Origin of the sequence: Paenibacillus sp. UNC496MF, from assembly GCF_900113915.1 — a bacterium.
GTDB lineage: Bacteria > Bacillota > Bacilli > Paenibacillales > Paenibacillaceae > Paenibacillus_Z > Paenibacillus_Z artemisiicola.
Window position 1 is genome coordinate 229,949 of the sequence record NZ_FORE01000011.1, and the last position, 57,054, is coordinate 287,002.

At 58.4% G+C, this 57,054-nt stretch carries 53 protein-coding genes and 2 pseudogenes (2 of these 55 only partly in view); 14 read left to right on the top strand and 41 right to left on the bottom strand.

Translation table 11 applies throughout. From position 1 onward, the window contains the following. From BMZ79_RS20605 to BMZ79_RS20660, 12 genes are all read right to left on the bottom strand, one after another. Positions 1-990, bottom strand: the 5' portion of a protein-coding gene (locus BMZ79_RS20605) for a hypothetical protein (protein ID WP_090643174.1). It extends 552 nt beyond the left edge of the window; only the first 990 of its 1,542 coding nucleotides appear in the window; it begins with the start codon at positions 988-990; the stop codon falls past the left edge of the window. A gap of 38 nt (positions 991-1,028) precedes the next feature. Further along, entirely contained in the window at positions 1,029-2,027 is a 999-nt protein-coding gene (locus BMZ79_RS20610) for a hypothetical protein (protein WP_090643177.1), read from the bottom strand. Positions 2,028-2,034: 7 nt separating this feature from the next. Further along, positions 2,035-2,667, bottom strand: coding sequence for a DUF1906 domain-containing protein (locus BMZ79_RS20615; RefSeq protein ID WP_090643181.1), 633 nt, complete (start codon positions 2,665-2,667; stop codon positions 2,035-2,037). Positions 2,668-2,979: 312 nt separating this feature from the next. Beyond that, complete coding sequence (locus tag BMZ79_RS20620; RefSeq protein ID WP_090643184.1) at positions 2,980-3,654, bottom strand: response regulator; 675 nt, start codon at positions 3,652-3,654, stop codon at positions 2,980-2,982. After that, on the bottom strand, positions 3,651-4,886 hold the full coding sequence (locus BMZ79_RS20625; RefSeq protein WP_090643186.1) for an ATP-binding response regulator: 1,236 nt from the start codon (positions 4,884-4,886) through the stop codon (positions 3,651-3,653). Before BMZ79_RS20625 ends, BMZ79_RS20620 begins: the two co-directional genes overlap by 4 nt. Then, positions 4,883-8,218, bottom strand: a complete 3,336-nt coding sequence (locus BMZ79_RS20630) for an ATP-binding protein (protein WP_090643189.1) — start codon at positions 8,216-8,218, stop codon at positions 4,883-4,885. The genes BMZ79_RS20625 and BMZ79_RS20630 overlap by 4 nt, the downstream gene beginning before the upstream one ends. After that, a complete protein-coding gene (locus BMZ79_RS20635; RefSeq protein ID WP_090643191.1) occupies positions 8,211-8,837 on the bottom strand; it encodes a hypothetical protein in 627 nt (208 codons plus the stop codon). Before BMZ79_RS20635 ends, BMZ79_RS20630 begins: the two co-directional genes overlap by 8 nt. 199 nt (positions 8,838-9,036) lie before the next feature. After that, complete coding sequence (locus BMZ79_RS20640; RefSeq protein WP_090643193.1) at positions 9,037-9,216, bottom strand: hypothetical protein; 180 nt, start codon at positions 9,214-9,216, stop codon at positions 9,037-9,039. 134 nt (positions 9,217-9,350) lie between these two features. Further along, entirely contained in the window at positions 9,351-11,282 is a 1,932-nt protein-coding gene (locus BMZ79_RS20645; RefSeq protein ID WP_090643195.1) for a fructose-1,6-bisphosphatase, read from the bottom strand. Positions 11,283-11,723: 441 nt separating this feature from the next. Further along, on the bottom strand, positions 11,724-12,524 hold the full coding sequence (locus BMZ79_RS20650; RefSeq protein WP_143089011.1) for a GNAT family N-acetyltransferase: 801 nt from the start codon (positions 12,522-12,524) through the stop codon (positions 11,724-11,726). A gap of 18 nt (positions 12,525-12,542) precedes the next feature. Then, positions 12,543-13,541: an aldo/keto reductase gene (locus BMZ79_RS20655; RefSeq protein ID WP_090643200.1), complete on the bottom strand. Its 999-nt coding sequence runs from the start codon at positions 13,539-13,541 to the stop codon at positions 12,543-12,545. An 83-nt stretch (positions 13,542-13,624) separates the two neighbouring features. Next, positions 13,625-14,629: an SDR family NAD(P)-dependent oxidoreductase gene (locus tag BMZ79_RS20660; protein ID WP_218154741.1), complete on the bottom strand. Its 1,005-nt coding sequence runs from the start codon at positions 14,627-14,629 to the stop codon at positions 13,625-13,627. 105 nt (positions 14,630-14,734) lie between these two features. Here BMZ79_RS20660 and BMZ79_RS20665 point away from each other — a divergent pair, with 105 nt between their 5' ends. Continuing rightward, a complete protein-coding gene (locus tag BMZ79_RS20665) occupies positions 14,735-15,286 on the top strand; it encodes a TetR/AcrR family transcriptional regulator (protein WP_090643206.1) in 552 nt (183 codons plus the stop codon). A 187-nt stretch (positions 15,287-15,473) separates the two neighbouring features. Here BMZ79_RS20665 and BMZ79_RS20670 read toward each other — a convergent pair whose 3' ends face one another. Beyond that, entirely contained in the window at positions 15,474-16,253 is a 780-nt protein-coding gene (locus tag BMZ79_RS20670; protein WP_090643209.1) for an SDR family NAD(P)-dependent oxidoreductase, read from the bottom strand. A gap of 211 nt (positions 16,254-16,464) precedes the next feature. Continuing rightward, positions 16,465-16,671: a hypothetical protein gene (locus BMZ79_RS34750; RefSeq protein ID WP_090643211.1), complete on the bottom strand. Its 207-nt coding sequence runs from the start codon at positions 16,669-16,671 to the stop codon at positions 16,465-16,467. On the opposite strand from BMZ79_RS34750, the gene BMZ79_RS20680 reads away from it, so the two are divergent. After that, on the top strand, positions 16,670-17,578 hold the full coding sequence (locus BMZ79_RS20680; RefSeq protein WP_090643215.1) for an aminoglycoside phosphotransferase family protein: 909 nt from the start codon (positions 16,670-16,672) through the stop codon (positions 17,576-17,578). The two genes, BMZ79_RS34750 and BMZ79_RS20680, sit on opposite strands and share 2 nt — an antisense overlap. 94 nt (positions 17,579-17,672) lie before the next feature. Here BMZ79_RS20680 and BMZ79_RS20685 read toward each other — a convergent pair whose 3' ends face one another. Beyond that, positions 17,673-18,506: an SDR family oxidoreductase gene (locus tag BMZ79_RS20685; RefSeq protein WP_090643603.1), complete on the bottom strand. Its 834-nt coding sequence runs from the start codon at positions 18,504-18,506 to the stop codon at positions 17,673-17,675. Between the two features lie 96 nt (positions 18,507-18,602). Here BMZ79_RS20685 and BMZ79_RS20690 point away from each other — a divergent pair, with 96 nt between their 5' ends. Further along, positions 18,603-19,016, top strand: coding sequence for a MerR family transcriptional regulator (locus BMZ79_RS20690; RefSeq protein WP_090643218.1), 414 nt, complete (start codon positions 18,603-18,605; stop codon positions 19,014-19,016). A 53-nt stretch (positions 19,017-19,069) separates the two neighbouring features. Here the strand turns inward: BMZ79_RS20690 and BMZ79_RS20695 are convergent, their stop codons facing one another. Further along, entirely contained in the window at positions 19,070-20,038 is a 969-nt protein-coding gene (locus BMZ79_RS20695; RefSeq protein ID WP_256252919.1) for a helix-turn-helix transcriptional regulator, read from the bottom strand. Between the two features lie 204 nt (positions 20,039-20,242). Between BMZ79_RS20695 and BMZ79_RS20700 the strand changes: the two genes are divergently transcribed. Beyond that, positions 20,243-20,722 carry a hypothetical protein gene (locus BMZ79_RS20700; protein ID WP_090643223.1) on the top strand — a complete coding sequence of 160 codons (480 nt, stop codon included), beginning with the start codon at positions 20,243-20,245 and terminating at the stop codon, positions 20,720-20,722. A 35-nt stretch (positions 20,723-20,757) separates the two neighbouring features. After that, positions 20,758-21,234 carry a GyrI-like domain-containing protein gene (locus BMZ79_RS20705; protein WP_090643227.1) on the top strand — a complete coding sequence of 159 codons (477 nt, stop codon included), beginning with the start codon at positions 20,758-20,760 and terminating at the stop codon, positions 21,232-21,234. Positions 21,235-21,391: 157 nt separating this feature from the next. Here the strand turns inward: BMZ79_RS20705 and BMZ79_RS35515 are convergent, their stop codons facing one another. From BMZ79_RS35515 to BMZ79_RS34360, 3 genes and pseudogenes are all read right to left on the bottom strand, one after another. After that, on the bottom strand, positions 21,392-21,727 hold the full coding sequence (locus tag BMZ79_RS35515) for a YciI family protein (protein ID WP_371263767.1): 336 nt from the start codon (positions 21,725-21,727) through the stop codon (positions 21,392-21,394). Beyond that, a pseudogene (locus tag BMZ79_RS20710) lies at positions 21,713-22,555 on the bottom strand (NAD(P)-dependent oxidoreductase); the annotation flags it as partial. The pseudogene BMZ79_RS20710 and the gene BMZ79_RS35515, both read right to left, overlap by 15 nt. Positions 22,556-22,729: 174 nt before the next feature. Then, a pseudogene (locus BMZ79_RS34360) lies at positions 22,730-23,062 on the bottom strand (malate synthase G); the annotation flags it as partial. Between the two features lie 234 nt (positions 23,063-23,296). Between BMZ79_RS34360 and BMZ79_RS35195 the strand changes: the two are divergent. After that, entirely contained in the window at positions 23,297-23,503 is a 207-nt protein-coding gene (locus BMZ79_RS35195) for a hypothetical protein (protein ID WP_090643232.1), read from the top strand. Positions 23,504-23,521: 18 nt separating this feature from the next. On the opposite strand, the gene BMZ79_RS20725 is transcribed toward BMZ79_RS35195, so the two are convergent. Further along, complete coding sequence (locus BMZ79_RS20725; RefSeq protein ID WP_177222241.1) at positions 23,522-24,619, bottom strand: CapA family protein; 1,098 nt, start codon at positions 24,617-24,619, stop codon at positions 23,522-23,524. Positions 24,620-24,852: 233 nt separating this feature from the next. Here BMZ79_RS20725 and BMZ79_RS20730 point away from each other — a divergent pair, with 233 nt between their 5' ends. Continuing rightward, a complete protein-coding gene (locus BMZ79_RS20730) occupies positions 24,853-25,107 on the top strand; it encodes a transporter (RefSeq protein ID WP_090643236.1) in 255 nt (84 codons plus the stop codon). 131 nt (positions 25,108-25,238) lie between these two features. Here the strand turns inward: BMZ79_RS20730 and BMZ79_RS20735 are convergent, their stop codons facing one another. The 7 genes from BMZ79_RS20735 to BMZ79_RS34365 all read right to left on the bottom strand — a co-directional run bounded on the left by BMZ79_RS20735 (position 25,239) and on the right by BMZ79_RS34365 (position 30,162). Beyond that, entirely contained in the window at positions 25,239-26,213 is a 975-nt protein-coding gene (locus BMZ79_RS20735; protein WP_090643238.1) for an aldo/keto reductase, read from the bottom strand. A gap of 42 nt (positions 26,214-26,255) precedes the next feature. Next, entirely contained in the window at positions 26,256-27,206 is a 951-nt protein-coding gene (locus tag BMZ79_RS20740) for an aldo/keto reductase (RefSeq protein ID WP_090643241.1), read from the bottom strand. Positions 27,207-27,237: 31 nt separating this feature from the next. Then, positions 27,238-27,561, bottom strand: coding sequence for an NIPSNAP family protein (locus BMZ79_RS20745; RefSeq protein WP_090643243.1), 324 nt, complete (start codon positions 27,559-27,561; stop codon positions 27,238-27,240). Between the two features lie 313 nt (positions 27,562-27,874). Next, positions 27,875-28,624, bottom strand: coding sequence for an SDR family NAD(P)-dependent oxidoreductase (locus BMZ79_RS20750; RefSeq protein WP_090643246.1), 750 nt, complete (start codon positions 28,622-28,624; stop codon positions 27,875-27,877). Positions 28,625-28,677: 53 nt separating this feature from the next. Further along, a complete protein-coding gene (locus BMZ79_RS34755; protein WP_218154742.1) occupies positions 28,678-28,974 on the bottom strand; it encodes a hypothetical protein in 297 nt (98 codons plus the stop codon). Positions 28,975-29,018: 44 nt separating this feature from the next. Then, a complete protein-coding gene (locus BMZ79_RS20760) occupies positions 29,019-29,756 on the bottom strand; it encodes a phytanoyl-CoA dioxygenase family protein (protein ID WP_090643251.1) in 738 nt (245 codons plus the stop codon). A 253-nt stretch (positions 29,757-30,009) separates the two neighbouring features. Next, positions 30,010-30,162 carry a hypothetical protein gene (locus BMZ79_RS34365; RefSeq protein ID WP_177222242.1) on the bottom strand — a complete coding sequence of 51 codons (153 nt, stop codon included), beginning with the start codon at positions 30,160-30,162 and terminating at the stop codon, positions 30,010-30,012. 154 nt (positions 30,163-30,316) lie between these two features. Between BMZ79_RS34365 and BMZ79_RS35605 the strand changes: the two genes are divergently transcribed. The 3 genes from BMZ79_RS35605 to BMZ79_RS20775 all read left to right on the top strand — a co-directional run bounded on the left by BMZ79_RS35605 (position 30,317) and on the right by BMZ79_RS20775 (position 34,003). Next, the gene (locus BMZ79_RS35605) at positions 30,317-31,042 is read left to right on the top strand and encodes a DUF4309 domain-containing protein (RefSeq protein ID WP_090643255.1); all 726 of its coding nucleotides are present in this window, start codon (positions 30,317-30,319) and stop codon (positions 31,040-31,042) included. Then, positions 30,973-31,776 (top strand): extracellular solute-binding protein, encoded by an 804-nt coding sequence (locus tag BMZ79_RS35610; RefSeq protein WP_090643258.1) that lies wholly within the window; start codon positions 30,973-30,975, stop codon positions 31,774-31,776. Before BMZ79_RS35605 ends, BMZ79_RS35610 begins: the two co-directional genes overlap by 70 nt. A 277-nt stretch (positions 31,777-32,053) precedes the next feature. Beyond that, positions 32,054-34,003, top strand: coding sequence for a glycosyl hydrolase family 18 protein (locus BMZ79_RS20775; protein ID WP_090643260.1), 1,950 nt, complete (start codon positions 32,054-32,056; stop codon positions 34,001-34,003). Positions 34,004-34,089: 86 nt separating this feature from the next. Here BMZ79_RS20775 and BMZ79_RS20780 read toward each other — a convergent pair whose 3' ends face one another. The 9 genes from BMZ79_RS20780 to BMZ79_RS20820 form a co-directional block, all read right to left on the bottom strand. Beyond that, the gene (locus tag BMZ79_RS20780) at positions 34,090-35,469 is read right to left on the bottom strand and encodes an LLM class flavin-dependent oxidoreductase (protein WP_090643263.1); all 1,380 of its coding nucleotides are present in this window, start codon (positions 35,467-35,469) and stop codon (positions 34,090-34,092) included. Positions 35,470-35,491: 22 nt separating this feature from the next. Further along, positions 35,492-37,717 (bottom strand): SfnB family sulfur acquisition oxidoreductase, encoded by a 2,226-nt coding sequence (locus BMZ79_RS20785; RefSeq protein ID WP_090643265.1) that lies wholly within the window; start codon positions 37,715-37,717, stop codon positions 35,492-35,494. 13 nt (positions 37,718-37,730) lie between these two features. After that, positions 37,731-39,110 carry an LLM class flavin-dependent oxidoreductase gene (locus BMZ79_RS20790; RefSeq protein ID WP_090643268.1) on the bottom strand — a complete coding sequence of 460 codons (1,380 nt, stop codon included), beginning with the start codon at positions 39,108-39,110 and terminating at the stop codon, positions 37,731-37,733. A gap of 16 nt (positions 39,111-39,126) precedes the next feature. Further along, positions 39,127-39,792, bottom strand: coding sequence for a methionine ABC transporter permease (locus BMZ79_RS20795; RefSeq protein ID WP_090643270.1), 666 nt, complete (start codon positions 39,790-39,792; stop codon positions 39,127-39,129). Then, on the bottom strand, positions 39,785-40,555 hold the full coding sequence (locus BMZ79_RS20800; protein ID WP_090643273.1) for a methionine ABC transporter ATP-binding protein: 771 nt from the start codon (positions 40,553-40,555) through the stop codon (positions 39,785-39,787). The genes BMZ79_RS20795 and BMZ79_RS20800 overlap by 8 nt, the downstream gene beginning before the upstream one ends. Positions 40,556-40,573: 18 nt before the next feature. Continuing rightward, positions 40,574-41,467 carry a MetQ/NlpA family ABC transporter substrate-binding protein gene (locus BMZ79_RS20805; RefSeq protein WP_090643274.1) on the bottom strand — a complete coding sequence of 298 codons (894 nt, stop codon included), beginning with the start codon at positions 41,465-41,467 and terminating at the stop codon, positions 40,574-40,576. Positions 41,468-41,471: 4 nt separating this feature from the next. Then, a complete protein-coding gene (locus BMZ79_RS20810) occupies positions 41,472-42,797 on the bottom strand; it encodes an acyl-CoA dehydrogenase family protein (protein WP_090643277.1) in 1,326 nt (441 codons plus the stop codon). A 113-nt stretch (positions 42,798-42,910) separates the two neighbouring features. Further along, positions 42,911-44,368, bottom strand: coding sequence for a 4-hydroxyphenylacetate 3-hydroxylase family protein (locus BMZ79_RS20815; protein ID WP_090643279.1), 1,458 nt, complete (start codon positions 44,366-44,368; stop codon positions 42,911-42,913). Between the two features lie 172 nt (positions 44,369-44,540). After that, complete coding sequence (locus tag BMZ79_RS20820; protein ID WP_218154743.1) at positions 44,541-45,101, bottom strand: TetR/AcrR family transcriptional regulator; 561 nt, start codon at positions 45,099-45,101, stop codon at positions 44,541-44,543. 485 nt (positions 45,102-45,586) lie between these two features. On the opposite strand from BMZ79_RS20820, the gene mprF reads away from it, so the two are divergent. Beyond that, complete coding sequence (gene mprF / locus BMZ79_RS20825; protein WP_090643285.1) at positions 45,587-48,289, top strand: bifunctional lysylphosphatidylglycerol flippase/synthetase MprF; 2,703 nt, start codon at positions 45,587-45,589, stop codon at positions 48,287-48,289. A gap of 382 nt (positions 48,290-48,671) precedes the next feature. Here mprF and BMZ79_RS20830 read toward each other — a convergent pair whose 3' ends face one another. Together BMZ79_RS20830 and BMZ79_RS20835 are read right to left on the bottom strand one after the other, a co-directional pair. Further along, positions 48,672-49,889 carry an MFS transporter gene (locus BMZ79_RS20830; protein WP_090643288.1) on the bottom strand — a complete coding sequence of 406 codons (1,218 nt, stop codon included), beginning with the start codon at positions 49,887-49,889 and terminating at the stop codon, positions 48,672-48,674. Positions 49,890-49,938: 49 nt separating this feature from the next. Then, positions 49,939-50,958, bottom strand: a complete 1,020-nt coding sequence (locus BMZ79_RS20835) for an ROK family transcriptional regulator (RefSeq protein WP_090643291.1) — start codon at positions 50,956-50,958, stop codon at positions 49,939-49,941. A gap of 681 nt (positions 50,959-51,639) precedes the next feature. On the opposite strand from BMZ79_RS20835, the gene BMZ79_RS20840 reads away from it, so the two are divergent. The 3 genes from BMZ79_RS20840 to BMZ79_RS20850 are packed head-to-tail and all read left to right on the top strand — an operon-like array spanning position 51,640 to position 55,251. Further along, positions 51,640-52,722, top strand: a complete 1,083-nt coding sequence (locus tag BMZ79_RS20840) for a GerAB/ArcD/ProY family transporter (protein WP_090643293.1) — start codon at positions 51,640-51,642, stop codon at positions 52,720-52,722. Next, positions 52,715-54,100, top strand: a complete 1,386-nt coding sequence (locus tag BMZ79_RS20845) for a spore germination protein (RefSeq protein WP_090643295.1) — start codon at positions 52,715-52,717, stop codon at positions 54,098-54,100. The genes BMZ79_RS20840 and BMZ79_RS20845 overlap by 8 nt, the downstream gene beginning before the upstream one ends. Beyond that, positions 54,097-55,251 carry a Ger(x)C family spore germination protein gene (locus BMZ79_RS20850; RefSeq protein ID WP_090643297.1) on the top strand — a complete coding sequence of 385 codons (1,155 nt, stop codon included), beginning with the start codon at positions 54,097-54,099 and terminating at the stop codon, positions 55,249-55,251. The genes BMZ79_RS20845 and BMZ79_RS20850 overlap by 4 nt, the downstream gene beginning before the upstream one ends. Before the next feature lie 176 nt (positions 55,252-55,427). Here the strand turns inward: BMZ79_RS20850 and BMZ79_RS20855 are convergent, their stop codons facing one another. The 3 genes from BMZ79_RS20855 to BMZ79_RS20865 form a co-directional block, all read right to left on the bottom strand. Beyond that, positions 55,428-55,775, bottom strand: a complete 348-nt coding sequence (locus BMZ79_RS20855; RefSeq protein WP_090643299.1) for a DUF4260 domain-containing protein — start codon at positions 55,773-55,775, stop codon at positions 55,428-55,430. Continuing rightward, positions 55,768-56,397 carry a TetR/AcrR family transcriptional regulator gene (locus tag BMZ79_RS20860; RefSeq protein WP_090643302.1) on the bottom strand — a complete coding sequence of 210 codons (630 nt, stop codon included), beginning with the start codon at positions 56,395-56,397 and terminating at the stop codon, positions 55,768-55,770. The genes BMZ79_RS20855 and BMZ79_RS20860 overlap by 8 nt, the downstream gene beginning before the upstream one ends. Positions 56,398-56,649: 252 nt before the next feature. Further along, positions 56,650-57,054: the end of a Gfo/Idh/MocA family protein gene (locus tag BMZ79_RS20865; protein ID WP_256252920.1), read on the bottom strand. Its footprint extends 609 nt past the window's final position; only the last 405 of its 1,014 coding nucleotides appear in the window; its start codon lies beyond the right edge, outside the window; it ends in the stop codon at positions 56,650-56,652.

Genomic DNA, 57,054 nt, shown 5'->3' on the forward strand with positions numbered 1-57,054 from the left:
GAGGTCGCGGGACGTATGGCTCGAGGTGTTCGTTACCGCGAACCGCCGTTTCAAGCCGTCGGCGATGGGGTTCACGCCAAGTACCTGCGTGAATTGCGGCATCAGGTATTGATCCAGGAAGACCTCCTTGCGAATCGCCATCACGCCGGATACGAGCGCTTCGCTCCCGTCGATCATGGCGGGGCTGACCCAATCGCCGGACAGCTTGATTCGGGCCGCGTTGCTATCGTTTGGAAGGCTCCGGCCCGCGAACACGCCGAGGTAGCTCAGGGTCGCGGCATCGGCATCCGTCCAGTTGGCATGCACGTCGAAGATGAAGTCCGTCATGGCGAAGGTCGGCGCCGCATGCAGCGTATTCCGGCGAACGACGGTCCCGAGCATGAACTCGCCCATGTCGCCTTGAAGCAAATGGTTCAGGCTGCCGAGCGCTTTGGTCCGCGCGGACGCGTTCACGCCGTCGGGAATATGCACGTTCTTGTTGTCCGAGAGCAGCAGGTCGACCTCGGTCAGCTTCATGAACAAATACTCGATCGCGAATACGCTGTCGGGCAGGCCGCTGCCGGCGATCAGCCGCGCGGCGACGTCATGCGCGCCGGGGTCGATGGCGGCAAGCGCCGCGAGGTCGACGGGCTTCTTATCCAGATCGGTAATGAAGGATACGCGCCAATTCGAGATCGCTTGATCGGCCGCCTCTTCTTGGTCCTCGTCGAAATAATGGACATTGCCGGACACGAGTGTCAACGTGACCTTCACTTGGCCGAGCTTGCCGTTCTCCACGTTCAAGCTCACGTCGAGCGGGGCCACGACGGCGGTCAGGCCGAATTTGGACGGCGTGCCGTCGTCTTTCTTCGGATACAGGCTCAAGGTGTCGCTGAATTGCTTCCGGCGCTTCCACGCCTTCCATGCATAAGTCATTTGGGAGTTTATCGCCTTCTGGGCCAGCGCGAGGCATAAATCGAAGTCCGTCAACACGTTCGTGCTGTCTTTCACCGTTCATCTCTCCTTTATTGAAATCGGATTGGCGATGCTTATACGCTCTTCGTCCGGTCGATCGACTTGCTGGTCAGATACCCGGCATGACTGATCCCGAGCAGCGCCAGCAGCCCTTCGCTGACGGCCGGGAATTCCGTGATCGCGCCTGGAGCCCGGCTGCCGAACATGTGCAGCAGCAGCGCGCCGTAACTAAGCGCGGCGACGAGCGTGAAGAAGAACATTTGCAGCTTGGCGATATCGACGTACGCGGCGTCCTTCAGCTCGTCGCCCTTGAACAGATCCGTCCAAGAGGCGCCCTCGAAGTTCGGCCGGACGTTCAAGATGCCGTCGCTGCCTGCGACCGCGGCGGGCTGCAGCTTCGCCGCTTCGTCGTCCGCGATCGTCTTGGCTTGCTTGTTCATGTGGATGAGCGGCGTGGCGACGAGCGACGTGAAGCTGATGCCCATCAGCGCCCAGAGATGCCAATCCAGCGCGACGTTCAGCGCCTCCTCGCTATCTGGCAGGCCGTAGATGCGCAGCGAAGCGGCCGTGTAATAGGCGGAAAGCAGCACAATCGTCCAAAGCACCGTCTGAAACCGCGAGAGATCCATCAGATTGCGTTCGTTGACGAGCAGCCCGAAGGGCTTGCCGGTAATGCGAAGGCTGACGATCAGGAAGAAGCAGGCCATCAGCAGCAGCGTCGCGACCCACAGCGCGCCTTGACCGGCATCCATTCGTTCGTTCAAGGCCTCGGCCAGCGTCTGCTGGGCATCTGTCAATGTCGGCGCAGAGTCGCCTTGCCCGCTTGCGGCGGCCAAGATCCGGTTCGCTTCCGCCTTCATCGCGCGTTCGTCGGCCGCCTCCTGCTCCGTCAGCGCTTTGCCGAACAGCTCCCGGTCCAGCTCGATGACCAGCTTCCGGGTCTCGGGCTTCGTCATATTCGCGTGAACGAGGAGGCTGGGAAGCACGAGCATCAGCGCGATAATGCCGAGAAGCCCGGCGAATCCGGTCAGGCCGACCTTCCGCGGCAGCGGGGAGAGCCGCAGCTCCGCCATGGGCCGCTCACGCTCCTTCCACTTTGAAGCCGCCGCCGTCGCCGTTCGCGATATTCGTGTCGACCGGAATGCCGGCGACCGTCGCGCCGGCCAGCTGCTTGATGTTCCACCGTTCGAACTTGCCGTAGCCGCTCCACCCGCGCGATTCCGCGAGCCACGCATACCGGATGCCGGGGCTTCCTCCGAAGGCGTCAAGCATGCTGCCGCACGTCAGGCCCGATCCGTAGATGCCGACGTCATACCGGACGCCGGCCGCTTCTTCCTCCCGGAAGGCATCGAGCACGCCGCGCATGTAACGGTTGACGGCGCCGGACAGATCCGCGCGCGACGCGTCGTAATCGACCGTGAAATAAATCGGCGTGCCGGCCGGCTGGCCGACCGAACGGGCGCAGCGGTGCGCGTCGCGTCCGTCCTTCTTGCCGGCTTCGTACGAGAAGTAGTCCGGCGACGTCGGATAGCCGTTCTCCCATACCGCGACGACGTGCAGCCCCGCGGCCGACAGCGCCTCCGCTTCTTCGCGGGTCAGGTTCTTCCCCGGATTGTTCCGGTTGTAGTACCGGCATACGAAATCGTAACCGGCTTCCTTGATGCTTCTAGCGAGCGAATGGCAATTGACCGTCGTATCGAGTCCTCTTCCCACTTGCGCTCCTCCTTTCGCGTTCCATGCGTTATTGTTTTGCTACATCCGTTATACCGCGAATGACTGTCATGGCGGCAGTTACGCCCGTCACCGATTTTGTCATGTGACGCAAAAAAGCATCCGACCGTTTCCGGTTCGGATGCGAAATGCGAACGAAGCTTAGGAGTCGTAGCTTAAGAGACTGTAGCTTAAGAGACTGTAGCCTATGAATCGTAACCTATGAGACTGTAGCCTATGAATCGCAGATGAATCGTAGCCTATGAAGTAGCCTATGAATCGCAGCCTATGAGACTGTAGCCTATGAATCGCAGCCTATGGCCGCGTCAGCCAGTCCTGAAGGGCAAGCAGCGCCTTGGCGCGGTCGCTTACGCCGATTTTGGAATAGATCACGCTCACGTAATTGCGGACGGTTCCTTCGTGCATGAACAGCTCCTTGGCGATCTGCTTGTTGGTCATGCCTTCGGTCATCAGCTTGGCGACTTCCGCTTCGCGGTCGGTGAGGCGGAGCTCCCGGCGAAGACCGCCGCGGGCTTCCGCGTCCAGTTCGGCCGCCGTCGTCCGGCGCGTTAAGCTGGCCGCCAGCTTCGCGGCAATGACGGCCGGCATCATCAGCTTGCCGCTCGCGGCGTCGCGCACCGCTTCGATGAGCCGATGGCCTTCCATATCCTTCAGCAGGTAGCCGCTGGCGCCGTTCGAGAGCCCGTCGAGAATGTACTTGTCTTCGGCGAAGGTGGACAGCAGGAGAACGACCGTATCCGGCGCCTCCTCCTTCAGCCGGCGCGTGCATTCGATCCCGTTCATGACGGGCATCTCGATGTCGAGCAGCACGAGGTCCGGCTTCAACGCGCGGGCCATCTCCAGCGCCTGCAGCCCGTTCTCCGCCGTCCCCGCCACCTCCAGGTCCGGCTGCAGCTCCAAGATCGTCTGAAGCCCATCCCGCATCAGGGCTTGATCGTCGGCGATGATTAAGCGCAGCGGCGGCTTCATGGCAGCGCCTCCGATCCGGGGGCCGTACCCGCTAAGGGAAGCAGGATGCGCAGTTCCATCCCCGCTTGCGGAGCCGCCTCCAAGCATAAGCTGCCGTGCGCGAGCTCGACCTGGTCCCGCAGGGCGCCAAGACCGAAGCCGAAGGCAAAGGCGCGCGGAACGAGACCGTCGTTGCGCAGCGAGAACGCGATGCGGCGGTCGGCGGAAGCGTAAGCGAGCTTGAAATGGAAGCGCGTGCTCCCGCCGTGGCGAATGCCGTTCGTGAGCCCCTCCTGCAAGGCATGGCAGAGCAGCTTGACGTGGAAGAAGCTCAGCTTCGGCATCGGTTCGATCTCGCAATGGATGCGGACGCCGGCATGCGCCTCCGTGTCCCGGATCAATCTGGCGAGGTCCCGCTGCAAATCGACGGTTTCCCGTTCATCGGCCAGCTGATGGACCGAGCTGCGGATTTCGTCCAGCCCTTTGCGAACGAGCTGACTGGCCAGGTTCATCTTCTCGGATACCCGGTCGGCATCGATGCCGACCAAGTGCTTCCCGGCTTCAAGCTGCACGACCGCGGCGGTGAGCGTGTGGCCGACGACGTTATGGATATCCCGCGCGATCCGGTTGCGTTCTTCCAGTACCGACACCTCCATCATCGCTTCGTACGTATGCCGGATGGAAGCCTGCAGTTCGCGCGCGCGCGCCTCCAGCTCCCGCGTCCGTTCGCGGACGCGCTGTTCGAGCGTATCGTGGGCGGCGGCGATGCCGGTTAAATACCGATATGTCCGGATCGACGTATACACCGTGCTGAACAGCTTCGTGCTGGTCAGCTCCGTCTTTTCTTTGTAATCGCTGATATCGTAGGACCGGATGACCGCATGCTCGGGCGCTTGCCCGGGCTGCCCGGTTCGCAGGATGATCCGCACCAGCCGGTTGCCCATTTGCTCGCGCACGCGCTTGACGAGCTTCAGGCCGGCATCGTCCTCTTCCATGACGACGTCCAGGAGCACGACCGCGATGTCGGGATGCCGTTCCAGAACCGCGGCCGCCTCGATGGCCGAATACGCGCTGAAGAACTGCAGTTTGCCGTCTTCGAACGTATGCCCTTCCAGCACCAGCTTCGTGACTTTATGAATATCCGGGTCGTCGTCGGCGATGAGAAATTTCCAATACAGCGCCGTTTCCTCTTCGGCGTCGTCGTCGGCGATCAATTGCAGCGCGTCGGACGCGTCGATCATGCTATCGTTCATCCCGTCCCCTCCAATGTTGCGCGTGGTAACGGCAATACCAGTTGGAACGCCGTTCCGTGTCCGGCCACGCTGTCGCAGACGATCGTTCCGCCCCAGGTTTGGACGACCAGGTTATACACGACGCTGAGTCCGAGACCGGTTCCGCCCCGCCCGCGCTTCGTCGTCACGAACGGATCGAAGATCCGCGGGATCAGCTCCGGTTCGATCCCTTTGCCGTCGTCCGCATACGTCACGGTCAGCGCTTTCGCGTCGGCCTCGGCGCGAATGACGATCGTCCCTTCTTGACCGTCGTCGTACGCATGCAGCAGCGAATTGAGCAGCAGGTTGGTCATGATGTGATAGAAGGCGCCCGGGAATCCGACGGTTTCGAGCGACGGTTCGATGTGCAGCACGACGCGATGCCGGCTTTGCTTCAGCTTCGGCGAAATGCTCAGCAGGATTTCCTCCATGTATGCCCTTACGCCGAAAGTCCGCCGTTCCTCGAAGGTCTGGTCGACGGCCACCTGCTTGAAGGTGGCGATCAACCGCTCGGCTCGCCTTAAATTGCCGAGCAAGATGTCGGCGGTTTCCGAGGATTCGGCCAAGTACGCCTCCAGCTCGCTCTTGCGCAGCCCGCCTTCGCCGTAACGCGCGAGCAGCGCCTTCGTTCGCTCGGCGAGATGGGACGAAGCCGTCACGCCGATTCCGATCGGGCTGTTCATTTCGTGCGCGATGCCCGCGATCAGCTCGCCCAGCGAAGCGAGCTTCTCCGCTTGAATCAGCCGGCTGCGGGCCTGTTGTAAGGAGGCGAGCGCTTCCTCGAGCCGCTCGGTCCGTTCCTTGACGCGGCGCTCGAGCGCGCGATTCCAATGCGCCAGCCGCAAATGAAGCCGGATGCGGGCCAGCAGCTCGCGCTTGACGACCGGCTTCGTCAAATAATCGTTGGCGCCGGCGTCGAAGCCTTCGATCACGTCGACGTCCAGCGGCTTCGCGGTCAAGAAGATGACCGGCAGTTCGCCTGCCGAATACCGCTCGCGGATGCGCGCGCACAGCTCGAAGCCCGACATCCGCGGGAGCATGACGTCCAGGATCGCAAGGTCCGGCTTGAAGCCCGATTCGAGGCGCATCAACGCCTCCACGGGATCGGCGGCTTCGATGACGTCGTAGCCGTCCATCGTCAAGTGGTTGCGCAGCACCTGCAAATTGACCGCTTCGTCATCCACGATCAGGATGCGCGCGCCGGATAAGCGGCTGCCGTCCCCGTTCCCGTCTCCCTCCTCCGCATCCGGCTCGCGCATCGCGGCCATGTCCTCGATCTCCGCGGCCGTCCGGCTTCCGGTCCTGGCTTCCCGACGCGGTACGCCCGCTGCCGCTTGCAGCGTAGGAGCCGTATGCCGGGCCGGCCGCGGAAGCGTGAACGCGATACAAGTCCTGCCGTCCGGCGGCGTCTCGATGCGAATCGTTCCGCCATGCAGCTCGACGAGCTTCTTCGTGACGGCCAGGCCGAGCCCCGTTCCTTCCCGCCGGACGCCGTCGGCTTGCTCGTAGGCGTCGAAGATGCGCGCCCGGACCGCCTCCGGAATGCCGCTGCCCGTATCGGTTACCCGAACTTCGACGTCGCCTCCCGCTTCGGACGCCGACACCGTGATGCTGCCGGAATCCGTAAACTTGATGGCGTTGCCGATCAGGTTATGCAGGATCTGCTGCAGCCGGTTCTCGTCGGCCGAGACGTTCAGCCGCCCGGGCACGTCGTTCGCCAGCCGCACCCTTCGGCCGCCCAGCAGCGGCTCGTTCAGCTGCAGCGCGACGCCGACGGCGCTCCGCAAGTCGATATCCGAGCGGATCAGCGTCAGATCCTTGTGTTTCAGCTGGGCATAATCTAAGACGTCCCCGACGAGCGCGGCCAACCGCCTGCCGCTCGAGACGACCAGCTGCAGGTTCTGCACGGCTTGCTCCGGCAGCTCGCCGGCTACGCCGTCGATCAGCGATTCGGACAGCCCGATCATGCCGTGCAGCGGCGTCCGCAGCTCGTGCGACGTTTGGGCCAAGAATTCATCCTTCGTTTTATCCATGGCCAGGAGCCGGCTGGACATCCGCTCGACTTCCGCGAAGGCCCGCGCGAACCGCCCCGCCAGAATGAGCGACTGCATGGCGATGAAGATCAGCAAGCCGTAAGGAGCGAGCGACCCGAGATGGGTTTTCTCGCTCATGTACAGGAAATCGTGAACGATCGTGCCGGAGAGGCCCGCGAAGCCGATCATAAACGTCAGCGTGCCCGCCTGGCGATCCCGCATCGCCCGAACCAGCACGTACAACGTATACCCGATGAAGCCGCAGGTCAGCAGCTCGTAAGGGATGAGCAGTTTATCATACCACCGCTGCGGGGTGAGCAGGCAGAACAGCGTGGCCGCGGCTCCGGATGCTTGCATCGCAACCACGATCGGCCGGGCGAAGTAACGGGGGTAAAGCGAACGCACGAACATCGCGATCATGATGCTGCAGAAGAAGAAGACGGCATAGGGCACTTTGCAGAACAGCTCCCAGTTCATGTCCGGGAACCAATTGTAAATGTAACGGTCGTTCACGAACGGAATGCGCACGGCGACGAACAACGAGAATAGGCCCAGGTAGAGCGCGGAATGCTCGCGGCGCCGCAGGGCATAGAGCGCTAGGTGGTACAAGGCCATGATCGTGCACGCCCCGAAAGCGATGAACGTCCCTTCCATATTCCGCCGGAAGAGCGCTTCGATCCGCGCATCCGATCCCATCTGAATGGCGTTCTGGAAGCCGCTCTTCGTATAGCTGTAATTCGCGAGCTGCACGACGATCTCCAGCTCCTGCTCGCCCGGCGCGGCGCGGAATGGCGCCGTCTGCACGATCTGCCGCGCCACCGTGCTTCCCTTGTCCTTGCCCACCGTTCCCGCGGAAGCGACGAGTTCGCCATTCACCCAAATCCGGTAGGCGGAGAAAATGTTGTTCACCTTGAGCGCCATCGCGCCGTCCTGGGGATCCATCCGCACCTTCAAGCGCAGGGTCGCATAGCCGTCGGCCGGATAATTCGCGCCCGCCGCATGTCGATTCCAATAACCGGGCGTCGTAAAATAGCCGGTTGGCTGTGGAGTCTTGCCGCTGCGGAAGTCGTCCGGCGTCCATAACGCCGACCAGTAGAACGCCCATTCGCCGTTCAGGGCAACGATCCCGTCTTGCCGTGAATCCCAGCCCGTCAGATCCAGGCTGCCGCGATCCGCCCGAGGAGTCGAAGCCGGCTCTGCGCCAACCGTGCTCGCGCCGCAGCAGGCCAGCCCGATCATGAAGAGCAGGATCATCGGCAGCAATCGCGCCTTGCTAGACATCCTGCAAGGTCAGCAATTCGTCGGCAAGCGCGTAGCCGCTCGTCAGCGGGAGGTCGGTTCTGTCCGAGAGGTCGATCGGCCGATAGCTGTTCGATGGCATCGACCTGTCCATGATGCCAAGGCGCATGTACGTTTCCGCGACCAACTCGCTGCAGAAGAAGCTCTTGAAACCCGCTTGCACGCGGAGCAGCTTGCCTTCGAGCAATTCGAACGCCATCCGCTCGAGCGAAGGGAACGACGCCTCGTGCACCTCTTCGATGAACGCCTTCAGTTTGGCCAGCATGCCATCGTTCCGTTCCCCCTTCAGCAGGCGAAATGCGAATAGGGCATCATAGCCGTCGCTGACGTCCGTGGCGATCCGTTCCTTGAGCGTGACGAGCATCGGCCCCGTTTTGATCCGGTGCTCCATCACGTCCTCGAGCGTCTGCGTCGTGGTCGACTCCCAGAAGAGCGGTTCTTCGAAGCCCGGCAATCGGACCACCATCCCGATATGCGACCAGGGCGAGCCCTGCATCGCCTCTACTTGGAGGGCTTCCGTAAAGATGCCGTGACAGAACAGAAGATCCCCCGTCTGCAGGCTGCCTTTAATCTCATCGTATGTAACGCGCTTGGTCTTCATCATTTCACTCCTCGTCGTATGGAAAATATGTGCAATGGCTCCTTCATTGTAACAAAACATCCGCCCGGTGTGCAGCGCGCATTTTCGTAATCGGCCTGAAAGGCGAGAATGCCCGCATGAACGAAGACCGGGCGGCGCCCGGTCTCCGATAATGCGGTAACACGCCGTTAACATGACGATGCCAATAAAAAAAGCCGGGCTATTCGCCCTGGCTTGGTTTCTTGCTTATGCTCGTAATTTCGAATGCCTCCTTGGGAATCCCAAGCTCATGGGCCTTCTTCTTTTTGATCAGATAGGCCTGCTGTAAGCTGGTCGCTTTGAACGTCAATTTGGTACCGGACGGATCCTCGAAGACATAATAGCATTTTTTGTTGGACATGAACGGAACGTCTCCCTGTCTTTGGTTACTGGCAGCTTTATTGAGGCTGCATGCTGCTACCTATTTTGTCCGCGCGGCTTGTTTATATACCATCCGATGCGGAACAACGGAGCCCCGCCTTGCAAGCCGTCGTTTTATTTCATGTAGCGATAGGCCAGGAGGTTCTTCAAATTCGAGATTTTCTCCTGCAGCTTCTCCCCGACGTTGGTGACCCTCACCAGCTTCCGCTCCAGCTCTTTGTCCACCAGCCTTTTAACGGACAACACGTCCGTTCCGTTGCATAACACATCTTCTTTCGAAATGAATTTCTGATGCGCGACGAGCTGCATGCCGAAGGAATTGTACAACAAGGTATATCCGGCGATGCCCGTCGTGGATTGATACGCTTTGGAAAACCCGCCGTCGATGACGATCATTTTCCCGTTTGCTTTAACGGGGTTCTCTCCGCGGATTTCTCTTACCGGGGTGTGACCGTTAATGATATGCCCGTGATCCGGATTCATATCGAACTCCTGCAGGATTTTCCGGCAGGTCTCCTCGTTCTCGCGCAGATGGTAATAGGGGTTCTTTCGCTCCTTATAGGTTTCTTTATCCGCGATAAAGTACCGTTCGAAGGTGGTCATTTCCCGCTTCCCGAAGAGCGAGGAGCATTCCCCCGTCCAGATGTACCACGCCATGTCGGTCGCCAGATCGTCCGTCTCTTCCGGATGCGCGAAGGCGTAGCGTAAATAGGATTCGAAGACATCGAGCAGCTTGCGGCCCGAATACGTCTTGTCTTCAATTTGCATTTCTTGCATGTTTCCTTCTTCATCCAGAGGAATGCAGCCGTGAAACAACAAATTCCCGTTGTATTTTAAATACAGGCTGCCTTGTTTCATCAGAAAATTCATATGCCTGGCCAGCTTCTCGGAATGCTGCACGGAGAACAACAGCTTGTCCAGCACCTGCTTCTCCTCCTCCAGCAGCTCTTCGGGCTGCCGCGGATTAACGGTGGCGAAGCAGGTGTTTTCCAACGGGTACGTTTTCTCGCCGAGCCGGATTTCGTTTTTGTCGTAATCGACCAGCTCCAGCAAACGCCGCTTGGACATATTAAAGTAGGGACGCCGCTTGATGATCGGAATTTCCAGCTTGAACTGGATCATGGCAATGGCTTGATGGATTTTGGTAATCTGCAGGACTTCCTGCTCCGAACCGTCATGGTCGGTCTGCAGCTTCGGCCTGAAGGCCGGATTGTCGCCGTAGTATTTCTCCGCCAGGTTCAGCAGCGGGCGAAGATTGATGCCGTAGACGTCTTCGATGATGTCGAGATTGTCGTATCGGGCGCAGATCCGGATGATATTCGCGAGGCAGACCAGGGAACCCGCGTAGGCGCCTATCCATAGGACGTCATGGTTCCCCCACTGAATGTCGACGGAATGGTAGTTGATCAGCGTATCCATGATTTTATCCGGGTCCGGCCCGCGGTCGTAGATATCGCCGACCACGTGAAGATGGTCGACCACCAGGCGCTGGGTCGTGTAAGCAAGGCCGATAATGAGCTTGTCCGCCTGGCCCAAGGAGATGACCTGCCGGTAGATTTCCTCGTAATAAGGGTCTTTGTTGTTGGTCGAATCCGTCTTGTAGAGCAGCTCTTCCACGATATAGACGAACTGCTCCGGCAGCGCCTTGCGCAATTTCGCGCGCGTATATTTGGAAGAGGCGAACGAGATGAGCTTCAGCATGTGTTCGATCGTGTCCCTGTACCATCGGTTCAAGGCTTGCTTATCGCACAGGTCTGCCTTGACCAGACGGATTTTTTCTTCCGGATAATACACTAAGGCCGTAAAATCATTGATTTCATGCTCGGTCCATACCTCGCGGAACACGGCTTTGATTTTCTCTTTGACGGTACCCGACCCGTTACGCAGGACATGCTGAAACGCCTGGAACTCCCCATGCAAATCGCTGACGAAATGCTCCGTTCCCTTGGGAAGATCGGAGATCGCTTCAAGGTTGATGATTTCGGTGACGACTTTTTCTTCCGTGTCGTATTGCTGGGCCAATAAATCGAGAAACTGCGCGTCCAAAACGGTTGTCCTCCTTCAAGGAATATGGCGATGCAGACGAGGTTTTATTATGACGGGACTAGCCGCTAATCATATTATACCTGAAATTTCCCGTGCAAGCCTCGCTACGAGGATCCGGATCCACGCGTGCTCATTCTTCGCCGTTAACGCGGGCTGATGAACGAGGCGATGATAGATTATGGCAAACGCGCCGAAAGAATAGGCGTACTATTCCCCTTCAGACAGTCCGCTATGCATTTTTCTCGGGGCCGGATTAAGCCGGAACCCTAAACATGTCTTACCGCCGGCAAACAAAAACGAACTGCATGATGGCGCAGTTCGTTTTGCTTTCAAGTATACGTGATTGGATGCCTTCCGTAACCCAGGCAGTGCCGGATGCGGCTCCAGGGTTATCCTGGATTTGCGAGGCGTTTGCGTGCAATAGTTGAGCGTTTCCCACAGCTAGGTGGAATGAAAGGTGATCGTCAGTTCTTCTTTGAACCCCACCCTTTGATACACCGTTCTTCCCATCGGGGTTGCATGGATGACCGCCAGCTTCGCGCCTTGTTGTTGTGCGACGCCTAATCCATACGCTAGCACCGTTTGAGCCAATCCTCTTGAGCGGTAAGCTTCTACCGTTGCGATGCTATAGATGCCCGCGACATCGCCATCGATAAAGGTACTCAGCGTAGTCACAGGCACGCCGTCCAAATAAGCCAGATAATGTTGAATGGGAGACGAATCCTGATTGGGGCCATCTACGAATACTTTGCAATATAGGTCTGCCATCGGCTCTGGGATGCTAAACCCGGCCAGAATGGTCTTTCTATAGTCCTCCAACTCTTGCGCTTCCCGTACCAATCGAACCTCCAGACCCGGGATATCCGGTAAACGCAACCGCCATCCATTCAGATCGAGTCCCATTCCGACAAGGACTTCGCTCGGCTCTAAATCATGAATTGCAAGGGCTCGGTTAACGGCTTCATCGGGCTTGTGAGAATAAGTCAACCAACGCAGTTTCTGGCCGCGATGATGGTACAACGTCTTCATGGTTTTGATTTCATCCGTGGGATCGATCCCTTCGGAAGGCGCATAGTCGACTACGCTATTGAATAATGCAAAGGGAACATCGGATTCGAAGCGTTGCATGCGATCCGTTCGGATAAAGGCAAGCAACTGGCTGAGTTCGCCTAGCAATTCACCGGAGCGAATGAAGTTTTTTATGATCGCGTCTTGCACGGACGACAATTCAATCTCCTCCATGACTATTAGGCTAAATGGTTAGAGGGTAAGCTGCGTCATGAGTCCTTTGTCATATCGGTCACCGGACGCAACTCCGACGGGAGCGGCTTCGTCGAGCTTGGCCAACTCTTCTTTCGACAGCATGATATCCGCTGCGGCGACGTTTTCCTCCAGATATTGAATCCGCCGGGTACCGGGAATCGGGACGCCGCCCTGTGCGATGGTCCAAGCCAAGGCCAATTGCGAGGGCTTGATCCCCTTCTCTTTCGCGATCGGAGCGACCGCTTCGACGATCCGCGTGTTGGCGTCCAAGTTTTTTCCGCTCAGCCGAGGGTCATAGTTACGAAAGTCGGTAGGATCGAGCCGGTCCATCTTTAGCTGACCGGTCAAGAACCCGCGTCCTAACGGCGAGTAAGGCACAAAGCCGATGCCTAGTTCGCGAACCGTCTCCAGCACGCCGTTTGACTCTACGCCGCGCTCGAATAGCGAATACTCGGTCTGTACGGCGGTAATGGGATGAACGGCGTGCGCTCGCCGAATGGTGCCGGCGGATGCCTCGGACAGTCCGATGTGGCCGATCTTGCCATCCGAGACCAGTTTGCTCATCGCCGCAATGGTTTCCTCGATCGGTACCTTCGGATCGATGCGGTGCAGATAGACGAGATCGATATAATCGGTGTTCAACCGGCGCAAGGATCCCTCGATTGCACGGATGATATGCTCCGGTTGGCCATTCACGACGGGTATGCCGTCAATGATTGCGAGTTGTCCTTCATCCGTGTAGCCGAATCCGACCTTGGTCGAAATCACTACGCGGTCGCGCATGCCCGCGAATGCGCGTCCAAGTAATTCCTCGTTGTGGAAAGGCCCGTAGACCTCTGCCGTGTCAAAGTACGTGATCCCGAGCTCGACGGCTCGGCGAAGCGTAGCCAGGCTCTCTTCGTCATTGCTCGGTCCATAGGTCGTGCTCATGCCCATGCAGCCCAAACCTTCCATGCTCACCGTTAAACCCGTTGTTCCCAATTCTACCGATTTCATAAGAAGTCTCCTTATCTATCTTGATAGGTTGCGAGGTTAGGGAGGCACGCAACGCCATGCGTTCATGATCGTAACAACGGGGGTCAGTCGCGGCTCCCGGGGATCGCTTCTCCATGGGGAAGGTGCAGAAGATCTTCGCTGATTGCCCAAAGCTTCTCGGCCGACCCCGGATCAATGGCCCACGAACGCACGCCATGCTGCAGCGGGCTGTCGGACGGCACGATCTCCGCGATGTCCCCGTCTTCGCAATAGACGCCTCCTTTTCCGTTCAGCATCGGACTGACCGCGCACCATACGGATGTCGCGGCGCCTTGCTCGGCGGTTTTGAAGCCTCCGGAGGAGGTCAACGTGCCGTCCTCGTTCCGGACCACGCCCCAAGCGGCCAATTCCTCGTTGCTTAAGTGCCGGGTCAACCCCGAAAGAATGGCGCCGGGATGAACCGCAAACGCGCGCACGCCTTGCTCTCGTCCCCGCTTATCGAGCGCAACGGCGAACAATGCGCACGCGGTCTTCGACTCGCCGTAAGAGACGACCTTGTCGTACGGCCTCTTGGTGAATTGCAAATCATCGAAATCGATCGGTCCTGCCATATGGCCGATGGACGAAAGAGCGACGACGCGCGCGTTCCCCGAACGCTTCAGCGCTTCCCATAAACCAACCGTCAGTTGAAAATGCCCTAAATAATTGGTGGCGAAATGCGTATCCAATCCCCGAGCGTCTTTAATCGTCGGCGGAAAGCTGACGCCTGCATTCAAAATCAAAAAATCGAGCGCGCGTCCGGAATTCCGGAAGGCGGCGGCGAACGCGTCGATCGAGGAAGGATCCGCAAGGTCCAGCCGGATCACTTCGACATGGTTCAGGGGAGCGAGCGCTTCCTGCGCTTTGGCGACATCGCGGGCGCCGACGATGACGGTGGCGCCGGCGCCGGCAAGCGAGCGAGTCGTTTCCAACCCGATTCCTCCGGATCCGCCTGTAACGATCGCCACCTTTCCGCTCAGGTCTAGTCCCGCCAATACTTCTTGAGCGGTAGTGTCGTGTCCGTATCCCGACTGCAACGGCTTTTGTTCGGTCTTCATCGGTGTGTTCATCGGTGGGGTTGCTCCTTTAATGCGGATTTAGACATAATACAAAAATCGTCTATTTGTTTATAATAGATCACTGGACAAAGTTTGTAAAGTGTATAAAATGGAGATATGGATGATACTAAGAAGCAGCATATCGTCGAGACGGCATTGAAGGTGTTCTTCAAATACGGCTACAAGCGCGTATCGATGAACGAGATCGCGGAATCCGCGGGCATATCGCGCGCGGGTCTTTACTTGTACTTCAAGAGCAAGGAGGAAATTTTCAACGCCGCGATTATTCACCACGGCGACATCCTCCTCCAGGAGATCAAGGACGGCCTGCCCTCGCATGAAACGAAGGAGGACAAACTTTTATTCGCCTTTGAGGTATGGGCGATTCGTAACTTCGACGAATCGCTGCACTCTCCGGAACACAAGGAAATAACGGACAGCTCCTACCAGTTTGCGCGGGAGGCGCTGGACGCGAGCTACGAAAAATTGGAAACCGTGTTGGCCGCTTTGCTGGAAGTATACCCTGCCTCCTCGGGCGGCATCCCTCCAATGCGACTGGCCCATCTGGCGACGGGCGCGCTGCGCGGCTTTAAATCGGTTGCCTCCAGCTCGGACGAGCTTCGTCATCTCGTTCAGGACTTGCTCCGTATCGTCGCTCCCGGCCATTAACGAGCTCCCTGCCGATACGCGTCTGCAAGCAGCTGATTCCGGATGAAGGTACAGGTTGATCATGGAGAACCGCCAGGAAGTATCCTGACGGTTCTTTTTTTGCGCAAAAAACGCGATCGAATGAGTTCTCTGCCGGAGACCGAAAATCGCAACTCCGGGCATGCGCTGGATACGTCTTCAACCTGGCTTAGCGTGCTAAGTAGCCGCCATCAACGGGCAAGCCAATGCCGGTAACGAAGCTCGATTTGTCGGAGCACAGCCATACGATCGCATCCGCGATCTCTTCCGGTTCGGCAATTCTGCCCAGCGGATGCGCGGCGACCAACCCGCCGCTCCAATCGGGGTTGTCCTTGAGCATATTCGCGATGAGCGGCGTGTTCACCAAGCCCGGACAGACGGCATTGACACGGATGCCGAAGCTGGCGTAGTCGAGTGCGGCGCTCTTGGTCAGCCCGATCTCGGCATGCTTGGACGCGACATAGCCGGAATAACCCGGGACGCCCGCGAGACCTGCCCCCGAGGAGATATTCACGATCGATCCGTGACCTTGAGCGCTCATGAATTCAAGCTCGTACTTCATGGAATAGAACATGCCGCGTACGTTCGTGGCGAGCATCAGATCAAGGGTATCGCTGGCATAGTCGATGAGCGGACGGGCGTAATCGCCGCCGTCTACCCCTGCGCTATTAACGGCAAAGTCGAGGCGTCCGGCATCGCCGGCGGCTATCGTTACCGCGCGGCGAACCGCCTCTTCTTCGCGAACGTCGGCGACGACGTAGCTGGCGATGCCGCCGGCAGCCTCAATGAGTCGGACCGTTTCTTCCAACGTCGCGGCAGTGCGGCCCGCAACGGTCACGGTGCATCCCTCCGCCGCGAGCGCAAGGGCGGCAGCCCGGCCGATTCCGGAGCCTCCCCCGGTGATGAGAGCCGTCTTACCGGCGAACGGTTGCGTGGTTGTCTGTGTCAAAGTTTTGTCCTCCTCGTTTTTGATTAGACAATTATCATTAATCGTCTATGTGTTCATACTATACAAGTAGACAATGTTTGTAAAGCGAATAAAATGGAAATCGGACCAATCGGCCGCCGGTCAGGATCGTCCTTCTCCCCGTCCTGCCGCTGCCGCAAAACGCCATGGACCGATTTAATGCTCTCTCCTGGCCAAAACAAAAAAAAGCCGGTCAAATGACCGGCTTGAGCTTGATTCGAAGGGAAACGTCTACCGCGCCGCGAGACCGCTGCGGCTCCGCGATTGGCATGAGCCGCAGGTTTTTTTGCCTGAATTCCTTGAATTCGAAGGCTTCATCGGCCCCGACGTCGAATAATCGGGAAGTAGGCTGTTTCTGATTCTGACGATCGAACGCTGGAAGGGAGCGCAGCAAAATCATGACAAGAATACCGGAGGATTTCCATGCGAAAATGATTTCCGTGTACGGTACGCGCGCGGAAGAGTGGGTTCGCTCGCTGCCGGATCTGATCGCGAAGAGCGAGGCGCAGTTCGGCATTAAGGCCGAGGCGCCGTTTGACAATTTGTCGTATAACTATATCGCGCACGGCATGAACGGCGAGGGAAAACCGATCGTGCTCAAGCTAGCGTTCGAGAAAGACGAGCTTGCGAGAGAGATGCGAACCTTGTCCGCTTTCGCGGAAAGAGGAGCCGTTCAAGTATTGGAACGGAACGACGAGCTCGGCGCTGCCGTGCTCGAACGCGCAATTCCGGGAACCCCCTTGTCCGCCGTCAGGGACGACAACGCGGCGACGGCGATTTTCTGCGAGGCGTTCGCGCGTCTTCGCAGGCCGTTCGTCGGCGAGGAAGCGGACTTCCGCACGCTGCGCCGATGGTTCGAAGCTTTCGTCCGATATCGCAGCCGCTTCGGGACGGAAGGTCCGCTTCCCGAGCATTGGATGGTTCGGGCCGAAGCGACGCTTGAGGAACTGCTCGGGACGACCGCCGAAACGGTGCTCCTTCACGGCGATCTGCATCATGAGAATATATTGCGGTACGGGGACGGCGGCTGGGCGGTCATCGATCCGAAAGGCATGATCGGCGATATTTATTTCGAAACGCTACAGTACCTGCTGAATTACGTCGATCGGGACGGCGATTGCGATACGGTTCTGAGCCGCCGCGTGGCGATCATGTCGGATCGGCTCGGCCTTGATCGCGGCCGCATCGCGCGTTGGGGCATTGCCCGCGGCGTGCTTGAAGCCTGCTGGGCCATCGAGGATGGCGCGGACTGGAAGAAAGGCATCGGCATCTCGGAGCGCTTCATGAAGCTGCTGAACGAAGCGTGAACGACGAGCCGCTGCCGCGTTCGCGGCCGCGGCTAGCGGCGATGCAGCCATAAAAACGCACTGTCGGGATCGCAGACAGTGCGTTTTCGGGCTTTTACAACTTGGCGAAATAATGACCTTGCTCCAGATCGGCGAGCAGTCCGGGTTGGACGGGCTTCCAGCCGAGCAGGGCCTTCGTCTCTTCGCTCGATCTCGCCAAGTCCAGCGACGCGACCATGCCGACGAATCCGTAGATCGCCTGCGCCTCTTCGCGCGAGATGCCGACGACCGGCACGCTCGCGTGGCGGCCGATGACGCCGGCAATGTCGCGGAACGGAATGCCCGCTTCGGCCACGCCGTCCAGTCGCGCGCCCGCGGGCGCGGCTTCTACGGCGAGGCGGAACAGTACCGCCGCATCCAAGCGATGAATCGCCGGCCAACGGTTGGCGCCGTCCCCAACATAAGCCGATGCGCCTCTTTCCCGGGCGATCCGGATGAATTGCGGCACGAAGCCCTTGTCTCCTTCTCCGTGCACGGAAGGCGCAAGCGAGACCACCGATACCTTTACGCCTTGTTCGATGTGCGCGAAAGCCGCATCCTCCGATGCTTTGCCGTTCGCATGAGCGGTGATCACGAGCGGTTTACCGGAACCCGCAAGCCCCTCTCCCATCGCTTCGATGGCCCGAAGATCGGTTGCGAGCGAAACGTCGAAATGAGCGAAATCGTGATTAAACGCCAGATGAATGACGCCGTCAGAAGCAGCTGCGCAGCCGCGCAATAGATCCAGATCCTCGATAACGCCGCGGACCGCCTCGGCTCCCAAGCTTTCCAATACATGCCCCCCCTGCTCCGAACGGGTCAGTCCGACGACCCGATGACCCGCTCCGATGAGCTCGGAGACAACCGCCTTACCAATATAACCCGTAGCGCCTGTAACGAAAATACGCATAATCATTTACGCCTCCTTAAGCATTTGACGAAGAGATGACTCCAGTCTAAACTATGAAGTGAACTCTAAGGCAAGCGTTCGGAGGCATAATTTCAGATGAAAATTCAAGAATTAGCGGACTTGATGGGTTTGACCCCTCACGCCATCCGTTTTTATGAGAAGGAAGGCTTGCTTGACGGCAGGCATATTCGGCGGGAGAAGAACAAGTACCGCAACTACGCGGACGAAGCCGTCGATCGGTTGAGGCTGATCAAGAAATTTCAAGGCATCGGCTGCTCCTTGGCCGAGCTGAAGACGATTTTGCGGGATCACGATGCGAACGCGCGCTCGAACCAAGAAGTCATCGAATGGATTCTGCGGAAGATCGGGGAAATCGAGCGCAAGAAGGACGAATACGACCATATGCTGGTAACGCTGAATTGGATGCTGACGTACAGGCAGCTCCTGAATGAAGATCCGCAGCAGGCCGAGGCTATGATGGCGGAATTACGCCTTAAAATGAACCTCTAGCCTAAAACGTGGCGAAAGCAAGTCATCCAAGCTTTGTAAAAAACAGAGCGCCCTCAAGAAAACTTCAAATGGGCTAACCGCTCTTCCAACATCGCGCGCAGCTCGTCCGGGATCCGCTCGAACGCGACCCCTTTTCCCAAAAACAGAAGCCAGTCCGCATAATACGCCAAGGCGTCGGCATCCGTCACGTCCAGTTGGACGTTGAACATCCCGCTCGACTGAAACATTCCGGTAAAGGACAAGATAATTCCCGGCGGGTGCATGCGCTTAAAGCGCTGAATGCCGGTCGCATCCAGCTTCACCACGAGATTGGACTGACGGGCACCCAGTCGTTTTTTGCTTACGATCTCTTGCTCGGACCATTTCATCTCCCGCTCGGAAATCGCCGAATCCCGCAGCTGCGCAACCGGCAAATAACGAAACGCGTCCAATTCGAAATCATACACCTCGACCAACCACTGCGCGTTCGAGTTGAAAATATGCAGCACATACACGTCCAGCAACTGCGGCCAGCCCGGATTCGGCTCATATGTCACGCGCAAATGCTTATCCCGCACGGCAAGCGAAATCAACTGGTTCAACTCTGCGGGCGCGGCGTCGTCAAGCTCCAAAAGATTCGGATTCGCGGGATTCGTATTTTCGAACAGCAAAATATTGTTCAGCTCGATCAGCTCGTCCTGCTGGGTTTGCGACGCGATGCCGATCAGTTTTTCCGTGATGGAACGGCGATTTTGCAAATAAGGCAGCTGCGAATTCTTCGAGGCCATGAAGCTGATAAAAATCGCCTTCAGCTCATCCGGCGTGAAGCGCGCGGCGGGCAGATACTGATTTTGCAGGACGGAGTAGCCGCCGCCGCGCCCAAGCTCGCTCGTCAGCGGGAAGCCCATCGCCTGAATCTCGTTAATGTCGCGGATCGCCGTCGCGCGGGATATCTTGAACTCCCGTTGAATCTCGGCGATCGTAAAATGCGCGCGGTTATTGATATAGCGCATGATCAGGTTCACTCGTTCGGTTTTATTCATGATTTTATTGTATCAAAAACGTAGCTAAAAAAAATGGCCCTGCTATCGGATGATCCTTTTGGACTGGAAACCGAATCGAAATCTATCCGCTTAAAGTAAATAAACCTTACCTTTTTTGACGTTCAAGAAAGAGTATCAATTTTTGATACATTCAGCTACTAGAATCGGTCTTGTAGAACATACCCCCTACAAGGAGCGATTAAAATGACGAATCACGCAATCAAAACCATCGAGGAAAACTACAAAATGACGGCTTTCGGCGTTACGTTCGAAGACTTCAACGACTGGGCCGGCAACGCGGCAAAAACGGCGGCGAAAAAAGCGGAAATCACGGAAAACGGCAAGCTAGCCGAACTGCTCGCGCTCGCGGACGGGCAAGAATATCAAATCAACTACGTCCTGGGCGGCAAAGGCTGGCGCGGCTTCGGCGTGATGGGCGAATTCGACGCGGAAGGCGCGGTCGTCCTCGATTTCCTCGCCGGCGACTACATCGTCGTGCCTGGCACGGGCGCCGACAAAGACCGGCTTGCCGACGAAATCACCGGCAAAGTATTCGGCGGCCTGCTGCAAGAAATCACGGACTACAAATACGTAGGCCCGGGCAACTTCACCTTCGTCAAAGCAGCAGAAAACGGCGACTACTACGGCGAAATGTGGCTTCGCGCCCAAAAAGCCGAAGGCTGATCACGGTTGATTAATCTGGATAAAGGAGTGATGACATGACGGAATACACGCTCGAGCACAAAAAATCATTCACCTTGACCGCTTATGGGTTTTCGATCCAATCGAATTTCCAAGACATGCCGGCCATGCAAAAGGAAAAAGCCGAGTTCTGGGGCAAGCTCAAGGCGGACGGGCGTTTCGAAAAGCTCAAAAGCACCGCGAAAGACGATCGCGAATGGTCGGTCAACGAGGTGTATCAAGGCAAACCGTGGAATTATTTCGCGGTGGAAGCCGGCAAAACGGTGGCTGACGCCACGCGCATCATCGAGTTTCCGGAGAGCGAGTATATCGTGGTCGCCGGTAACGGCGAGAAGGAAACGTTGTTTGACGAGCTGACGTACCGCGCGTTTAGCGATGTCTTGGCCCGCGTCACCGATTATGCGTACATCGGCGGTCCAAACGCGACGTATCGCAAAGATAACGGCGACGGTACGTTCTACGGCGAATTTTGGGTGCCCGTGGTTAAAAAATAAGCGCACCGATAGCTAAACGATAGAGACGACCAACTCGGTCGTCTCTACTTGTTTAGCTTTCCTTGCGTGCAAGAAGAATGAGATTGACGTTAGCTATCGCGCGTATCCCTGCGTTTCAAGGACGGCTCTGTCAATCGAGGCCGGACTTTCCAGCCGCTCAGTTATCGGACAGCACGATTTCCCATTCGTGAATCGCGTAGCCGCGCGCGCCGAGCCTGACGTACGGATCCTGCTTGACCAGATCCTCCACCTCTTCGAGCGAGGAGCCGCGGTAGATGACCAGTCCGCCGGCGCCGTCGACGAAGCGGCCGTTGGCGTGAAGCCTGCCCGCCGCGCGGTTGTCGGCCAGGAATTGCAGGTGCTCCGCACGGTAGTTGACGCTCTTCTCCGGATCCAGCATCGGCAGGAAGACGGCGAAATGCTTGCGCTCGCCCGCCTCCCGGCGTTTCCGGTCCTCCGTCGCCTGGTACTTGTACATGCCGGACATATCCATGTCGCCGTAGCCTTCAAGCACGGCTTGATTGATCAGCGCCTGAGCCCGCTTGCCGGCGTTCAGCCGCACCTGGGACGCCGTTCCCATCTCCGCGGCCAGATTCATGTCCTTGGCCAGCAGCTTCAAGGCGAAGCCCGGCTCGAAGGAATCCTTGGCGATAAATTGCGTATAATGCCGCTCCATGATTTTGCTTTGGGCAAAGCTGTTGTTCAGGATGCCGAACAGCTTGCCGGAATCGAGCCCCGCCTCCCGCGCCAGCGCGTACGCTTCGCCGACCGCGAGCGTATGAATGCCGACCATCAGCTGGTTGATCAGCTTGACCGCGGAGCCGCTCCCCGCATCGCCGACATAGCTGATCGACTTGCCGAACGCCTCGAGCACGCCGTGCACGCGGTGGAACGCCTCCTCGCGGCCGCCGACCATCACGCTCAGCGTTCCCGCTTCCGCGCCGGTCGTGCCGCCGCTGACCGGCGCATCCAAGAAGTCGATGCCGGCCTCGGAGGCCTGAGCGTAAAGCTTGCGGCTCAGCTCCGGCGAGACGGTGCTGCAATCGATCAGCACAAGACCTTCATGAGCGTTCGCGATCAAGCCCTCCGCGCCGGCATAGACGCCCTCGACGTCCGCCGGCAGCGGGAGGCAGGTCAAGACGACGTCCATCCGCGCGGCCAGCCCGGCCAGCGACAATCCCGTGCGGCCACCCTTGGCGGCGAACGCCTGCTCCTTGCCCTGGCTGCGATTCTTCCCATAGACCTCGAAGCCCGCTTTCATTAAATTAAGCGCCATTGGAAATCCCATGTTGCCCAGACCGACAAATCCGACTTTCATTCGATATCCCTCCTGTTTATGGTGTCAAGCGGCTCATCTTACGGCGAGTGGACGGTTACCCCTGCGCCGGCTTCAGTGCTGGATCGCTTCCTGCTTGCGCTTGCGAATCTCGCTCGGCGGCACGCCGACCTTTTTGCGGAACACCTTGCTGAACTATTTTTCGTCCGGGTAGCCGCACTTCTCGGCGATGCGTCCGACATTGGAGATGTCCGGCACCTTGGAACAGCCGATGCCTTGCTCGACCTAGCGAACGACGTAGTCCAGAATGCCCTGCGCGTTGTTGTCCAGCTCCTGCCGAATCTCCTCGGGACTCCAGTCGGGATGGGGCTCCGCCGGGATAACCAGCAGGTCGGCAAGCCGGTCGGCGAGCAGTTCCCGATTCCTGGGAGACTGATCGTGCACGAGCGCTTCGAAGCCGGACCAGAACCGCTCTGCCGTTACTTCGCTTCCGGGAAGCGCTTTAGCATTCACGAATTCGTAAAGCTCCGCAACCACCTGCAGGTGATTCACTTTGACATAACGCAATCGCTTCTCCTCCTTCGGTATTGCCGCGGGCCGAGTCAGCTCGTACTCATTCGTTCATTATAATGAACATCGTTTAATATTATGCAATCCATTCCGAGTGTACACCTCTTGCCCCGTACGGTCAAGACTCGGCGAGTACCTCCTGGGTGGGCCGTTTTCTTGGTTTGCCTTGCCGCCCCCATTTGACGCCGCTCCCGGCCGATCGTAGCAGCAGCGGGGATGGAGCGGCTGCAAAGGGTCAGCCGGGACCGCAGCGAGACCTACGCCGCCGGCTCCGCGCTCGGCCGGTTCGGCAGCGGATTCTTCCGCCAATACGATCCGATCGAAGAATTCCGGCGGGTGAAGCGAAGAAGCGATCGAGGCGCCCGCCGGCACGGACACGAAGCGGCGCCCGAATGGGCAAGATATAAAAAAATAAAAGCCTGATTTCTCAGGCTTTTACGCTTACTCGCCATTCGGAAACGGCAGTACCCCTCGATACATGCGCAGCGTGCCTTGATAGGCCCGTTTCATTCGCCCCGCCTGTTCCTCGGGAAATTCATTCGGGTTGCCGATCGCTTCATGCAACGGCACGATGCGGCACATGGGCTTGCCGTTCTTATTGATGCATACCCAGGTCGGGATGCCTTCTACGCCGGCAAGCCGGACCTGGCCGTTCGTCTTACGCAGCTTCAGCCGGACGATCATACCGGTCAGCGCCGCGTCTTTGCCGTGCAGCCGGGTCGAGATAAAGTTGCCGAGCGAATAGATGGCGAACCGTTTTCTCGTTCGCCCCGAGACGTCCTTCACGGTTCGCGTGACTGCCGGCTGGAGGACATGCGGATGCGACCCCAGCACGACGTCCGCGCCGTTCCGGAAGAAGAATTGAACCCACTTCTTCTGGTGGACGGCCGGGCTATGTTCGTACTCGAGCCCGCAATGCATGCTCACGATAATGAAATCCGCGGCTGCCCGCAGCCGCTGCATATCGCGCTTGATCCGCGCGCGCGCGAGCTTTTGAACGCCTGCCGGCTGGCTCTTCGGTACCGCGATGCCGTTCGTATCCCGCGTATACGACAATATTCCGATACGGACGCCGTCGACAACCCGTACGCAGAGCGACCGCGATTCCTCCGCGGTCCGGTAGGTGCCCACGTGGCCGAGGCCGTTCTTGTCGAGCACGTCGAGCGTCCGCTTGAGTCCGCGAATCCCGTAATCCGCGCAATGGTTGTTGGCTGTCGTGACCACGTCGAAGCCGGCCGCCGACAGCGCCGGCGCGAAAGCGTCAGGGCTCTTGAACAACGGGTTTCGGTTCTTCGGATTGCGCCGCGTCGTTCTAAAGTCCGCATCCTGGCCGCCGGCGAAGGTCGTTTCCAGGTTGCCGATCGTCAAATGCGCGTCCCGCAAATAACGGGCAACGGGTTCGAACATCTGCTCGAACGCGTAGTTTGTCCCGCATGGATCGTCTGCGCCGGCCGCTTGCCCCCGAGCACGGAGCAATCTAATAATCAGCGGCTTCATCAACAGATCGCCGACCGCCGCGATTACAATTGGTTTCGACATTCCATCTTCCCCCGATAATTGGCAGCATCCCATACACCACCATATGCCATCGAAGCGGAATTGGTTTGCGGACCGGCAGCGCCGTTCCCTGCGAACAAATTGGCTAAGCATGGGCATGCGTACTGTCAAGCGGCCATTCACCTACGTAGGATAAGATGCATTGGAATGTAAAATCACGTGCTGCTATCGGCACGAGGAGCGATGAGATGGATTCGATAGGAAATACAAGATGCATGAGGCAACCGCCGCAGTCCCCCCCGCCCGCATTCATCCCGCCGAAACCCGCCGTCTCGTATATCATCGACTGCTTTCATCAATTCACTTATGTATGGCTCCGTACCGGCGATAACTTCTGGTTCTATCCGACGTCCGTCGACTCGGACGGCGTCGCGGGGTTTAGATGGAACGGATCCTACTGGTACTTCTACGGCATCGATCCGCGCTTCATCGATGCCGTCTCGTGTCCGCCGTTTCCTACTTTGTTCTGATACCAAAGACGCAATGCGGGAACTTCTTATGGCAGCGACGAACACCAAAGATGCCCGTCAAAAAAGGTGTCCCCCGGGCGGGGGTGCACCTTTTCGTCATGCTCCGCGCAACGTGCGATTCCTCGACCCATTCAGCGGAGCGCTTCTTCCCTTCGATCCGTCGCCGGCGGCGGGTCGATCGAAAGCTTGGAAATTTCGCGGCGCCATTCCGCCGTCATGGGTATTTGCAGCGCCGCGAGGGAAGGTTCCAGCTGTTCCATGCTGCGCGCGCCGATGATCGGCGCCGTAACCGCCGGATGCGACATGACCCAGGCGACGGCAAGCGACGCCGGATGCAGACCTTGTCCTCGCGCATAGTCGCTGAACCGTTCCGCGATTCGGTAATATTCGCTGTCGCCGTACCGCAGGCCGTACATCTTTTGTTCGACGAGCCGGCCTTGAACCGCCGCATCGCCGGCTCCGTACTTGCCGGTCAGCAAGCCGCCTCCGAGCGGGCTGTACGGAATCGCTCCGATTTGCTCGGATTCCGCCATCGGCAGGATTTCGACTTCCGCCTGTCGCTTGACCAAGTTATACATCGGTTGGACGCATTCGAATCGAGCCAGGCTTTCTTTGGCGGAAATGCCGAGCGCCTTGGCGATTTGCCATGCCGCCCAATTGCTGACGGCGGGATACAGAATTTTCCCTTGCGCCTGAAGATCGTCCAGCGCCCGGAGCGTTTCCTCCATGGCTGTCGCCGAATCGAAATGATGGACGAAGTACAGTTCCAGTCGGTCCGTGTTCAATCGCTTCAAACTCCGTTCGACCTCCAGCATGATATGCCGGCGGGACAGTCCCTTGGCGTTCACGCCTTTCCCCGTCGGCATGCATACCTTGGACGTGATGACCACTTCATCCCGGATGCCGGCAATCAATTTGCCGAGAATTTCTTCCGAACGGCCTTCGTTGTATACATTCGCGGTGTCGAAGAAATTGATGCCCGTCTCCAGGCACCGCCGAAACATGGCTGCCGAGGTTTGCTCGTCGGCGTTGCCGCCGAAGGACATCGTGCCGAAACAAAGGCTCGACACGTGAATGCCTGTTTTTCCAAGCGTTCTGTATTCCATTCCCTACACCTCCGCGTTCGTAAATCGTTCATCCGCCGATTATTAGTCGACGGCTATTCGGCGAATCTCGGCAAGCGTTGTCTCGTCCAAGGCCACGTCTACGGCCGGCAGTACGCCCAAGATATGGCTCGGCTTCCGAACGCCGACGATCGCGCTGGTCAACGCCGGGTGGGCCAGATCATAGGCGACGGCAAGCTGCGGCAAGGTGATGCGATAGCGGTCGGCGATCCGTTTCAGCTTCTCGATGCGATCTACGTTCTTCCTGAGGCCTTCCCCGGTATGCGCGGCGCTGCGGGAACGCCAATCCCCTTCCGGGAACGCGGTTTCGTACGTATAATTGCCGGACAAGAGACCCGAGGTCAAGGGGCTGTACGCCACGACGCCGATCCCGTGCTTGTAACAAAACGGCAGAATCTCCTTCTCGACGGCAGGCCTCAAGATGGAATAGGGCGGCTGCAGAGCATCGACATGCCTGACGGAAAGCGAAGCTTCCAACAAAGGAACGTTGTAATTGCTGACGCCTACGTATCGGACTTTGCCGTCCCGTACCAGCTTGTCCATGGCGCGCATGGTCTCTTCCGCGGGGGCGTTCGCATCCGTGTCCGGCCAATGCATTTGATACAAATCGATGTAGTCGGTTCCCAGGCGGCGCAGCGACGCTTCCGCTTCGCGGAGGATGGAGTCGTAGGTTCCGTTCTTGGAGATGGCGTGGTTCGCATCCCAGACGAGCCCGCATTTGGTGGCCAGCACGACTTTATCGCGGTCGCCCTTTAACGCTTTCCCGATGACTTCCTCCGAATGGCCCAGTCCGTAAACGGCCGCGGTATCGAAGAAATTAATGCCGTTGTCCAAGGCGGCGCGCACGCTTTCCGCCGAAAGCCCGTCGTCCTGATTGCCCCAAGCGCTGGCCCAGCCGGCTCCCCCGATGGCCCAGGATCCGAAGCCGATGACGGATATATCAGGGCCGTTCTTGCCGAGTTTGCGATATTTCATAGGTTGCCTTCCTCCTCTTTTCAAGCGAAATTCAAAGCGCGCGATTAAAATACTCCGCCCGTTTCAAAAAAATTTGATCGACGCGTTCGACGATTTTTCCGTTTCGTTCGGATGCTTGTTTGACCTCGTTCCATTCCGCGTCCTGAATGAACGCTTCCCACTGTCTTACCCGTTCTTCCATGCTTTCGTATCTCATCACGTAATAAAGCTTGGGCTCGTCCTCCATGTCCTCCCAAAAGTCGCACACCTGCATGCCCAATCGTTCGAAAATACGAAACGTGTGATCCGAGAAGCGCTGCCGGATGTCATCGAGTTTCCCGGGAAACATCGTGTAAATCCGCAATTCATAGATCATTCGTCAACCATCTCCAATCTTTGGATAGTTCGATTATAGAGAATGGATCCTGCCATGAGAAGAAGTGAAAATTTTTATATCTAGTTACTTCAGGCGAACTAACGGAAGCGATCGTGGGGGCAACGCGAACCGCATCGAAGTCTACGGGGCATGTCGGTTTACTGGCGGTCCATGCCTGATCCCGCACGCCGCGGAGGGGTTCGGTTCTTCATGAAAGAGGCAGCCGAGCATCCGCTCGCCTGCCTATTCGCGCTTTAATCACTAACTTGTTAGTTATTATTAGTCAAACGTAAAATCGCTATTCCTTAGTGCCTCAAATGCCCATGCCGCCGGAAACTTCGATGCGCTGCGCGTTCACCCAACGGTTCTCTTCGGAGACGAGCGACGCGATCATCATGCCTAAGTCATCCGGCAAGCCCGGGCGGCCGAGCGCGGTCATGTCCGACACCATTTTGTTCATTTGCGGGTTATCCCGCACCATGCCCCCGCTGAAGTCGGTCTGCACGGCGCCGGGCGCAACGACGTTGACTTTGATGCGGCGCGCGCCGAGCTCCTTCGCTTGGTATTTCGTCAAGACTTCGATGGCGCCCTTCACGGCGGCATACGGCGCGCTGCCGACGATGATCCGGGTCAAGCCGGTCGATATGTTCACGATGTCGCCGCCGTCGTTGATCAGCGGCAGCAATTTCTGCGTGAGGAAGAACGCGCCTTTGAGGTGCACGCGATACAAGGCATCCAATTCTTCCTCCGTCGTCGAAGCGAACGAGCCGTGATGCGAAGTGCCCGCATTGTTCACCAAAATATCGAAACGTTCCTGTCCCCAAGAGGCCAATACGTCCTTCACGCTCGTCACGAAGGCGTCGAATCCAGCGGTCGTGCTTACGTCCAGCTTCAATGCAGCCGCTCTTTGGCCGGACTCCCTGACGAGCGACGCGACGTTCTCCGCTTCCTCGCCGTTGGCGTGATAGGTGAATATCGAATCGATGCCGCGTTGGGCCAGCGCAAGCACGGTGCTGCGTCCGATCCCTCTGCTGCCGCCGGTTACGATCGCGATTTTGGACATGGAATCATTCCTTCTTTCGTAAGAGTTGTCCGGCCGTCCCGGCGACCGGTTGGTTATACTATATTATTAACTAACCAGTTAGTCAATAATAAATCGATGTCAATCCTGCCCATTCGTTCGACCGAAACCATGGCGCGTGCCAACGTGAACCTTCGAGTAACGGCCATCCCCTTTCGGGAATGGTTAAAAGCGGCGCCATGCTGGAACAATACATGATAAAAAAACCGGCCGAAGCGCTTCTTGCCGCTCCGGCCGGTGCCTTCGGCGCCGATCTGCCGTTCGTTGAACAAAGGCAGCCGATCGTTGGGGCGGGCTGTCCGTTGCTTGTTATCGACGGGTACCCGTCTCATGAAGACACGACGACCAAGTCGGCGAATGCCGCGAACACCCGGTTCTACGCGCGCAAGCCCGGGAAATGCAGCCAGGCGTCGGTTAACGGAGCCTTCCAGTCCGATGCGCGGTCCACGTGGTCCACCCTGAAGTAGCAGCTGTACCGAATATTCGGCGAACGGTTGTACGCGGCGCTGTGCAGCAGCATGTAGTTCGCGACGATCAAATCCCCGGGTTTGCCCTTCACCTGCACGGGCTCCCCGTAATCGATGCCCGACGATTGGTACTCCTTCACGAACTTCTCTTCGGTGACCAGCACCTCGGGCCCATGCAGCCGAAAATACCGTTCATGCTGCAGATGGCTCCCCGGCCATGCCGCGAAATTCCCCGCGCCTTCCGACGTCTGGTCGCTTAGAATCACCCCGACCAGCGCCGTGAAGCTCTCGACCTTGCCTTCATGCGCCCGCAGCATGCCGTCCATGTGGCCGCTATGAACCGTTTCGCGTTGTTCGCGGCTCGGGAAATTGAGGGCCACCTGGCCGCGCTTCACGGGATGGAACGCGTTTTCGCCAAGCAGGGACTCCAGGATGCCGAAGGCCTGCGTCCGATTAATCAAATCGGTGATCGCCTGACTGGTCTCCAACGCCTTGTCCCCGTTCGCCCTCCCGCCGGCGCTTTCGTTGCCGAGCGCCTGGTTGATCGCCCGCAGCGCGGCATCCGCGTACGGCCGCGCAACGACGTCCGGAATCACGACGAAGCCGTCCCGAAGCAAGCTCTCCCGCTGCGTTTCGTTTAATTTCATCCTCTGTCTCCTTCCGGAAATTCGTCTGCTATTCGGATTTCCGCCTTTATTATAGTCAAGCAGACGGCCCGAAACTAGGTAGGAATGAGACCAAGTTCTATGCTTTCGATACTTTTTGCGATATCCGTACGAGGGAAGAAACAAAAGCCGCCTGCCGGTGCCAGGGTCCGTCCCCTGCGTCCGGTAAGCGGTTTTTTCATTCGGCGGATGAATGCCTGTAATCGGCCGGCGCTTCGACGCGAACCTCACCCCCTTATTGCTTCGTCCTGCGCCTCTGATCCTTCGTGCTTGTATCGCTCAGCCATTCCAGCTCGTTGACATTCGAATCGATCTTCTGCGGCTGCCGGATGCCGTTCTTCGCCCGTTTCCTGACCAATGCCGTTCTCCGCTTGCGATTTGGTTTCACGCTTCCACTCGTCCTTCCGCGTCTTTAATAATCCCAAAAATAAAGTATGCGCAGACGGAGGCGCCGGTCTGGGTTCGTCGGAAAACGTCCGTTGTCGGCGCGTGCCGCTTGTTACCCTTTCGTCATCGGGCTTTTACTGTATTGTATGTAACTTTTGTCCCCTGCGCATGATAGGATCAAGGATATTCTAGCGCAGGCGAAGCAAGGCAAGGTGCAGAACAGCGACATCGTATCCGGAAAAACGAACATCAAAGAAGTTCACAAACTTTGGGGCGCTTCGTGGTTAAACCTGGGCAACGGATACGAACGGGATGCTCTCAGCATGGGCGGAGGCACGTACGATTTCGGGATCGGCAGCAAGACCGGCATCGTATACGATCTTCGTTATTATTATCCGCTACCCGACCCGGATAGAGGTCTCACCCAATTTACGTTCAATGCCGTCATCGCGGCGCTCGGCATGCCGAAAGCAGTCACATGCAACGGAAACGACAAAATCTATACCTACACGGCCGGCCGTCACCAACTGAAATTCGTCGGCTCGAAGACGGCTCCCAATGGCAAATCGTCGTCTATCGCCCACATTAACTTGGACGATTACGTGCCGAACGTCGTCGAGGCGCTGCGCGATCCGGACGATCGCAGGCTGTATGCGCTGGCGTCGTCGTTCAACGCGGGCGGACTGTTCGTAAACAAGTCGCTGTTCGCCGCGGCGGGGGCGGCGGCGCCGACCGAAGCGTCGACCTGGCCGGACGTGATGGCGCTGGCCAAGCGAGTGCGAGCGGCAGCGGGGACGGGCGGATTTTCGGCTTGTCCTTCGACCGCTGGAATGCCGATCCGTTCGCGGACGCCCGGCTTTACGCGATGCTGCTGCAGCTGAAGCTGTTCGACAAACAGGCCTGGACGATGATCGTCGATACGCCGCAATGGAATCGCGTCTGGACGGACGTGGCCGGCCTGTATGCCGGCCGCGTCGTGCCGTCGCAGGAAGACTTGGCGAGCGTCTCGGGCGACGGCGCGGATTTGTTCATGACCGGACGGGTCGCCATGGCGGTCGGCGGATACGAATATTTGAGCGACTTGCTCGCGGCGAAGGCGTACGCGAAGAATCCGAAGCTGCGCGCGCTCGATTGGGAGGTCGTTCCGCTGCCCGCTATCCCCGAGAACCCGGACATCGGCAGCGGCTTGACGCTGAACGGCCTGATGGCGATCGGCGCGAAAGCCCGCAACCCGCGGGATGCGTGGGCGTTCGTCCGCTACAACAACAGCTTGGAGGTGTCGAAGCTCGGCGCGCGAAGCACGTACCGGATGCCGGCCCGCAAGTCGCTGATCAAGCCGCGCGACGGCGCGAGCTACGATCCGGGCGTATTCTACGCGCGCCGTCCCGTTGCGCTGCAGGCGGATTGGTCGGAGCTTTATTGGGCGACGCCGAATTTGGCGCCGGCCTACGAGCTCGGCGGACCGTTGCTGCAGGACGCGATCGGCGGGAAGCGGACGATCGCAGCCGCCCTGGCGGAATGGCAGGCAAGCGGAACCGCGCTGATGAAGCAGATCAAGGCGAATCCGGACGCGTACGCGAACGGCAGCGACTTCGGCGGCGGCTGGGGCGGCTGAGGCTAGCCCCGACCCGTATCGAGATAGACGCCCGCCTCACACGAAGGGAAACCATCCGAGCTGGTTCAGGAGCAACGTTATCAAGGAAAAATCCCGTTTCGGCCGGCAACGAACGGGCATCGAATCGATGCCCTCTCCGTTGCCGGCCGGAGGGGATTTTTCATATCGATCATCCTAAATAGTAATCCTTCTCTTATCCATCCAATTTTTAACACATTGTCGGAATATGTCGTTTCGGCGCAACTCAAGCCCTTTCGCCGCGTACACACTTGCTAGCATGGTCAGAAGAGGAGTGATTTTCATTCGCATCACAACATGGACGGCGCTTACGGCTGCCTTCTTAGTCGTACAGACCGGACTGGGCATCACGGCGACGGCGAATGCCGAAAGCGCCGGGATCGGCAACATGACGAAATATCGCGTCTACCAGAACGACAAAGCGCTGCAAGAGTTTTCATCCGCCGCCGGCGCGATCGCGTACGCACGCTCGTTCGCCTACAGCCACGTCGAGAAGACCGCCGATCGTCTATGGATCTGGGACGATCTTCCCCGCTATAAGGTATACGCGAACGGGATCTCGACGGCGGCTTGCGAGTTCAAGACGCTTGCGGAAGCCCAAGCGTTCGCGGCCAAGCAGCCCTTCGCCCAAATCCGCGACTTGGAGAAGCCAGGCTGGGTATCGGCCGTATATGCCGACTACAGGCTGTATCAGGGCGATCGGACGCTGCCGAATTGGAGCTTCGCTACGCTGGCCGAAGCCAAGAAATCGGCCGCTGCGTACGGCAATGTACATATTATCGAGCTTTCGTCCAACCAATGGGTATGGGACAATCTGTCGGACGCCCAGGAACAGAAGCAGCGGAATCAGACGCCCGTCTATGAAATCCGCGTCAACGGCGGACCGTCCGGCGCGCTCAAGTACGGGTTCCTGCTCGATGCCATCCGGGCTTCCGCGAAGGTGCCGGGCAGTACGGTGTGGAATTCCGCTACGAACGCAGTCGTTTATTCGAATATCCCCGCCTTTACCGTTCTCCAAGACGGGAAGCCGGCGAAGGCGTATTACGGTCTCGCCCAAGCGCTCGCGCTCGCCAAGCAGCTTCCCGGCGCCGTGATCGAAAGCGAAGGCCGCGAATGGTGGACGAACGTGCCTTACTTGACGGTACGGCAATCCGGGAAGGCGCTGCGGTCGTTCCATACGCTCAAGGCCGCTGCCGCATACGCCGCGCGGTTTCGCGATTCGGCCGTCGTCGCGGCCGACGGCCGAACGCTGTGGAGCAACGCGAAGGAGCTCGTCTATATGGGCTGGAACGGGACACAGACGTCGCAAACCGTGCTTTCGCAAGTGCGGCCGACGCAAGGACTCGATTACGATGCGCCGAACTGGTTCGAGTTGGGGGCGGCCGACGGAACGATGATCGATGATTCCGATCCCGGACTGGTCAAGGCGTTAAGAGGAGCCGGGACGAAGCTGACGCCGATCGTCCATAATCAGAACGATAAGACGCTGACCAGCGCGTTTCTCCGCAATCCGGAGGGCCAAAGCCGGTTCATCGCTTCGGTCGTGAAGAGGCTGTCCGCGCTTGGCGCTGCAGGCGTCAATCTCGATTTCGAGATGGTCGACGGAGCCGACAAGATGCTGTACACGTCGTTCGTTCGCGATTTAACCGAGGCCGCGCATCGGAATAAGCTGACGGTATCGATCGACCTGCCGCGCGGGGACGTCAAATGGGACATCTACTCCGCCTACGATCGGCCCAAGCTCGGCGAAATCGTCGATACGGTCGTCATCATGGCTTACGACCAGCATTGGCGCGGCAGCGAGGAAGCCGGCTCGGTCGCCCAACTGCCCTGGGCCGAGCAAGGCATTAAAAACTATTTGGCTTACGGCATCCCGGCAAGCAAGCTGATGCTCGGCATCCCCTTCTACGTCAGAGACTGGACGCTGGATGCGGACGGCAAGCTGTTAAGCAGCAAAGCGATAACCATGGCCGCCCTGCCCGGGCTGATCAGGCGGGAGCATGCCGCGGGCGTTTACGATTCGGCGGCCAAGCAGGTGAAATACGCGTACGAGCAAGACGGCCATCAGCATGTCTTTTGGGCGGAGACGCCGGACACGGTCAAAGCGCGCGTCGACCTCGTCAAGAAATACGGCTTGGCCGGCATCGCGGCCTGGAGACTCGGTTACGAGAGCCCCGAGATGTGGACGATGCTGCTGCGGCAGAAATAGCGTTCCATCATCGACAAAGAAAGGCAGTTCGCCGGAATGGCCGCGTATCGGATACGCGCCGTTCCGGTGAACTGCCTTTTTCATTCTTAGGATGATTCACCTCTCCGGTATTGCGAGGCGGCGTGATCCTTCGGCAGCAGCCGGTTCCCCGCCCCGAAGAGCTTCTCTCGCAGGGTCCCGGGCGCATACCCGGTTTGATAGATTCCCCGGCGCTGAAGTTCGGGAACGACAAGGTCGACGAATTCCCGCAAGCTGCCCGGCGTGATCAGATGGGCAAGGTTGAAGCCGTCCAGCCCCGTCTCCTCCAGCTGCTCCTGCATGCCATCCGCGATATCGGCCGGCGTGCCTACCAGCAATCGCCCCTGCCGGCGGTCCAGCGTTCCGATCCGTTCCATGACTTCCATCACCGTCAGCCGGTTCGGGACGTGTTTCGTATATTGGGCGGCTCTGCTCTGCCCATGATCGGTCGCCTTGTAAGCGAGATATTCATCCGGCGCGTACGCCGACAAATCATAGCCGCTGGAGCCCCCGAATTGGGCAAGCGCCGCCTCCCCGCTCCAAAGGGCGGCATAGTCCTTCAGCTTGTTGTCCGCTTCCGCCCTCGTGTTCCCGACGATCACGTTCAATCCCGTGAACATCTTGATGCGCCGCGGATCCCGGCCCAACCGCTCCGCCTGGTTCCGGATCGCTTCGATATTCGACCTGAGCGAGGCCGCGGAATTGCCTCCGACGAAGACGCATTCCGCGTGCTTGGCCGCGAAGTCGCGACCTCGTTCCGAGCTCCCCGCTTGGTATAGGACCGGCGTGCGCTGCGGCGAAGGCTCGCTTAGATGAGGTCCGGGAACCGTGAAGAACCGGCCTTCGTGATCGATCCGATGGACTTTGTCCGGTTCCGCGTACACGCCGCGGACGACGTCCCGCACCACCGCATCCGCTTCCCAGCTGCCTTCCCAGAGCTTATAGACGACCTCCAAGAACTCGTCGGCCAGTTCGTACCGGTCGTCGTGCTTGATCATCTCGTCCAAGCCATGATTCAACGCGGCATTCGGCAGATACGACGTTACGATATTCCAAGCGATTCTGCCGTTCGTCAGGTGATCCAGCGTCGAGAAGCGCCTGGCGTGCGCATACGGATGCTCGTAGGTCGTCGTAACGGTAACGGCAAACGATAAGTGCTCCGTTACGGCGGCCATCGCCGGCACGATGAGCGCCGGGTCGTTCAGCGGCACCTGCACGGCATCCCGGATGGCGGGATCGCGGCTTTGCTTATAGACGTCGTAGATGCCGACCACGTCCGCTAGGAACAGGGCGTCGAACCTTCCCCGTTCCAGCAGCCTGGCCATCTCCGCCCAATACGCCAGCTCGGTATAGCGGTGCCGCTCGCTGTCCGGATGCTTCCATAAGCCGTGCGAATTGTGCATCGCGCCGTTCATGTCGAACGCATTCATGATGATTCGTTTCCCCATTGCCCGTGCCGCCCTCCTTCGCCTACATGCGATATTCGTGGTAGACCCCGTTCAAAAACCATTTGCCGACATGATGCAGCTTGAGCCGGGCCGGATCGTGAAGGGTATGGATGCGAACGTTGCGCCAATGCCGGTCAAGATTATATTTGCGGTCCATGGAGGACGTGCCGGCGACTTCGAAGAGCGCGTTCGTGATCTCGATGGCCGTTTCCGTCACGAGCCACTTCGCCGAGTCGACGGTCAGCGTCGCCTGTCCGGCCGTTTGCGCGTTCAAGTCGGCTTTCGCCAGGTCGATCGCGCCGGCGGCGCGGTCCAGCAGCGCTTCGGCCGCCTGCAGCCGAATGCCGAGCTCCCCGAAGCGGCGGATCAGATCGGGTTCCTCCGCCGCCGTCGCGACGCCGCTGCCGTAAGCGGGGCGCGTGCGGGTCCGCACGAAAGCCGCGGCGTCCTCCAAAGCCGCGCGCGCGATGCCGATATCGATCGCCGCGTGCATAATCTGACCGAACGCCGAGAAATATTGCGGGCCTTCGAATATTCGCCAATGCGGCAGCACGTGCTTCCCCGGAACCTTCACGTTCCGGAGCACGACGCTTCCGCTCGCGGTCGTTCGCTGGCCGATGCCCGACCAATCGTCAAGCACGGCGACGCCGGCCGCATGCCGCGGCACGAACGCGGTCATCCGCTGCTCCGCCTCGTTCAAGGCGGTGACGGGAATCCAGTGCGCGTAGAGCGCGCCCGTCGAATAAAACTTGCTTCCGTCAAGCACGTAGTCGTCGTCGGTTCCGTCCGATGCGCGAAGAGACGTCGCGATTTTCCTTGCTCCCCTGCCGCGGCTTCGTTCCGCTAATCCGTTGCCGAACTGGGCGCCATTCATCACTTCGCCGAAAAAGAAACGCTTTTGCTGCTCGCTGCCGATCAATGCAATCGTTTTGACGAAAAAATGATGGTTCTGCGGAATCTGGCCAATGGATCCATCGGCGTGCGAGATGAGCTTGAAAATATCCACGAGCGTTCGCGTGCTAATCTCGGGTCCGCCGTAGGCTTTGGGCACGACCAGCCCGAGCAAGCCCAGCTCGGCCAGCCGCCGCATCTCGTTCAGCGGCAGCCGGCGTCCGCGGTCGCGGTCCGACGCGCCCGGCCGAATTTCGTCCGCGAAGATTCGCGCCGCCTCCAGCGCCTCTTCGTCGCTTCGCAAGCGCTGCGCCCGCGGACGCTCGTTAAAGAAAGCAAGCGGCAAGTCCCGCTCCGCATACAGGGAAAGCGGCTCCCGCTGCGGCCGCTCGATCTCGCCGCTTTCCGCGAGCTCCATGGCCTCGCGCTGGAGCGCCTGCGCCTGCGCGGCATCCAACGCAAACTCGCCTTGCAGCCAGCCGCCGGCTTTCAGTTCTTGATGGAGGCGAACGAACCGATGCCATTTCGAATCGGTCACGTCAACGCCGAATTGGCGATGGAGCCGCTCCGAGTACAGGGAACCGATCGCGCGCTCGGGGACCCCGAGCTGCGCGGCCGCCAGCCGGTTCGCTTCTTGCGGATGACGAACCGCCCATTCCGCGGCCAGATGGAGATGACCCAGGATCCGCGCTATCGCTTCCTGCTCCTCCCGAAGCCACCGCGCCGACACGAGCAGCGCCGTAAGTTCCGGGGTGACGGGGCGGACATCTTCCAATTCCCGAACCTCCAGCCATCTCCGGGCTTCGATCGCATCCCCGCGCTCGACGTACACGGCATCCGCTTCGCCCTGCAGCAGGGCTTGAAGCGCTCTTCGCCTCGTACCCCCGCCTTCCTGAACGTTCGCGGCCGATAGCTCCGACAGCGTCGGCCGGCCGGCCGCTATCCCCGCTTGCTGCAGCGCTTCGTCGATCTGCTTGGCGGCCTCCCGCTTTCGCAAGCCGAGCATCGCCGGATCGTCCTCCGCGATCCCGATGACCGCCCCCTTCAGATCCGCCGCGGAACGCAGCGCGGACCCCGAACGCACGAGGATCGCATGCCGCCGCTCCGTTAGCTGAAGACCGATCACCGCGACGCTGTCGCCCGCGGCGAGCCGCCGAAGCGCCCGGACGGGGTCCTCGAACGCGAGAAAATCGTCATGCCCCTGTTTTCGGAGCAGCCGATAAGACCCGGAGTCCCGGGTTACCGCGATTCCGTTTCGGCGAAGATCCATCGGCAGTTCCCCAAGCGCGTACGCAAGCGCCAACCCATGCGGCACGCCGGGCTCTGCGGCAGACAGCGCTTCTAGATTAATCGACATCCTGATCCTCCTGTTAGGTCAAGGTAGTTTGCTTGCGATAAGCCGCTCCCGGATGATCATCCGGCAGTCTGCTGTTCCCTGCGCCGAACAAGCGTTCCCGCAAGGTCGATTCCTCGTATTCCTCCCGGAACACGCCCCTGCGCTGCAGCACGGGCACAACCAGCTCGATGAAATCGCGCAACGTATCGGGAGACAGAATCTGGATGACGTTGAAGCCGTCGATGCCGGTTTCTTCGACCCAGTATTGGATGCGGTCGGCGACCTCCTCCGGCGTCCCGACGACGAACAATCCCCGCCCGCCGAGCGTCCCCAACGTCTCCTTGACTTCGCGAATCGTTTTGGGCCGCGGGCTGTCCTTCGTAAATTGGGCCGCAGCCGTCCGCCCGTGGTCCGTCTCCGCATAGGTCAGCACCTCGTCCGGCGCGTACGCGGACAGATCGTACCCGCTTCCGCCGCCATAATGCGCCAGCACCCCTTCCAGGCTATAGAGCGCTTGGAAGGCCTCGTATTTGCGCCGCGCTTCCTCGCGCGTTCTCCCCACGATCGCAAGCAAGCCCGTCATCAGCTTGATATGCGCCGGATTTCGCCCGATGGCGGCGGCTTGCTTGCGAATGTCGTCCGCGTTGCGCTTCAAGGCTTCCGTGCTCCCGCCTCCGAGGAATACCGCCTCCGCGTGCTTCGCGGCAAACGCGCGCCCCCGCGAAGAGCTGCCGGCCTGGTAGATGACCGGCGTCCGCTGCGCGGAAGGCTCGCTCAAGTGCGGGCCGGCCACCTTAAAGTAACGGCCTTCATGATCAATGAGGCGGACTTTCCCGGGATCCGTGTAGATCCCTTTCCCGACATCGCGAACGACCGCATCGTCTTCCCAGCTGCCTTCCCACAGCTTATAGGAGACATCCAGGAATTCGTCCGCGATCTCATAGCGCTCGTCGTGCGCGATCATGCGGTTCAGACCGAAGTTTCGGGCCGCGCTCGGCAAGTAAGACGTGACGACGTTCCACGCCACTCGTCCTTGGGTCAGATGGTCGAGCGTCGACATGCGTCTCGCGTGCGCGTAGGGCTTCTCGTACGTCGTGGAGAACGTGACGGCGAAGGCAAGGTGCCGCGTCGCGAGCGCCATCGGCGGAACGACGAGCAGCGGATCGTTGCAAGGAATCTGCACCGCTTCGCGAATGGCCGTCTCCGGCCCTTGCTTGTAAACATCGTACACCCCTACGACATCCGCCAAGAAAAGCGCGTCGAACCTTCCCCGTTCGAGCAGCTCCGCGAGCTCCGTCCAATAGCGGATATCGGTGTACCGATGGCGGTTGTTGGCCGGATGACGCCACAGCCCGTGCGCGATATGGCCGACGCAGTTCATCTCGAACGCGTTGAGATGGATCTTTTTAGGCATGTTCGCCCCTCCCTTCTTACAACCGTTTATCCAATCTGCGCACGATGCAGTTGCCGGCAAACTGGAAGACTTGAACGAACAGCACCATGATGATGATCGTCACGAACATCACGTCGGTCTCATAGCGGTAATAGCCGTACCGGATGGCGAAATCCCCGATTCCTCCCCCGCCGACGAGTCCCGCGACCGTCGAATAGGACAAGAAACTGACCGTGACGATCGTAATCGAATTGGCAATCCCGGAGCGGGCTTCCGTGTACAGCACCTTCCAGACGATTTGAAATTTGCTCGCGCCCATCGATTCGGCGGCTTCCACGACGCCGCGGTTGACTTCCAGAAGAATCTGCTCGATGAATCGGGCGAAATACGGGACGGCATTTATGATCATGGGCACGGTCGCGGCCGTCGTCCCGAGCGCCGTACCGACCACGAGGCGGGTAAACGGAATGATCGCGATCATGAGGATCAGGAACGGAAAGGACCGCATGATATTGACGAACCCGTTGAGCACCAAGTAAAACTTCGGCCACTTGAGAAATGAATTCGGCCGGGTCAGGAATAAGATGGTGCCAAGCGGCGTCCCGATCGCAACCGCGATGGGGATCGTCAACACCAGCATATACAACGTCTCCAGCAGCGCCTGAATCAGCTCAGGCCACGCGGTACTGACATGGCTAAGCATAGCTCGCCTCCAATTCCCGCTCCAAGGCGATTTCGTTCTTGAACAGATATTGCGCAATGGGGGATTGCGGCACGATATGCTTCTCGCGCAAATCGAATTTCTCGACGATCCTGCCGTGCTCCATGACGGCGACCTTGTTGCAAATCGCCTTCACCACGTTCATCTCGTGCGTCACGATGACGATGGTGATGCCCAAATTCCGGTTGATTTCCTGAAGCGCGGCCAAGATGCTGCCCGTCGTTTGCGGGTCCACCGAAGAGGTCGGCTCGTCGCACAGCAGAATCTTCGGGTTGCCCGCCAGCGCGCGGGCAATGGCGACCCGCTGCTTCTGCCCGCCGCTTAATTTGGCCGGATACGCCTTCGCCTTGTCGGACAAGCCGACCATCTCCAGGCAGCTCTCGATGCGCTGCCTGCGTTCGGCCCGGGGAACCTTGGCGATTTCGAGCGGGAAGCTGACGTTATCGTAGACGTTGCGGTTATTCAGCAGATTGAAATGCTGAAAGATCATGCCGATCGCCAGCCTTCTCTTCCGGAGCTCGCGCAGCGGCAGCGCGGTGAGCTCTTCGCCGTCGACGTGCACGGTCCCTTCGTCCGGCCGTTCCAGCAGATTGATCGTGCGCAGCAGCGTCGATTTGCCGGCTCCGCTGAAGCCGATCAGCCCGTAAATATCGCCTTGCTCCACGGTCAGCGAAGCGGAGGATACCGCGTGAAGCGGTCCCCCCGCCGTCGCGAACGTCTTGCTGATTTTGTTCAGGGTAATCATGATAAGCCCTCCCCTTCGTCACTTATTCAGATAATCCAGGCTCTCGATGGCATCGCCGTATTTTTCCTTGTAAAAATCTTTAATCGCTTGGCTCTCGTACGCTTTTTGGAGCGCCTTGATCTTCGGCGTGCCGAGCAGCTTATTGTTCACGGCCACGATGCCTTTGTAGGGCAAGTCTTTGCCGTCTTCCAGCGCCAGCGCGTCCTGCTTGGGCTTATAGCCCATTTGAACGGCCGTGCCGGCGAACAAGAAGCCCACGTCGACGTCGTCCAGCGTCCGCTGCAGCATCAATTGATCGACTTCCTTGAACTTGTAGCGATGCGGATTGTCGGTAATGTCCTTCAACGTGGCATGAATGACCTCCACGCCGTCCTTCAGCTTCAGCAGCCCGAGATCCCGCAGCATGAACAAGGCGCGTCCGTTGTTCGCCGGATCGACGGGAATGCCGATCAAGGCGCCGTCGGGCACGTCCTTGAACGACTTGTATTTTTTGGAATACAGCCCGGAAGGCGTGAACGTGGTATAGAAGGCTCTCGAGATGTTTTTCAGGCCCTGGTCCTTGACGAACTGGTCGAAATACGCCTCGTGCTGGAAGGAGTTCGTATCCGCTTCGCCGTCGTTGACGATTTTATTGGGTTGAATAATGTCGTTGACCACCACGTAATCCAGCGTGTAGCCGTCCTTGGCTAGCTCCGCTTTTAAAATTTTCACGATCTCGCTGTTGAACCCCGCGTCGCTCATGACATGATGAATGATCTTATCCTCCGGCTTCGCGGCCGCGGCCGTTCCTTCCCCCTTGCCTCCTGCCGTTGTTCCTGCCGCATCGTCCGTATTTCCCTTCCCGCACGCCGCGACCAGGAAGGTCAGGACGAGGACGATCATGAGCGCGGTCAATCCAATGGGTTTCTTCATGCTTCTACGACTCCTTCGAATTGGAATTAGGCGTGAATCCTTGAGACGAGGACGGCGGGCCGAGCCGCGCGTCGCCGTCCCCGGTTGTCGGGTCGGTATGTACGGTCGCACCGATACCCGTTTGCCAGGCGAAGGCCGGGCGCGTGCCGTTCACGGCATAATCGCCCACGATCCGTTCTTTATAAATCAGCGGATTATGCGAGGCGATCGTTCGGGCATTGCGCCAATATCGGTCCAGCGCCTTGGAGCGGATCGTCGCCGATGCGCCCAGCGCATCGAACAGCGCGGATGCGGCCTCAAGCACCAGCCTGGCCACGACCGTCTGCGCTTGCGCCGCTTCGATCTCCGCCTCGACGCTCGACCGGTCCGCGAATGCGGCATCCTCCGCGTCCTGCGCGTCGCATGCGCGCTGCACGGCCTCGGCCGCCTTCAGCACGATCGCCCCCGCCGCGTAGGCGTGGCTATGCACGCGTCCCGCTACTTGCAGCACTTGCGGATCCTCGCTCGATCGGCCGGCGGCCGCGTGGGAATACGTGCGCCGCCGTTCGGCGATCGCCTTCGAGACGTCGCTTGCGGCCGCGCGGGCGATTCCGGCCAGCGTCGACAGATGCACCAGTTGGGCAAATGCCGCCGCGTACTTGGGATACGTGTCTCGCGCGTACACTTCGCCCGGATCGACGGGCGTCTCCCGGAAGATCGTCGTGCCGCTTCCCGTGAGCGTCTGCCCGAAGCCTTCCCAATCATCCGCGATCTCCACGCCGCTCGCCGTCGAGGGGATCAGCGCGGTTACGATGTCGCCGTCTTCGCTCTCGGCGCCGACGACGATCCAATCGGCGTACAGGGTGCCCGTGGAATAGAACTTCGTGCCGCTCACCCGCAGGCGCTCCCCCTGCGAAGCCAGCTTCGTCTCATAACGGCCGACCGGCGCGCCACCGGTTTCCGTCAACGCGTTGCCGACGATCGCGCCGTCCGCGATGCGCCGCAGCCATCGGCGCTTGCGGTCGCCATCCGGCAGACGGAGCACGCGCTCGACGAATCCGAAATGGATCCGGAGCGCCTGCGTCACGTTGGAATCGGCTTCCGACAGCTCGATCAGCAGCTCGAACAGCTCGGGAATCGATGCGCCGAAGCCTCCCTCTTCCACGGGGATTCGCAAGGCGCCGAATCGCTTCTCCTTCAGCGAATAAATCTCTTCATGCAGCAGCTTCCGGTTTAACTCGCGCTCGACCGCGCCCGCTTGAATGAGCCGAAAGGCAGGTCTGTACCGCTCGGCCAGCTTCTCGTAATCGGCAGAGGGACCGCGTCCCCAAACACCGCTGCTATGTCCCATGTCGCTCCTCCTCGCTTTTGCTTCCTTCGAACGAACGCAGCCTTCCTGAAAATAAAAGAGACCCGCATGCCCTTCAGGCTGGAGGTCTCCGGTGGTCCGGTCGGACGGTTTCGTTATGAATGGGCGGCTGCCCCCCGCTTGGCGGAGTCTTTGATGAATTTCCAAATCGGAGCCGTCAGGCTCTCCTTATCGGAAGACAAGTACTGGTTCGCGAAGCCCCGCACCGGATCCCCGGCGTAAAAGCGCTCGTACAGCTCATGCCTTGCGCCCAAGGGACTTCCGATCAGATCCCACGCAAGCTTGAACAGCTGCACCTTCTTCTCCGCGCTGACCGTGGCGCCCTCGAAATAGTGGCTCATCAGCTCCGAGATCGTGCCGTAAAAATCTTCGATGCTGGATGGGACCTGAACGAACCCGCCGCCGCCGACCTGCTGCAAAATCTCGACCGCGCGCGGATAAAACTTCGTCCCGATGTTTCTGGCCGTATGGATGTAGGACAGCTCCGGGACGAGCACGCCGTTCCCGTCGACCCTGGCTTGCGTCTCGGAAGCGATGACGAGGGCTTTCATGCAATCGATTTGCGTCAGCAGCTCGCCGAGCTTCTCTTGGATGTGCAGAAAACCGGCTACTCCGATCGCCTCCGCTATCGCGAACGTCACGCCGGCAATGAATTCGAGCTTGGCGACATAGCGCACGATATTTTGGTGGAACGCAAGGGCATTCGCGGTCGTGTTCGCCCTCAGCGCCATAACCCTCTCGGCATCGCCGTACAACAGGACGCGTTCCCAAGGAATGAACACGTCATCGAAGAAGAGAACGGCGTCCATCTCATCGTACCTCGCGCTGATCGGCGAGTCGTGCTCGTTGTCGCTCGCGAACGACTGCCGGCAGACGATATGCAGACCCGGCGAATTGGCGGGAACGATCAGGACATGGGCATGCTCCCGATGCGCCTGTTCCAGCTCGAGAAACGAGAAGATGACGAAATCATGCGTATACGGCGCGCCGGTGGCAATCATCTTCGCCCCTCGTACTAGGAGGCCTTCGCTCGTTTCCTTGACGACGTGCAGGAATCGGGACGCAATGCGATCGTCGTCAAGACCGCTGGAGCGATCGATTTGAGGATCGATAACGGCGGTCGTCACAAAGAGATCGTTGTCCCGGGCCGTCTCGTAATACGCCGAGATTTTCTGGGCAAAGCCGGGCTCCAGACGCTCCAGGTCATGGCGCGCCGCATACCAGCCGGTAATGAACGAACGCGCGTAGTCCGACAGCCTGCTCATCATGCCGTTGCACTGTTTGGACCAGAAAGCAAAGGATCGACTTCGCCGGGCGAGCTGCTCCGGCGTATGAGGAACCAAGAATGAACCGTGCGCGTAGGCTTCCCGGCCCTCGACCCGATATCCGGCCTGATCGCGAAGCTGCGGATCGTCCAACGTATCGAAGAGACCGCGGATCGTTCCCAGCGTCCCTCGGAACGCGGGGTGCGTTTCGAGCCCGGTAACCTTGCTCCCGTTCAACCACACCGTTCGCCCGTCGTTCAAGCTTTTCAAAAACGCATCGCCTCTCATATGTTCACCTCCTTGTATAATACTTATAATTCCGATTAGTTAACTCAGGTATTGGGTATATCTTAACGCCGCGCCGTTCGAGGGTCAACAAACAGAACCCTTGCAATTGGCGTTTATCGGACAATAATCAGAATGATGTGCGACGCGCGAACGCAATTCTAACAGGAAGCCTTCATTTGTTCGCCTTGTAATTCATCGCTTGATAAAATCCCATGGCGGCCAGCCTGCTCAATTGAATCGCCATATAGTTGGGGGAGTAGATCATGCCTTGCTTCAGCCAGGCAACCGCGGTGCCGGTAATCCAGAAGGACATGCTTTCCAGCAAGATATCCAGCGGAATCGGCTGCTTCTGATCCATTCGGTTGTCGTCGATCCGCAGGCCGAGGGTGCTGTGGACGGCTTCCGTCAGCCGCGCTTCGAACCCGGATTCCGGCAAGCGCGACAAGAGAACGAGATAGGACGAAGCGTTCTCGGCCAAATGCTCGAACATGACGGCGAAATACGGATCCGGCCCGTCTTGACGCGGCTCGTAGCTTAGGATGACGGTTTTCCTGCTTTCATACAGATGATTAAGTTCCGCGAGTTTGGCTTTGACGATTTGTTCGAGTAAGTCGTATTTGTCCTGAAAATGCGCATAAAACGTAGAACGGCTCACATCGGCCGCTTCCGTGATGTCTTTGATCACGATGGCATCGAACGGCCTTTGCTCGCATAGGGACAAAAAAGCGTTCACGATATGCTGTTTCGTTTTCGGAATTCGGCGATCCGGTCGGGGGATGCCCATTTGAATCACATCCTTTTCGATAATCGGACAAATTACAGGAATTTGTTCCAAAATGGACATTAGGAATAAAAACGTACGCTTACAGCATTTGTTAATTGGTATTTATCATAGCGGACAATTCATAGTTAATCAATTGGAATTATCGATGATATAAAAATAGCGCCCCGGGAGCGGAGCGCTGTACTTCGATCGCTGCTTGCGCGTTCCGGTTTCTAATCCTAGCAAGGTTTATTCCGTTAAGCTTGCGTCCTTAACGGTCAATCGTCGCCATGATCCAGTCGGGATACCGGTTTCCGGCAATTTCCACCGTACCCAGCGCGTCAAGCGCCTTCAACATAAAATGCCCCTGCCATGTTCGGTTCGATCCCGATTGTGGAAATACTATCCGATGTTATCGGAAGCCGGATCATGTTCAAGGGAGCCTTGCATTCAAAATGAAACGCCTGCGACCAGCCATCAGCCAGTTATTCGCGGCCCTGCACCGGTACAAGATTCCGCAGATCTTGATTCCGGCCGCCGTGATCGCCTTTATTTATTGGGAGGGTAAGAACGAGTTCCAAAAGATCGATTGGACGGGTACCCTTCATACGCTTCACCATATCAAGCCCCCGACCGTGCTCTTCCTCTTCGGAGCCTCGCTCGTCGCGGTTGCGGCGGTTAGCGTCTATGACTTCGTGCTTCGGCGCCATTTCCGCATCCCGCTCGGCTCCTGGGATACGTTCCGTTATTCGTGGGTCGCAAACACGTCCAACAGCGTCATTGGGTTCTCCGGGATCGCCGGCGCGGCCTTCCGAACCTACTTCTACCGGAAGCGCGGCATTCCGATGCAGACGATCACGGCATCGATCGCTTTCCTCTCCACCATCACGATTACGGGTCTTTCCCTGCTTTCATGGGCGGGCCTTCTCGGCCTATTGCCCATCCATTCGGCCATTCGCGTCCACCTTTGGACGCTGTACGCGGTTTGGGCAACCGCTTTGTATTTGCCCGGGTACGTCGTTCTGCAGCGCACCTCGTTCTATGCGAAATGGTTGAATCGGAATCTGCCGAAGATGAACGGAGGCACGATCGCGGCCTCGATCGTCGCGTCCGGCTTGGAATGGGTCTGCGCGGGTCTGTGCTTCTGGCTCATCGGCACCTGCCTGCTTCCCGGCCTGCCGCTTGCGGACGCGCTTGGCATCTATACCGTAGCGGCGATTACCGGGCTGCTTACGATGGCTCCGGGCGGTATAGGCGGATTCGACCTGACCGCGCTGGCCGGGCTGCAGCAGTTGGGCTATCCCGCCGATAAGACGGCTGCCGTCCTCGTGCTATTCCGCTTGATGTATTATCTGTTTCCCTGGATGATCGGTCTCGCGATGGCCGCCTCCGACGTGGCGATGGATCGCGACAGAACGATTGACCCGGATGACGAGAATTTCGAGAACGGGTTGAATCGCTGGCAACGAATCTGGCATTTCCCCAACCAATTCAAGTTGGTTGGCGAGCTCGGCGTATGGTCGCTCGGCAAATTAGTGTTCGCGAGCGGCGTATTGCTCCTCGTCTCCGCGGCTCTGCCCGGCCTGTTATATCGCCTTCGCCTAATTGACGAGCTGCTCAGCGCTCCGTTAATGCGATTATCGCATCACGTAAGCGTCGTGATCGGCCTGCTGCTGATCGTTCTGTCATGGGGAATCTCCCACCGGGTCAAGCGCGCGTATCAATTGACGCTCTTCCTCCTATGCGCGGGCGCCGTATTTACGTTCAGCAAGGCATTCGATATCGAGGAGGCCGTGTTCTTGCTTATCGTGGCCTTGCTGCTGTGGATCTCGCGCGACCGGTTTTACCGATTGTCCGCGAGCTTCAGCAGGGAGAAGGCGGCATTGTGGGCCGCGTTAACCTTTGTCCTCGCCTATGTCTACGATATCATCGCATCGGGGATCCACCCTGCCTTGCCCCATCCTTTGAGGCCGGAAACGGAGTTCATTTGGTTCATTAACCCGAAGCTGAACGGCCTTGTCGCCATCACCGGCATATTGGCCGCTTGGCTGTTGCTGTCGCTTATCCTGCTCCTCCGGCCGAGTCGCTTGGTGCATAAGATGAATCCCCAAGAAGAACAAGCGAAATTGCGCTTGTTCCTGGAACGCGAAGAAGGGAACTATCTGACGCACGTCTTATTTGCAGGAGACAAGCATTTCTTCTGGGCGAGCAACGATCGGGTGTTGATTCCGTATGCCATCATTCGCAACAAGCTCGTCGTCCTCGGCGATCCTCTCGGTCAACAAGAGCGGCTTAGCGAAGCCATTCAGGAATGCCAGCGTTTTGCGGATCTGTATGATCTCGCGGTCGTCTTTTACCAGGTTTCGCCGCGCAACCTCCCGATCTATCACGAGAACGGATACCGGTTCTTCAAATTGGGGGAAGAAGCGCTCGTGCCGTTGGAAGGCTTCACGCTGAGCGGCAAACGAATGGCGAACTTGCGGACGGTCAAAAACAAATTCGACCGCGAAGGGTACCGCTTCGACGTGTTACAGCCGCCGCACGACCCGCAACTGCTGGAGAAGCTCCGCCGAATCTCGCAGAAATGGCTGCAGGGCAAAAAAGAAAAGAGCTTTTCGCTCGGTTGGTTCGACCCTGCTTATTTGCAATTGTCGCCGATCGCGCTGTTGATGGCGCCCGAAGAAGACTTGATTGCTTTCGCCACGCTGGCTCCCAGCTACGACGATCACGGAAGCATCTCCGTCGATCTGATGCGCCATCTTCCGGATACGCCGAACGGCACGATGGATCAATTATTCGTCTGCCTGCTGGAATGGGCTCAAGCCGAGGGGTACGAAACCTTCAATTTGGGCATGGCTCCGCTCTCGAGCGTCGGCCAGGCGCAAGCGGCGATCCGGGAAGAAAAGCTGGCGCACGTCGTCTTTAAGCATGGCGGTTATTGGTACGGATTCAAGGGGCTTCGGAAATACAAGGAAAAATTCCACCCGGACTGGGAACCTCGTTTTCTTGCTTATCCGCGCACGGTGTCCTTGCCGCTGCTTCTAGTGGAGTTGGTTCGGCTTATTGCTCGCCGGCCGAAAAAGAATCATGGAGCGCTAGACGTGATTTCCGGCCGCAACGATTCCGTTCTGCCGCCGAACGGGACATCCAAATCCTAACGGTCATAAATTCGCGTTGTCTCTGCAACCCTAATCGGGATGTCGGGGAATTGAGGCATCCGGCTTCAAATCGGACCGGCGTTTGCCCCAAAACATTCGCAGAGGAGATATAGCATGAGCGAAGGAATCACCAACAAGGTCGTCCTGATCACGGGCGGCGGCACCGGCCTCGGAGCGGAGGCTGCGGCAAGGCAGGCGCCTATCCGCTCGACGTGACCGACAAGGCGCAGTTCAAGGCGGTCGTCGTTGAATTCACCGCCAAGCTTAAGCGTAAATTTGTGAGACAGCCCCTATTGCATGTTATAGCGAATTTCCCAAGATCGTTCCGACGTCTTCTCGCGTAAGCGGAACGTAATTGCCGATGCGATCGGCGAGCATCGTCTCAACGAGACGAGAGCCCCGTCCGAATTAACGAGCGATTGACTTTTTCCGCGCTAAGCAACTGGATGACTAGAAAAGCAAGCACGATGACCGGGAATACGGCAATGCTCGCCTGTGTGGATAGGACGCCGAATAGCGGTGGAAGAAGCGTCGATCCCGTATAGGCTACGGCCATTTGAACCCCCATGAGCTTGGCGGCGTTCCCTTGCCCGAAGCGGACCGGCGTTTCATGAAGCAGCCCCGGATAGATGGGCGCAAGCCCCAACCCGATAAGAACGAGTCCGACCAAGAACAAGGGCTGCACCGGCAGCGCGAGGAGCAGCCCGCCCGCGATCGCCGTAATCTGACCGCATCGGATCAACGCGCGATTGCCGACCTTCATCGTAACGAAACCCGTGACGAACCTGCCGATCGTGATTCCGCCGTAATACGAAGAGATCCACCCGGCGGCTGCCTCCGCGGTCATATTTCGCGCGCCGGCGAGATAGCTGGCCCCCCATAATCCGACCGTGGATTCAACTCCGCAATAGAACAAAAAAGCGATCAGCGTCGGTATCACCCCTCTGATCAGGAGCACGTTAGACGGGGTACCGCCCGCACGAAGGTTCCCTTCCGTTCCGGCTTGATCCGCCGCAGGATTCATGCTATCTCGCGCGCCGTTCCTCCATTCCGCAACGCGTTTCCATAGCGGGAGCGTAACGAGCAAGATGATCGCGAGCGTGAACTGGATCGCCGACACGGCCGCATAACCGCTTCTCCAGGAGTGCTGTTCAGCGATAAAATACGCCATCATGATGGGTCCCATCGTGGCCCCTACGCCCCAAAAGCAGTGCAGCCAGTTCATGTGGTGAGCCTTGTAGTTCTCGGCTACATAATGATTGAGCGCCGCGTCAATGGCTCCCCCGCCTAGACCAAGCGGAACGGCCAAGAAGACAAGCCAGATGATCGAAGGCGCGACGGAAAAGCCGAGCAGCGCTCCAGCCGTCAGACAGCAGCTAAGCAACGTCAATTTCCCGGTCCCGAATCGCTGAACCAAATTCCCGCTGACCAGACTGGAAACGATGGTTCCCCCGGCAACGATCATGGACAAGATCCCCGCGAAGCCAAACGAAGCGCCCAGATCGGGCCGTATGACCGGCCATGCGGATCCGAGCAGCGAATCCGGAATCCCCAGGCTAATGAACGCCAGATAAATAATAACCAAAAAAAGGGTTGCCAATGCGGAGCACCTCCTTCATCAGAAATATAAAGTTCGGACCTCTAGTCAATCAACCATCCGTAATCATCAGATGAAGCGCTAATTGCTGCAAGCCGGTCAAATAATCCTGTCTCCAATCGCTCGACACGAGCAGGGGCAGATGCTCGCGCGGGATATACGTGGAGCTTAGGTCCGCGATGCTGGCTAATCGCGCTTCGTCCACTTCATCGTCGCAAAAGACGACCGCGCGAGGGTTGATGATGGCCGCGAAGGCCGCAATCAACCGGGCAACGGCATCGAGCTGCTTATCGCCGGCCAAAACGATCCGGCTTTCTCGCTTCTCCATATACAGCGCATCCGAGAAAGACTGCGTATCGTACTGGGGAACGAACGAGATCTCGCCCGAGAAGAACGTATTCCCCCGCACGACTTGCCCGTTGATCATAATGCCGGAACCCGGGCCATTCTGACCGAAGTACAAATAAACCAGCGATTCGTTCTCAATCTCGAAGTTCGACGCATACCCCAGCACCGAGGCGTTCATATCGTTTTCGACCACGACCGGGATTTGGAACCGGGATTCGAATTCCCCTTTCAAGTCGTAATGAAGAAAATTGTGATACGGCGGGATAAAAATGATTTTCCCGTTGTTTACGGCGCCGGGCACTCCGATCGCAATGGAACGCAGCCTCGGGTATTGTTCGATGAGCCCTTCGATCAGCTCCGCCAGCAGCTGCGCATTCTCGCGGATAACGCTTGGCTCCGATCCCTGCGCTTTGATCTCTCCGATACAGTTGAAGATCGAGTAATGGGTCTCATCCTTCTCGATAAAGACGGCAAGCCCCAGCATGTATTCCGGATCGTAGGCATATCGCTTCGCCCGCCTGCCTCCGCTGGAATCGTCATCCCCCGTATAGCGGATTTCCCCGTCCCTCTCCATCTGCGCGATACACTTGCTGATGGTCGGAAAGCTGATCCCCAAGCGCTGGCTGAGCTCCGCTTTCGTGGCGCTGCCCATCATGATGAGTCCCGCTCGGATGCGATAAATCAACGGCTCCTTGATCTCGTTCGGCATAAACAAGTTCGTCATCTGATCCGTACCTTTCCTAATGGGGTCCGACTTATTAAATCGCTTTAATAACTTGTGATCATCGTAGCAAAACCCGTCTGACGGAACAAGGGCGTATTTCTGACGAGTTGTTATGTTTTTTTGGCCTGCGCCATGAATCGTCGCGTATTTTACGGCTTCGGCATCCTCGGCTGCTTGGGAACTCGGCAAACGTCTTGAATTTTTCAACCCTACTCCTAAAATTTGACCACATCCTATTCTAACCCAATTATGCTATAGTTCTGTAAACCAATTCAAAAGGTGGTCAACCGATTGCTCCCGAATACCGAATTTTTTTACTGCATGCGCTGCAAGGCCGTCTCTCTTCGCCGACAAGGGGACGTGATGATGAGGACCGGCTGGGTCTACATCGGCAGCGTCCGCCACGCGGTCGGATTCTGCGGCATCTGCAAGCCGCAATCGCATGCCCCGGCCAAGCAAGTCCTGCCAAGTTAGCCAAGCGAAACGAAAAGCTCCGTCCTACAGGGACGGAGCTCGTTTTTGCGAGGCAAGTTCCGGTCCCGAAGTCACGATTCCCGTACGCGTCGCGCACACGAATCGCCCCGTCGCGAAGGCAAGACGGCGGGTCGTCTTGCGGTCTTGCATGAATTTCACGCAATTGGAAAAGCTAACCGCACTTCGACTGTAGGAGGAGCGATCGGATTGAACGACAAAATCACCCCTTTCCAGTTGTCCATGCTGCTCATCACGTTCATCGGAATTTCGAACCACGTCATTTTGATTCCCATCCTGCTCGATGCGGCGAAACGGGATGCCTGGATTTCCGTCTTATTCGCCATCGTCCCTTCCTTGCTTGTCGGCCTGCTGTATACCTATATTTTCAAGCAAATCCCATCTTCGCTCTCCACTTGGGTGACCGAGAAAACGAATTCGTTCGTATGGCTGGTCTTCACGCTTGTATACACGTTATATTTCGCGGCTCAGGCGAGCATCAGCGTTCGGGATACGATCATCTGGTCCAATTCAACCTACTTGACCTATACCCCGAAATGGGTCGTCGGCCTATGTATCCTCAGCATTTGTTATTACACGGCAAGGAAGGGAATCGCCGCGATCGCCATCACCAACGGCATCCTGCTGCCCTGGATCGTCGCACTCGGCTTCTACGTGATGACCGTGAACTTTCAATTCAAAGATTACGACTATCTGTTTCCCGTGTTCAAAAATCCGCCGCAAGCGGTTGCGCATGGCGCCTGGTATACGACAGCGGGCATTATGGAGATCTTCCTCGTCTTCTTCCTGAAAGACGATGTCAAGGGGAAACTGACCCGCAAAAATATGGCGCTGGTCGTCCTCATACTGGTCGAGCTGACGTTCGGACCGCTGGCCGGCATCATGGCCATGTTCGGCCCGTTCGAAGCCGAGAAGCTGCGGTACCCGGCCTACGAGCAGTGGCGCATGGCGTCCATCGGAAGCATGCTGAGCCAAACCGACTTCCTGTCCATCTACCAATGGTTGGCCGGATCGTTCATCCGCACTTCGCTCGCCATCTACATCATTCACAGCTTGTGGGTGAAGAAATGGCGCCATCCCGAGCTCTTGTACATCCTGATCGTCGTGTTTCTCTTCGTGGTCAACCAGTTCAAGCTATCGGACGTCCGGTTCCACGACCAAGTGACCTCGTACTATACGATCTCCGGCCTGTTTTGCGGTTGCATGAGCCTCGTGCTCTTGCTGTGCGTTTGGGTGGGAAAGAACGGGAAAGCGGTGAAGCGGAATGGATAACCTAAGCGAAAGCGGCATCCGGAAACTATTCGAGAACTGCGGAGACGTGATGTTCGAATCAAACGGCAGCTTCCTGTTCGTCTACTGCCTGGGCATGTCCAATCAGGGGCAAATCAACGAGCTGAGCACATGCGGCGCGCACGTATGGCGGCAGCACCCCGTCGCCTTGACGGCTAAATGGGAGGAAGAGCTTGCCGCTTGCGTGTTTAACGGCAACCTGCTTCTCTTCGAGCCGGAAACGGCTTGCTGCTACGTGCAGCATGTCGCGGACCCGCCTCAGCGAAACCCCGAAGAATCCGTTACGGAAACGTCTACGAAGGGGGCGCGCGACGGATTCACCGAGAGCCTCCAGACCAATATCGCGCTCATCCGCAAGCGGCTGGGCACGACGACGCTCAAGGTCGAGTCCTTCACGATCGGCGTCCGGAGCCAGACCGCGATCAGCCTGCTGTATATTCAGGATATCGCGAATAAGGCCGCGGTCGACGAGGCCCGGGCCAGGCTGCGGAAAATCGACATCGACGCGCTTATTACCAGCTCCCAGCTGGAGGAAGCGATCTCGGACCGGTCGCTCGCGGTGGTCCCGCTGATCGACAATACCGGTAGGCCGGATTTCGCCGCGGAGTATCTGGTCGGCGGCCGTTTCGCGATCCTGCTGAACGGCTCGCCGCTTGCCATCATCGCGCCCGTTACGCTGACGTCGCTCATGAAATCGCCGGAAGACGGCTACTTCCGTGCGGTCATCGGTTCTTTTCAACGGATCATGCGCTTGTTCGGTTGGCACTTGGCGCTGTTTCTGCCCGGGTTCTACATCGCGCTGCTCGGCTTCAATTTCGAGCAGGTTCCGCTTCCCTTGCTGGCCACCATCGCCACGAACCGCATCGGACTTCCGACTTCGCTTCCGCTTGAAACGATCAGCGTCATCGTCTTGTTCGAGCTCTTCAAGGAAGCGGGTATGCGCCTTCCGAAGTCGGTCGGCCCGACGGTAACGGTCGTCGGCGGCATCATCGTCGGCGATGCCGCCATACGGGCCGGCATTACGTCTCCGACGGTCACGGTCATCGCCGCGACCACGGTCATCGCCGGCTACACGCTCGTGAACCCGACGCTGAGCGGCGTCGTGTCGGTCATCCGCATTGCCATCATGATCATCTGCTCGATCCTCGGCATGTTCGGATTCTTCTTGTCCGCTTTCTTCGTCGTCGCCTATTTATCGGACTTGAAATCCTTCGGCATTCCGTACCTCTCTCCGCTGTCGCCGCCGAATTGGGCGGATATCGCGGGGGCACTGTTGAAGAAACCGGCAAACCGGATGAAGAAGCGTGCCCAGAACCTCCACTTGCAGGACGATACGAAAATGGAGGATGGCGCCGAATGAAGCAAACCTGGAAAGCGGCTTTGGCCGGCTGCATGCTGTTGTTCGTCTGCGGCTGCTGGGACGTCAAAAACATTCAATATTTCAACTTCATTAATATGATCGGCGTCGACTACGTCGACGGGCAATATCGAATCTATGCGCAAATCAACGAGCTCTCCTCCATGGCGAAGCAAGAAGGAGGCCCGGCCGCCCCGAATCCGGTCGTGGTCGGCAAAGGCGAAGGCGTCAGCATCGAGCTGGCAATGTACGACCTGAGGAAGGAAAGCCAAATGCGTACCGACTGGACGCAGAATAAAGTGTTTTTCTTCACCGACCGCCTACTGGAGAAGGGCGTCTTCGACATTCACGACGAGCTGATGCGGACGCGCGACCAGCGCTATACGCCATGGGTGTTCGCCACGAACGAAGACCTCGCGAAGGTGTTCAGCACCAAGCCGATTACGGGGACGTCCCCCGTAAACACCATGTACTTTCAGCCGAACCTCTTGTATAAACAGATGCAGTCTTCCTTCAAGCCGGTGAGTTACCAGAGTTTCGTGCGCTCTTCGAGCGAGCCGTACGAGACCTCGCTGCTGGATCATGTCGGGCTTTCCGAGAACTGGGACAAAGACGGCAAGCCGATCACGCTGCCGATCGTGAACGGACTGGTCGCGCTGCGGAACGGCAAGAGCCAAGCCAGGTTCAGCCGTGAAGAAGTAAGCGGCGTGAAGTGGCTGAACGAGAAAACGTCCCGCGGCATTCTCCCCCTCCGAGGAGACAAGGGCACCTATTACGGAACCGTTGCGGTCAAGGACAATAAGCTGAAGAAGAAGCCCGCCTATAAGAACGGGAAACGGACGGTCCAGCTGTACCTTAGCCTGGATGCCGACATGCGGGAGCAGAAGCTGGCGTTCGGGCTCGAGCAAGCGAATGCGTTGATCAAGAAGAACATCGAGGACGAAATCACCCAAACCTACGAGAACGGAAAGAAACGCGCCGTCGACATTTACTCCTTGAACGAAGTTTGGTACCGCAAAGGCCTTGCCGTCAATAACGATATTCCGGGGCTGGAGCTGCACGTCAACGTCAAGCTCGTGGGAACGAACATGTTCGAGCTGCGGGAGCGGAGCAATGAGGATGGCCATCGTAATCAGATAGGCGGCAGCCCTTAAGGAAATCTCGCCGCCCGGCTGAGCCGAATGGTGTGCGGAAGCTTCTCCAGATTGTCCGACCATGGCAACCGTATGCCCTTCTTGCTGCAGCTGCCGAATGACGGGACGGCCAAATGGTGAAGGAGAAACTCCGCTCGCGGCCCATGTTGAACGACAGGCCTCGGCTCCGTTTCGAGTTAGATGCGTTGGATATGCGTGTCCTTAAAATCCGTTTCGTATTTCAATCCGTAACCCATCATTCGGTCCATGCCGATATGAGCCAGCCAGATGAAGCCGATCATCGTGAGGAAGCCGGACGAAAAGGCCATGCCCGCCAATAACAGCAGCAGCGGCGTGACGAAGGTATGGGCGGCGTTGTAGAGATGCGCTCCCGCCTTTTGATTGAACGCATAGCCGATCATGAACGCGTCGGGGACCAGCAGCAGCAGCAGAAAAACGATCCAATTGTATCCGTTGAAGAAGTACATGGAGGTGCTTAAAGCCAGAACGGCCAGTCCCTCGATGCGAATCAGATGCTTATTCATGGTTGGGTTCTCCTTTCGGTTGAGCCGTGGTTCGTACCCCTTCAAACAGCCATCCGATTCCCAGCGACACCTGCTCGTGGGAGATCGGCTCCGTAGACAGCGGGACGGGAGCTTGAAGCGTCAATCCGTCGAATACGGCTTGGATCACCGACGCCAGCGTTTCCTGGTCGCGCCGTTCCATCCGCAGCTCCATGCGATCGAGGATGACCATGATGCCCGATTTCATTTCCATGTAAAGTTCGCGTAACTCCGCCGCGAGCTTGTCGTTGTTTACGCTCTCCGTCCAAAGGGTGATCAGCAGCGTAAACCACTCGGGGTTTTCTTTACGAAACTTCACGACGTGGAGCAAAGCCCGCTCTAGAATCTCCGCGGGAGATCCGTGCAGATCCAGCTCCGCGAAGGCGGCCTTCATGCCCTTGTTGATCATCCATTCCCTCACCGCTTCGACGAGCAGCGTTTCTTTCGTGCCGAAATGGTATCCGATCAGTCCTTGAGCGACCCCGGCTTTGGCCGCGATATCTTTCATCGTCGCTTTGGCGTAGCCCGCCTGCCCGAATAACTTGAAGGCCGCCTGCAGGATGGCGCTTCTTCGTTCGTCCTGGTGGGATGTTGATGTCGTCATGGCTTCCTCGCTCCTATACTGTTTGGTCGAACAGTTTTTGTCATGCACTCATCATAATACTGTTTGTTCGAACAGTCAATAGCAGTCGCGCATGTAATCACGCATTAAAAAGAACCATCCCGCGAGGGATGGCTCTTTCCAAGCGGCGTATGAATTCGCGCACTCATCGCAGCGCGCGTACTCATCGCAGCGAACGTTTGGCATTCCTCCGGGCTGCTGCCGTCGTGGTTAGGATGCCCGATGCGTGCGCGTTTAGTCAGCTAACGAGATAACCTTGCTGCCGTTGGCGGCGCTCTCCCATGCCGCTTCCGTCAAACGGGCGATTCTTAAGCCGCAGCTCGAAGGCGCGGCCGCTTCGCTCACCCGGCCCAATACGAGGTTCACGAAATCGACATCCGGATCGCTCGATTCCGGCAATTCCCGTTCCGAGATTTCGGTCAGGGACCTTTCGCCTTCCTTCGCGACCAAGATTTGATTGTTGCGGTACAAGACCGATCCTTTATCGCCGTGGATGGAGACGTCCTCGTGCCAGCTGATGCTCGCGCTGCCGACCACGTTAAAGGTCGCGATGGCGCCGCCCTTGAAGCGAACGGTCACGGCGGAATCGATATCCACTTCTCTGCCGTGGTTCTCGATCATGGCGGATACGCTCTCCGG

Bases quoted from the DNA above. Each gene is read 5' to 3' on its own strand.
- BMZ79_RS20760 (WP_090643251.1), bottom strand. From the start codon at position 29,756: ATGAAATTAAACGAAACGCAGCGGGAGAGCTTGCTTCGGGACGGCTTC.
- BMZ79_RS20745 (WP_090643243.1), bottom strand. From the start codon at position 27,561: ATGATCTATGAATTGCGGATTTACACGATGTTTCCCGGGAAACTCGAT.
- BMZ79_RS20740 (WP_090643241.1), bottom strand. From the start codon at position 27,206: ATGAAATATCGCAAACTCGGCAAGAACGGCCCTGATATATCCGTCATC.
- BMZ79_RS20850 (WP_090643297.1), top strand. From the start codon at position 54,097: ATGAAGCAAACCTGGAAAGCGGCTTTGGCCGGCTGCATGCTGTTGTTC.
- BMZ79_RS20655 (WP_090643200.1), bottom strand. From the start codon at position 13,541: ATGAAATCGGTAGAATTGGGAACAACGGGTTTAACGGTGAGCATGGAA.
- BMZ79_RS20665 (WP_090643206.1), top strand. From the start codon at position 14,735: ATGGATGATACTAAGAAGCAGCATATCGTCGAGACGGCATTGAAGGTG.
- BMZ79_RS20750 (WP_090643246.1), bottom strand. From the start codon at position 28,624: ATGTCCAAAATCGCGATCGTAACCGGCGGCAGCAGAGGGATCGGACGC.
- BMZ79_RS20835 (WP_090643291.1), bottom strand. From the start codon at position 50,958: ATGACGAACTTGTTTATGCCGAACGAGATCAAGGAGCCGTTGATTTAT.
- BMZ79_RS20640 (WP_090643193.1), bottom strand. From the start codon at position 9,216: ATGTCCAACAAAAAATGCTATTATGTCTTCGAGGATCCGTCCGGTACC.
- BMZ79_RS20735 (WP_090643238.1), bottom strand. From the start codon at position 26,213: ATGGAATACAGAACGCTTGGAAAAACAGGCATTCACGTGTCGAGCCTT.
- BMZ79_RS34750 (WP_090643211.1), bottom strand. From the start codon at position 16,671: ATGATTTTGCTGCGCTCCCTTCCAGCGTTCGATCGTCAGAATCAGAAA.
- BMZ79_RS20700 (WP_090643223.1), top strand. From the start codon at position 20,243: ATGACGAATCACGCAATCAAAACCATCGAGGAAAACTACAAAATGACG.
- BMZ79_RS20690 (WP_090643218.1), top strand. From the start codon at position 18,603: ATGAAAATTCAAGAATTAGCGGACTTGATGGGTTTGACCCCTCACGCC.
- BMZ79_RS34755 (WP_218154742.1), bottom strand. From the start codon at position 28,974: ATGAGACGGGTACCCGTCGATAACAAGCAACGGACAGCCCGCCCCAAC.
- BMZ79_RS20815 (WP_090643279.1), bottom strand. From the start codon at position 44,368: ATGAGAGGCGATGCGTTTTTGAAAAGCTTGAACGACGGGCGAACGGTG.
- BMZ79_RS20610 (WP_090643177.1), bottom strand. From the start codon at position 2,027: ATGGCGGAGCTGCGGCTCTCCCCGCTGCCGCGGAAGGTCGGCCTGACC.
- BMZ79_RS35195 (WP_090643232.1), top strand. From the start codon at position 23,297: ATGGAGCGGCTGCAAAGGGTCAGCCGGGACCGCAGCGAGACCTACGCC.
- BMZ79_RS20725 (WP_177222241.1), bottom strand. From the start codon at position 24,619: ATGTCGAAACCAATTGTAATCGCGGCGGTCGGCGATCTGTTGATGAAG.
- BMZ79_RS20800 (WP_090643273.1), bottom strand. From the start codon at position 40,555: ATGATTACCCTGAACAAAATCAGCAAGACGTTCGCGACGGCGGGGGGA.
- BMZ79_RS20785 (WP_090643265.1), bottom strand. From the start codon at position 37,717: ATGTCGATTAATCTAGAAGCGCTGTCTGCCGCAGAGCCCGGCGTGCCG.
- BMZ79_RS20680 (WP_090643215.1), top strand. From the start codon at position 16,670: ATGACAAGAATACCGGAGGATTTCCATGCGAAAATGATTTCCGTGTAC.
- BMZ79_RS20855 (WP_090643299.1), bottom strand. From the start codon at position 55,775: ATGAATAAGCATCTGATTCGCATCGAGGGACTGGCCGTTCTGGCTTTA.
- mprF (WP_090643285.1), top strand. From the start codon at position 45,587: ATGAAACGCCTGCGACCAGCCATCAGCCAGTTATTCGCGGCCCTGCAC.
- BMZ79_RS35515 (WP_371263767.1), bottom strand. From the start codon at position 21,727: ATGGATATGTCCGGCATGTACAAGTACCAGGCGACGGAGGACCGGAAA.
- BMZ79_RS20660 (WP_218154741.1), bottom strand. From the start codon at position 14,629: ATGAACACACCGATGAAGACCGAACAAAAGCCGTTGCAGTCGGGATAC.
- BMZ79_RS20860 (WP_090643302.1), bottom strand. From the start codon at position 56,397: ATGACGACATCAACATCCCACCAGGACGAACGAAGAAGCGCCATCCTG.
- BMZ79_RS20775 (WP_090643260.1), top strand. From the start codon at position 32,054: ATGGTCAGAAGAGGAGTGATTTTCATTCGCATCACAACATGGACGGCG.
- BMZ79_RS20630 (WP_090643189.1), bottom strand. From the start codon at position 8,218: ATGTCTAGCAAGGCGCGATTGCTGCCGATGATCCTGCTCTTCATGATC.
- BMZ79_RS20805 (WP_090643274.1), bottom strand. From the start codon at position 41,467: ATGAAGAAACCCATTGGATTGACCGCGCTCATGATCGTCCTCGTCCTG.
- BMZ79_RS20790 (WP_090643268.1), bottom strand. From the start codon at position 39,110: ATGCCTAAAAAGATCCATCTCAACGCGTTCGAGATGAACTGCGTCGGC.
- BMZ79_RS20705 (WP_090643227.1), top strand. From the start codon at position 20,758: ATGACGGAATACACGCTCGAGCACAAAAAATCATTCACCTTGACCGCT.
- BMZ79_RS20635 (WP_090643191.1), bottom strand. From the start codon at position 8,837: ATGAAGACCAAGCGCGTTACATACGATGAGATTAAAGGCAGCCTGCAG.
- BMZ79_RS20730 (WP_090643236.1), top strand. From the start codon at position 24,853: ATGAGGCAACCGCCGCAGTCCCCCCCGCCCGCATTCATCCCGCCGAAA.
- BMZ79_RS20650 (WP_143089011.1), bottom strand. From the start codon at position 12,524: ATGGAGGAGATTGAATTGTCGTCCGTGCAAGACGCGATCATAAAAAAC.
- BMZ79_RS20780 (WP_090643263.1), bottom strand. From the start codon at position 35,469: ATGGGGAAACGAATCATCATGAATGCGTTCGACATGAACGGCGCGATG.
- BMZ79_RS20810 (WP_090643277.1), bottom strand. From the start codon at position 42,797: ATGGGACATAGCAGCGGTGTTTGGGGACGCGGTCCCTCTGCCGATTAC.
- BMZ79_RS20695 (WP_256252919.1), bottom strand. From the start codon at position 20,038: ATGAATAAAACCGAACGAGTGAACCTGATCATGCGCTATATCAATAAC.
- BMZ79_RS20795 (WP_090643270.1), bottom strand. From the start codon at position 39,792: ATGCTTAGCCATGTCAGTACCGCGTGGCCTGAGCTGATTCAGGCGCTG.
- BMZ79_RS20625 (WP_090643186.1), bottom strand. From the start codon at position 4,886: ATGAACGATAGCATGATCGACGCGTCCGACGCGCTGCAATTGATCGCC.
- BMZ79_RS20845 (WP_090643295.1), top strand. From the start codon at position 52,715: ATGGATAACCTAAGCGAAAGCGGCATCCGGAAACTATTCGAGAACTGC.
- BMZ79_RS20620 (WP_090643184.1), bottom strand. From the start codon at position 3,654: ATGAAGCCGCCGCTGCGCTTAATCATCGCCGACGATCAAGCCCTGATG.
- BMZ79_RS20685 (WP_090643603.1), bottom strand. From the start codon at position 18,506: ATGCGTATTTTCGTTACAGGCGCTACGGGTTATATTGGTAAGGCGGTT.